General features: G+C 47.8%; 41 protein-coding genes and 1 riboswitch. Of the genes, 20 read left to right on the top strand and 21 right to left on the bottom strand.

The window, feature by feature from the left end:
• Positions 1 to 131: 131 nt before the first annotated feature.
• Positions 132 to 3,233, bottom strand: a complete 3,102-nt coding sequence (locus AC58QD_RS24435; RefSeq protein WP_497337630.1) for a heparinase II/III domain-containing protein — start codon at positions 3,231 to 3,233, stop codon at positions 132 to 134.
• 304 nt (positions 3,234 to 3,537) lie between these two features.
• A riboswitch (ZMP/ZTP riboswitch) is annotated at positions 3,538 to 3,618 on the top strand.
• Between the two features lie 68 nt (positions 3,619 to 3,686).
• Here AC58QD_RS24435 and AC58QD_RS24430 point away from each other — a divergent pair.
• Both AC58QD_RS24430 and AC58QD_RS24425 read left to right on the top strand, forming a co-directional pair.
• The gene (locus tag AC58QD_RS24430; protein WP_497337629.1) at positions 3,687 to 4,274 is read left to right on the top strand and encodes a DJ-1/PfpI family protein; all 588 of its coding nucleotides are present in this window, start codon (positions 3,687 to 3,689) and stop codon (positions 4,272 to 4,274) included.
• Positions 4,275 to 4,367: 93 nt separating this feature from the next.
• Complete coding sequence (locus tag AC58QD_RS24425) at positions 4,368 to 6,374, top strand: methyl-accepting chemotaxis protein (protein WP_497337628.1); 2,007 nt, start codon at positions 4,368 to 4,370, stop codon at positions 6,372 to 6,374.
• An 84-nt stretch (positions 6,375 to 6,458) separates the two neighbouring features.
• Here the strand turns inward: AC58QD_RS24425 and AC58QD_RS24420 are convergent, their stop codons facing one another.
• Together AC58QD_RS24420 and AC58QD_RS24415 are read right to left on the bottom strand one after the other, a co-directional pair.
• Positions 6,459 to 7,646, bottom strand: a complete 1,188-nt coding sequence (locus tag AC58QD_RS24420) for a glycerate kinase family protein (protein WP_497337627.1) — start codon at positions 7,644 to 7,646, stop codon at positions 6,459 to 6,461.
• Positions 7,646 to 8,614: a D-2-hydroxyacid dehydrogenase gene (locus AC58QD_RS24415; protein ID WP_497337635.1), complete on the bottom strand. Its 969-nt coding sequence runs from the start codon at positions 8,612 to 8,614 to the stop codon at positions 7,646 to 7,648. The genes AC58QD_RS24420 and AC58QD_RS24415 overlap by 1 nt, the downstream gene beginning before the upstream one ends.
• A gap of 129 nt (positions 8,615 to 8,743) precedes the next feature.
• Between AC58QD_RS24415 and AC58QD_RS24410 the strand changes: the two genes are divergently transcribed.
• Positions 8,744 to 9,574 (top strand): AraC family transcriptional regulator, encoded by an 831-nt coding sequence (locus AC58QD_RS24410; protein ID WP_497337626.1) that lies wholly within the window; start codon positions 8,744 to 8,746, stop codon positions 9,572 to 9,574.
• Positions 9,575 to 9,670: 96 nt separating this feature from the next.
• Here AC58QD_RS24410 and AC58QD_RS24405 read toward each other — a convergent pair whose 3' ends face one another.
• From AC58QD_RS24405 to mscL, 3 genes are all read right to left on the bottom strand, one after another.
• Complete coding sequence (locus AC58QD_RS24405) at positions 9,671 to 10,639, bottom strand: sugar phosphate isomerase/epimerase family protein (RefSeq protein WP_497337625.1); 969 nt, start codon at positions 10,637 to 10,639, stop codon at positions 9,671 to 9,673.
• A 38-nt stretch (positions 10,640 to 10,677) separates the two neighbouring features.
• Positions 10,678 to 11,760: a Gfo/Idh/MocA family protein gene (locus AC58QD_RS24400; RefSeq protein ID WP_497337624.1), complete on the bottom strand. Its 1,083-nt coding sequence runs from the start codon at positions 11,758 to 11,760 to the stop codon at positions 10,678 to 10,680.
• Between the two features lie 186 nt (positions 11,761 to 11,946).
• A complete protein-coding gene (mscL, locus tag AC58QD_RS24395; protein ID WP_497337623.1) occupies positions 11,947 to 12,417 on the bottom strand; it encodes a large-conductance mechanosensitive channel protein MscL in 471 nt (156 codons plus the stop codon).
• Between the two features lie 127 nt (positions 12,418 to 12,544).
• On the opposite strand from mscL, the gene AC58QD_RS24390 reads away from it, so the two are divergent.
• The 3 genes from AC58QD_RS24390 (at position 12,545) to glsA (ending at position 14,629) form a co-directional block, all read left to right on the top strand.
• Positions 12,545 to 12,805, top strand: coding sequence for a hypothetical protein (locus tag AC58QD_RS24390; protein WP_497337622.1), 261 nt, complete (start codon positions 12,545 to 12,547; stop codon positions 12,803 to 12,805).
• A 159-nt stretch (positions 12,806 to 12,964) separates the two neighbouring features.
• Complete coding sequence (locus tag AC58QD_RS24385) at positions 12,965 to 13,672, top strand: lipase family protein (RefSeq protein ID WP_497337621.1); 708 nt, start codon at positions 12,965 to 12,967, stop codon at positions 13,670 to 13,672.
• Between the two features lie 18 nt (positions 13,673 to 13,690).
• Positions 13,691 to 14,629: a glutaminase A gene (gene glsA / locus AC58QD_RS24380; protein WP_497337620.1), complete on the top strand. Its 939-nt coding sequence runs from the start codon at positions 13,691 to 13,693 to the stop codon at positions 14,627 to 14,629.
• On the opposite strand, the gene AC58QD_RS24375 is transcribed toward glsA, so the two are convergent.
• Positions 14,626 to 15,099: a hypothetical protein gene (locus AC58QD_RS24375; RefSeq protein WP_497337619.1), complete on the bottom strand. Its 474-nt coding sequence runs from the start codon at positions 15,097 to 15,099 to the stop codon at positions 14,626 to 14,628. The genes glsA and AC58QD_RS24375 overlap by 4 nt on opposite strands.
• Before the next feature lie 244 nt (positions 15,100 to 15,343).
• A complete protein-coding gene (panD, locus tag AC58QD_RS24370; protein ID WP_497337618.1) occupies positions 15,344 to 15,748 on the bottom strand; it encodes an aspartate 1-decarboxylase in 405 nt (134 codons plus the stop codon).
• A 193-nt stretch (positions 15,749 to 15,941) separates the two neighbouring features.
• On the opposite strand from panD, the gene AC58QD_RS24365 reads away from it, so the two are divergent.
• On the top strand, positions 15,942 to 17,159 hold the full coding sequence (locus tag AC58QD_RS24365; protein ID WP_497337617.1) for a threonine synthase: 1,218 nt from the start codon (positions 15,942 to 15,944) through the stop codon (positions 17,157 to 17,159).
• A 94-nt stretch (positions 17,160 to 17,253) separates the two neighbouring features.
• Here AC58QD_RS24365 and AC58QD_RS24360 read toward each other — a convergent pair whose 3' ends face one another.
• Positions 17,254 to 18,258, bottom strand: a complete 1,005-nt coding sequence (locus AC58QD_RS24360; RefSeq protein WP_497337616.1) for a radical SAM/SPASM domain-containing protein — start codon at positions 18,256 to 18,258, stop codon at positions 17,254 to 17,256.
• Positions 18,259 to 18,511: 253 nt separating this feature from the next.
• Here AC58QD_RS24360 and modA point away from each other — a divergent pair, with 253 nt between their 5' ends.
• The 4 genes from modA to AC58QD_RS24340 all read left to right on the top strand — a co-directional run bounded on the left by modA (position 18,512) and on the right by AC58QD_RS24340 (position 22,740).
• On the top strand, positions 18,512 to 19,327 hold the full coding sequence (gene modA, locus AC58QD_RS24355; RefSeq protein WP_497337615.1) for a molybdate ABC transporter substrate-binding protein: 816 nt from the start codon (positions 18,512 to 18,514) through the stop codon (positions 19,325 to 19,327).
• Positions 19,327 to 20,004, top strand: coding sequence for a molybdate ABC transporter permease subunit (gene modB, locus AC58QD_RS24350; RefSeq protein WP_497337634.1), 678 nt, complete (start codon positions 19,327 to 19,329; stop codon positions 20,002 to 20,004). The genes modA and modB overlap by 1 nt, the downstream gene beginning before the upstream one ends.
• 378 nt (positions 20,005 to 20,382) lie before the next feature.
• Positions 20,383 to 21,822 carry an extracellular solute-binding protein gene (locus AC58QD_RS24345; protein ID WP_497337614.1) on the top strand — a complete coding sequence of 480 codons (1,440 nt, stop codon included), beginning with the start codon at positions 20,383 to 20,385 and terminating at the stop codon, positions 21,820 to 21,822.
• Between the two features lie 180 nt (positions 21,823 to 22,002).
• A complete protein-coding gene (locus AC58QD_RS24340) occupies positions 22,003 to 22,740 on the top strand; it encodes a 3D domain-containing protein (RefSeq protein WP_497337613.1) in 738 nt (245 codons plus the stop codon).
• A gap of 4 nt (positions 22,741 to 22,744) precedes the next feature.
• On the opposite strand, the gene AC58QD_RS24335 is transcribed toward AC58QD_RS24340, so the two are convergent.
• Together AC58QD_RS24335 and AC58QD_RS24330 are read right to left on the bottom strand one after the other, a co-directional pair.
• Complete coding sequence (locus AC58QD_RS24335) at positions 22,745 to 23,986, bottom strand: NAD(P)/FAD-dependent oxidoreductase (RefSeq protein ID WP_497337612.1); 1,242 nt, start codon at positions 23,984 to 23,986, stop codon at positions 22,745 to 22,747.
• 406 nt (positions 23,987 to 24,392) lie between these two features.
• The gene (locus AC58QD_RS24330) at positions 24,393 to 24,617 is read right to left on the bottom strand and encodes a hypothetical protein (protein ID WP_497337611.1); all 225 of its coding nucleotides are present in this window, start codon (positions 24,615 to 24,617) and stop codon (positions 24,393 to 24,395) included.
• Positions 24,618 to 24,783: 166 nt separating this feature from the next.
• Between AC58QD_RS24330 and AC58QD_RS24325 the strand changes: the two genes are divergently transcribed.
• Genes AC58QD_RS24325 through AC58QD_RS24310 form a run of 4 tightly spaced genes read left to right on the top strand, consistent with a single transcriptional unit; the run spans position 24,784 to position 29,193 of the window.
• Positions 24,784 to 25,233: a MarR family winged helix-turn-helix transcriptional regulator gene (locus AC58QD_RS24325; RefSeq protein WP_497337610.1), complete on the top strand. Its 450-nt coding sequence runs from the start codon at positions 24,784 to 24,786 to the stop codon at positions 25,231 to 25,233.
• A 25-nt stretch (positions 25,234 to 25,258) separates the two neighbouring features.
• Entirely contained in the window at positions 25,259 to 26,998 is a 1,740-nt protein-coding gene (locus tag AC58QD_RS24320) for an ABC transporter ATP-binding protein (RefSeq protein ID WP_497337609.1), read from the top strand.
• Positions 26,991 to 28,844 (top strand): ABC transporter ATP-binding protein, encoded by a 1,854-nt coding sequence (locus tag AC58QD_RS24315; protein WP_497337608.1) that lies wholly within the window; start codon positions 26,991 to 26,993, stop codon positions 28,842 to 28,844. Before AC58QD_RS24320 ends, AC58QD_RS24315 begins: the two co-directional genes overlap by 8 nt.
• A 58-nt stretch (positions 28,845 to 28,902) precedes the next feature.
• A complete protein-coding gene (locus AC58QD_RS24310) occupies positions 28,903 to 29,193 on the top strand; it encodes a DUF3817 domain-containing protein (RefSeq protein WP_497337607.1) in 291 nt (96 codons plus the stop codon).
• Positions 29,194 to 29,341: 148 nt separating this feature from the next.
• Here the strand turns inward: AC58QD_RS24310 and AC58QD_RS24305 are convergent, their stop codons facing one another.
• Complete coding sequence (locus tag AC58QD_RS24305) at positions 29,342 to 29,521, bottom strand: hypothetical protein (protein WP_497337606.1); 180 nt, start codon at positions 29,519 to 29,521, stop codon at positions 29,342 to 29,344.
• Positions 29,522 to 29,639: 118 nt separating this feature from the next.
• Positions 29,640 to 30,311: a GNAT family N-acetyltransferase gene (locus AC58QD_RS24300; RefSeq protein WP_497337605.1), complete on the bottom strand. Its 672-nt coding sequence runs from the start codon at positions 30,309 to 30,311 to the stop codon at positions 29,640 to 29,642.
• A gap of 164 nt (positions 30,312 to 30,475) precedes the next feature.
• Between AC58QD_RS24300 and AC58QD_RS24295 the strand changes: the two genes are divergently transcribed.
• A complete protein-coding gene (locus AC58QD_RS24295; protein WP_497337604.1) occupies positions 30,476 to 31,738 on the top strand; it encodes a serpin family protein in 1,263 nt (420 codons plus the stop codon).
• 79 nt (positions 31,739 to 31,817) lie between these two features.
• On the opposite strand, the gene AC58QD_RS24290 is transcribed toward AC58QD_RS24295, so the two are convergent.
• Both AC58QD_RS24290 and AC58QD_RS24285 read right to left on the bottom strand, forming a co-directional pair.
• Positions 31,818 to 32,111 (bottom strand): DinB family protein, encoded by a 294-nt coding sequence (locus tag AC58QD_RS24290; protein ID WP_497337603.1) that lies wholly within the window; start codon positions 32,109 to 32,111, stop codon positions 31,818 to 31,820.
• A gap of 17 nt (positions 32,112 to 32,128) precedes the next feature.
• The gene (locus AC58QD_RS24285) at positions 32,129 to 33,436 is read right to left on the bottom strand and encodes an ABC transporter substrate-binding protein (RefSeq protein WP_497337602.1); all 1,308 of its coding nucleotides are present in this window, start codon (positions 33,434 to 33,436) and stop codon (positions 32,129 to 32,131) included.
• Between the two features lie 443 nt (positions 33,437 to 33,879).
• On the opposite strand from AC58QD_RS24285, the gene AC58QD_RS24280 reads away from it, so the two are divergent.
• The 4 genes from AC58QD_RS24280 to AC58QD_RS24265 are packed head-to-tail and all read left to right on the top strand — an operon-like array spanning position 33,880 to position 38,092.
• Positions 33,880 to 34,974, top strand: a complete 1,095-nt coding sequence (locus AC58QD_RS24280) for a GerAB/ArcD/ProY family transporter (RefSeq protein WP_497337601.1) — start codon at positions 33,880 to 33,882, stop codon at positions 34,972 to 34,974.
• Between the two features lie 37 nt (positions 34,975 to 35,011).
• Positions 35,012 to 36,616, top strand: coding sequence for a spore germination protein (locus tag AC58QD_RS24275; protein ID WP_497337600.1), 1,605 nt, complete (start codon positions 35,012 to 35,014; stop codon positions 36,614 to 36,616).
• A 25-nt stretch (positions 36,617 to 36,641) separates the two neighbouring features.
• The gene (locus AC58QD_RS24270) at positions 36,642 to 37,868 is read left to right on the top strand and encodes a Ger(x)C family spore germination protein (RefSeq protein ID WP_497337599.1); all 1,227 of its coding nucleotides are present in this window, start codon (positions 36,642 to 36,644) and stop codon (positions 37,866 to 37,868) included.
• Positions 37,868 to 38,092: a hypothetical protein gene (locus AC58QD_RS24265; protein WP_497337597.1), complete on the top strand. Its 225-nt coding sequence runs from the start codon at positions 37,868 to 37,870 to the stop codon at positions 38,090 to 38,092. The genes AC58QD_RS24270 and AC58QD_RS24265 overlap by 1 nt, the downstream gene beginning before the upstream one ends.
• A gap of 92 nt (positions 38,093 to 38,184) precedes the next feature.
• On the opposite strand, the gene AC58QD_RS24260 is transcribed toward AC58QD_RS24265, so the two are convergent.
• The 6 genes from AC58QD_RS24260 to AC58QD_RS24235 all read right to left on the bottom strand — a co-directional run bounded on the left by AC58QD_RS24260 (position 38,185) and on the right by AC58QD_RS24235 (position 45,887).
• The gene (locus AC58QD_RS24260) at positions 38,185 to 40,830 is read right to left on the bottom strand and encodes a hypothetical protein (protein ID WP_497337596.1); all 2,646 of its coding nucleotides are present in this window, start codon (positions 40,828 to 40,830) and stop codon (positions 38,185 to 38,187) included.
• Between the two features lie 86 nt (positions 40,831 to 40,916).
• The gene (locus AC58QD_RS24255) at positions 40,917 to 41,738 is read right to left on the bottom strand and encodes a sugar phosphate isomerase/epimerase family protein (protein ID WP_497337595.1); all 822 of its coding nucleotides are present in this window, start codon (positions 41,736 to 41,738) and stop codon (positions 40,917 to 40,919) included.
• Positions 41,739 to 41,783: 45 nt separating this feature from the next.
• The gene (locus AC58QD_RS24250) at positions 41,784 to 42,782 is read right to left on the bottom strand and encodes a Gfo/Idh/MocA family protein (RefSeq protein WP_497337594.1); all 999 of its coding nucleotides are present in this window, start codon (positions 42,780 to 42,782) and stop codon (positions 41,784 to 41,786) included.
• Positions 42,783 to 42,829: 47 nt separating this feature from the next.
• Positions 42,830 to 43,948 carry an aminotransferase class V-fold PLP-dependent enzyme gene (locus AC58QD_RS24245; RefSeq protein ID WP_497337593.1) on the bottom strand — a complete coding sequence of 373 codons (1,119 nt, stop codon included), beginning with the start codon at positions 43,946 to 43,948 and terminating at the stop codon, positions 42,830 to 42,832.
• 29 nt (positions 43,949 to 43,977) lie between these two features.
• Positions 43,978 to 44,715 (bottom strand): MBL fold metallo-hydrolase, encoded by a 738-nt coding sequence (locus AC58QD_RS24240; protein WP_497337592.1) that lies wholly within the window; start codon positions 44,713 to 44,715, stop codon positions 43,978 to 43,980.
• 20 nt (positions 44,716 to 44,735) lie between these two features.
• The gene (locus AC58QD_RS24235; protein WP_497337591.1) at positions 44,736 to 45,887 is read right to left on the bottom strand and encodes a M20 family metallopeptidase; all 1,152 of its coding nucleotides are present in this window, start codon (positions 45,885 to 45,887) and stop codon (positions 44,736 to 44,738) included.
• Between the last annotated feature and the right edge of the window lie 85 nt (positions 45,888 to 45,972).

Raw genomic sequence — 45,972 nt, 5'->3', positions numbered from 1 at the left:
AATAAGAGCGCCTCCTTGATGGTGTTGGGTATGTAACCCTTGGACAAACCCATCATACCGAGGCGCTCCTTTTTTAGCAAAGACTGTTTCTTAGCCTTAACAGGAATGTTTTGTTCAATTGTTTTGGATCACTAGCTTCTCCACTCCGTCGATAAAGGTATCGTGAACCGATCTCCTTCAGCAATCGCATAGCGGTATTGGGATGAATCATCTTCGGATAAAAAAGTCTTATCCGCCCAATCCTGTATTAAGGTTACGTGTCCGATATTAAGAATGATCTCTTCCGAACCGCATGTCTCCCATCCATGAATCTGGAATACCGGATTACGCCCTGTCCCTTCTACAAAGATATGGGTTCCTGTCAAATCCGGAACCTCGGAATTATCGACAGCCAGGTGAATTCTAATCCAGTTCTCATCCCCCAATTCTCGTGAGAATTCACGGACCGTTCCAGTTAGAGCAGGCACAGCTGCATCAATAACCGGATTATGCAAGCGCCCTATACGGCTCCCATTGGCAACAAAAGCATACACCGGTTCTCCTCCATACTCCGAATATAAGCCAACCGTTCCTTGGAATGAAATCCGCTCATCGACAATGATCTCGGCCTGAGGGTCCAGAGAGTGGACATAATAATCGACTCTGCCATCTTTAAGCTCTATTTTAAGAGAAACCGCTTCATCCGTCATTGTTGGATTCGTCATGCTTCTGACACCGACACGGGTAATCGAATGAAGCAATCTTTCTGCCTTATAGGGTTCGATGACGGAAACGAATCGGCTTAATTCCTCCTCGTTAGCTGCCTGCTTATTCACAAGCAAATATCGCAGACGTTCCGGGTTACCCGGGCGATTCGCAGACGGATGACCATCCGCTAATGCAGCTTCATCGGCTTGGGTAAGCATAGTTAGTCGAATATGAATGTCCTCGGCAGCCGATTCGTTCAACACACCCCACGTGTCACGAATTGTCCAGTCTACAGAAAATTGTGCTGGAGGCGATGCATCCCGCACCACATCGGATAAATAATGAAATCCGCTGCCATTATATTGCTGCAGCTTCAAGGCCGGATCAGCGTCGTAAGGCTCCCCATATTGCACATCGGCTCCAGCAAATGTCCCGCTCCTTTGCTGCACCAGATTCAATCCCTCTGTCTCCACAGCTCCATCTGCTCCATGGAACACATAGTGATGTTCTTTGCCGCCTTTTACTGCGAAATTATCAATCACATAAGAATGCTTATCATCTATTCGAATCAGAGCTGCGCATCTTCGGTAGATCGCAGTATTCGAATACACATTGGCTGCATCTGCCTCGAATACTTGCACATCCCCTTTTCCAATAAAAAGAAGGGATTGTCCTATAATCGACTCATTCTGTTTGCTGCGATCGACGGTTACGGTGTTATGCGCAACCGTGCTGCGATCCCAATGGTGGGTTTTCTGATGAATATTATCACATTTCTCTGGATAACCGAGCTCAGGTGCCAGATCAAGCCCGAAAGCATACAGCCCTATATTCAACGTATCCCTATGTCCGTGACCGAAATTACGTCCATGATACATCCATAGTGCGCGTTGGTCATCTCCCGCCCCATCTCTCATTACACCAAGACCATAATTGGCCAGATGCAAGCTTTCTTGATGGAATAGACCTGCTTCCTCAACCGTATCCTTAATGTCCTTAAGTATACGTTCCGGATCAGGGGAGAAAAGTCCACCGCGTATACGCTCCAATCTGTTCCCGCACAGCAGCACAGCAAGCTGGGCATAGATTGGTTCACCGGTCTTCTCGAACAGCTGCACCACATCATCCAGCTTATACAAAAGATTAGGATTCCCGGCAGAATCGCTGTCCCCAACCTGCGGCATGTATCGATCTATCATGATTAACCCTGCATGCGCGCGTAACATCTGCCTGAACTTGGCATTTCGATAAAAATCACCTTGCGGATACCGGTCATAGCCGAACATAATATCTGCTACTTGTTTGTAGGCATTAACCCAGATGTTGTTATACAAAGGAGCAGCTTCATCGCCAAAGCCATCCCTGTCAACGTCACACACCAGAGCATGCAGCATATTGCCCCCTGTTATCGCCCATCCACCTGCTTCCGGCGGAATAGCTTTCCCTTCTCGGAACACAAAATCCAGCCATTCCTCCGTCGTCCCTGGCTCATCAAGCACAATTGCAGCGAGCGCGAGTGCATTCTGGTGCATCCCATGGTTTCCTCTGATCTGTGCTTTCTTCACTCCCTCAAACACTTGTCTCAGGATTCCGTCCTCGATATTCGTGCGAATCAGTTCCATGGTGGATTTAGTGTTGGATAGTTTGTATTTCGCAGCTTTGGCAGCCAGGAAATCGAGCACTTCCGAACTCTCTATCAACGCAGGATAGAATGCATCGTAAGCGCTAACAAACGATTGAACAATAGAAGTCTCCCATATGCTTCCGACTGTTTTGCCTTGACCTGTCATCCCATGCGAATTCAGGAAACCATTCTCCCAAGAGAACACCCCTGTGTCCAGTTCAGGGTACAAATCCGCTACTCTGTCAAGCAGCACGATTCCTGCCTGGGCATATTTCAGCTCCCCGCTATATAGATAGGCATCTCGCAATTGAAGAATAGCCGTTTCTACCATTCCACCGTGCGCCCAAGGATACTTCGAAGTCGGGAAGAGATTCCCGTTCACATCTATCATTCGGATCCATATTTTCCAATGAGAGTAGAAGGCAATAAAAGTCCACTGCTCACCTGCCTCGTCCTTCCAGCCATATCCGTCATCAACACCCCAGCTCTCGTCACGATCCGGGTACAGTCTATTAACCAGATACTTCTTATCCCCTCGTCCTGGCTGAAAAATACCATTTTCATCCTTAGCACTCTCATAGTAAGCAGCGAAATCATTGGAAGGAAATACAGACTGACAGCTGGGACAAGTCAGCTTCCATGGTTGCTCCAATGTATCGGCTACCCACGGCCACCGACCATAAGCATGATGAGCATCTCCGCATATCGGGCAGCCTAATTTCTGATTCACCGCATAGCTGCGGGGGATCGTTTGGGGGGCAGGTAAATTCCACAGCTGCTCCCACCCGAGATCGATATAGACGTCCGCCTTAGAAACAGCTTCATCCAGCTCCAGCTTCGCCCAATCATACTTGGCAACATTACGCCTTACGCTGCTTACTTTTTCAGGTGTGTAGTAGGTGCTTCTTTGTTTGACACTCATCCGTGATCCCGCCTTTGCATCAAAGAAATAAGAACGATTAGGCCTAATGCTGTCATCATAACATAATGTAAAGCTTTAAAGTGACATAGTTATATAGGACTAACAAAATCCGCTGTCGAAACACTTATTTCCTGGGAAATATGTCGACTTGCACTTTTACGACTCAACTGCTGGCGTTATAAAGACTGGAAAAAGAGCAGAACCGCTGCTGCCATTACAGCACAGTTGAAAAAGATACAGGATGTTACTTGAAATCCATTGTTGAAAATATTCAGAATATTGGATAAAATAGACCCAACTGAAACAATCGCTGTGCAACTGGCGGAACATGGTGAACCATGGGGGAGCGCAGCGGAATCGAATGCCGGACGCCTGGGCGAGTGCTTGATCGAGAGATCAATGCGCTCTTTTTTCGTTTTCAGCAAACTATATTTCCGAAGGAGAGGGTACGGGATGAAAATCGCTTTTGTATTATTTGATCGAGTGACGGCTTTGGATTTTGTAGGTTTCTATGACGCTATTACGAGGTTACGATTCCTGAAACTGATGGATGATGTTACTTGGGATCTATGCGCTGATCGGGAAACGGTCAGGGATGAGCGGGGTTTGACGATCCATGCAGGGCTCGTGTTGCCGGATTTGTCCGGGTATGATCTTGTCTTCGTTCCCGGGGGCCCAGGTACAAGGGAGCTCATGTTCGATGCCGAGTTCATCAAGTGGCTGCAGACGGCGGCTGGGGCGAAGATGCTGGTTTCGGTTTGCACAGGGGCTTTGTTACTGGGAGCAGCTGGATTTCTGGAAGGAAAACGGGCAACAACGAATCTGCACGCATACGAGCTGTTAGCTCCCTACTGCCAGGAGGTTCTGAAGGAGAGAATTGTGAGAGACGGCAATGTATATACAGGTGCAGGTGTAGCGACATCAATCGACTTGGGTCTCTATGTTGTTGAGCGTTTGTGCGGAGCTGATGCCGCAAGAAAAGTTCAAGTGAGTATGGATTATCCGTATTATGAAGCGGGAAAGCAAGTTGCAGACAATTAATCGACATATTTTGACTCTCATAGGTAAAAGGAATCATGTTATAATCTTCAGGACCATGAAATTACATATTATTACATCCAGGAGGTACTGAAGGTGTTGAGTTTACATTCACTCAAGCATAAGATCATTTGGCCGGTGTTGATAGTCATCAGTCTCGTCACAATATCGATGGCATGGTTCATATACGGGCAAACCGCGGACAGTATGAAGAGCAAAGGCTTCGCTACCCTTGAAGTGACGAAGATCGGAATCGAAAACGCATTGATCGCGCGCAAAACCGCAGAAGATGTGATGGAGAAGGAAATGGTCAGCCAAGCTGTGCTGCTGTCCTTGTTAGTCGAAAAAGGTCTGCCCTTCGATCAGGTGGCCGCACTTTCGAGGAAAGGGCAGATCGATGATATCTGGATAACGGACGGTCAAGGTAATACGATCCTTACGAATGCGGGACCCGATGTAAAATTTAATTTTTCCGCCGATCCCAAGCAACAAGCCTATGAATTTATGGATCTTATCTCTAAGAAAAAAGAAGTGGTAGTCCAGCCAGCACAACCTCGTACGATTGATCCGAAAGTATACAAATATGTGGGGGTGGGCGGTTGGAGCATCCCGCGAATCGTACAAGTCGGACGTGACGGCGCCAAACTGACAGAGCTCGAAGACCGAATTGGTCCAAAGCCGATCATTCAGCAATTGAAGGAACGTGTCGGGGACGAGGTTCTGTACATAGGCATTGTTCAGGCTGACGGTAAGCTGGCCTTTTCTAGTGACGATGCAGTTAAACAAGTGGACGGTGCCTTAGGAACGCTGGTTCAAAATACTACGCAGGGCCAAAAAGACTTAATTACCTCTGCTACATACGAAGGCCATAAAGTATTGTACTATGCTTCTGCTCTAAGCAACGGTCAAATTCTGGTCCTTGCGATTTCCACTGAAGTGCTGAATCGAGTCTTATGGACGACGATTGTGTCTGTGCTGCTAGCTTTATTGATTAGCGGCGGAACGATATTCATAATCGTGGGCCGTCAGTTCAAACGGTTGGATGAATTGAAAAACTCGATGAACGGTCTTAGTCAAGGGGAAGGAGATCTGACCCAACGCTTGCCTGTCACGTCTCGAGATGAGATCGGTGAGCTATCAAGAGCTATGAATCGGTTTGTGGAGAAGATACAATCCATCGTGAAGGAAGTCAAAAGCTCGACTGTAAGCAGCAAGCTAGGAACCGACGATATTCATCGGATCTCGGGGGAGACCAAAGAAATCGCGCGTGAGATGAATTCCACGATGGAGCAAGTCGCAACCGGAGCATCGAGGCAAGCCGAAGATGTCGAGCATGGCATGATCGGTATACATGAGCTCGCTAGGATTATTGATGACTATCGTCAACAAACAGCATCCTTAAGCGATAGCAACCACAGCCTGCAGAACAAACAGGAGGACGGCACCCACGCTGTCGAAGGCTTGCTGCAGTCGATCTCAGAGAATGCCCGTATCGTTGCTGAGACGGGACATAATCTGGACCTGCTGCGCAAAGATATTGATGCTGTTAATGAAATGGCCAACACCATTACGACAATATCGCAGCAGACGAGCCTCCTCGCTCTGAATGCTTCGATAGAAGCCGCACGAGCCGGTGAGCACGGCAAAGGCTTCTCTGTCGTAGCGGCCGAAGTCAGGAAGCTGTCCGAACAGGCGAACGCTTCCGCTGACCAGATTCGCGAGCTGTTGTCTAATGTGCAGCGATCGACGGAAGAGACTGTCAAGGCGATGTCCAGCGCCATCCGACTGGCTCATCAGCAGGAGCAGTCGATCGAAACGACCTCGTCTTCCTTCGAAGCGATGAAACATACGATTACATTGATGGATGGGATGATTGGGCAGCTGTCGCGCAACATGACGCAACTTGAAGCGAAGAAGAACGCGATCGTAATGATGATCGAGAATGTGTCCGCGGCCTCGGAACAAACAGCGGCCAGCTCCGAAGAGATTCTCGCCAGCGTGGAACTGCAGCTGCTGAAGTTCGAGGAGATGAACGAACGAGCACGGAGTCTCCAGCTCCAAATGAATCAGCTGCAGGGCGAGGTGGATTTGTTCAAGGTGTAGTAAGTTAGCTTTCTGTACGATAGTACGTCAAAGAAGCGTTGCCAGTCCTCTAGAGGGCTGGCAACGCTTCTTTTGTTAGCAGGTTTATTTAGCAGAGACCTGCGAGAAAGCATACAGACGCGCGATATTCTCTGCGGCTTGCTCGAGCAGCTCGGTCCCGCTGCGCATCGCTTCGTCCAGCGTGAGCGGTCGGTTCGCGATGCTGAACAGAGCTGTGATGCCGTGCGTATACAGCTCACTGACGCCCTCGCCCAGACCGCCGGACAAGCACACGACCGGCACGCCATGTTTCTTGCCTATGGCGCCTACGCCAGCGGGCACTTTGCCGAACGCGGTCTGCGCGTCCGTGCGTCCTTCGCCGGTGATCACAAGGCTAGCGCCGCTGATCGTCTCGTCCAACCGCGTGAGCGCGGTTACCTCGCGGATGCCGGGTTTCAGCTGCGCCCGACAGAACGCGAGCAAGCCCGCGCCCAGCCCGCCCGCCGCGCCCGCGCCCGGCACATCGCGGACCATTACGCCAAGCTGCATCGCGATGCGCACGGCGTAATGGTCAAGGCCGCGATCGAGCCGCCCGATCATCGCGGGCGTCGCGCCCTTTTGCGGGCCATAGACGGCGGTCGCGCCGTCTGGTCCGCACAGCGGGTTCTTGACGTCGCAGCAGACGTCAACAGGCACTTCGCCTGCGGCGAGCAGCGGGTGCAGCTCGCTCACGTCGATGCGCTCGATGCGCTCGAGCTGCTGGCCGCCGGTGCCGAGCTCGCGTCCTGCGGCATCGATGAAGCGCACGCCGAGCGCCTGGGCCATGCCCATGCCGCCGTCGTTCGTGGCGCTTCCGCCGATGCCGAGCAGGATGCGCGAGCAGCCTCGGTCCAGCGCGTCGCGCATGAGCTCGCCCGTGCCGTAGCTCGTAGCCTGAAGCGGGTTGCGCCGCATCTCGGGCACAAGCGGCAAGCCGGACGCTGCCGCCATCTCAATGACCGCGGTGCCGTCTTCGAGCACCCCGTAATAAGCTTCCACCGGCTCGCCCATCGGGTCGGTGACCATAAGCGTGCGGCGTTCGCCGCCGATCGCCGTCAGCACGGCGTCCACCGTGCCTTCACCGCCGTCTGCCATCGGAGTCTGCACGATGTCTGCGTTAATACCAGAACGCTCCAGGCCCCTTGTAATCGCATTCGCCACCTCTACTGCGGTAAGGCTTCCTTTGAAAGAATCAGGAGCTACTACGATACGAATTCTGTTTTGCACCAAATCATTATTTTCTGTTCCATTCATTAGATTACCTTCACTCCGTTCACTACATTTATGAGCGTGCCTGTCTCGTAAGCTTGCAAATTTTGTACAGCCATCTCCATTAATCGGGATCTGGCTTCCTTCGTCGCCCATGCAATATGCGGCGTAATGATGCAGTTATCCGCCGTCACCATTGGATGATCAGCAGCTGGCGGCTCCACAGACAGCACGTCCACACCTGCTCCAGCTATTACACCGTTATTCAGCGCATCCGCCAAATCCTGCTCCACGATCAGTTTACCGCGGGCCGTATTAATCAGGAAGGCGGTAGGTTTCATACGTTCCAAGAACGCCTTGTCCACCATGCCTGCCGTCTCTTGAGTAAGAGGACAATGAAGTGATATTACATCCGCTTCCTGTATAAGCTCGTCCATACTAACCATCCGCATTCCTTCGAGCGGAGCCGGCTTATTGCTTCTAGTCGCGGCTATAACCTTCATACCTAATGCTTGTGCTACACGAGCGGTTTGTTCTCCGATTCTTCCGAGCCCAATTACCCCGAAGGTCTTCCCAGTGAGCTCTACAAGGGGAGATTTCCAGAAGCTGAAGTCTGGGCTCGCGGCCCAAGCGCCTTCCCGTACCGCATCCCCATGGCTGCCTACCCGATGGCATAATTCCAACATTAACGCGAGCACGAATTGTGCAACGGAATGCGTACTGTATGCAGGGATATTCGTTACCGGGATGCCCCGTTCCGCTGCCGCGACAACATCTACGACATCATAACCTGTTGCCAATACGCCTATGTATTTAAGATTAGGTAATTTCTCAATCGTATCGGCTCGCAGCGGCGTTTTGTTCGTCCATACGATATCCGCTTCTTTGGCTCGTTCTACAATTTGTTCAGGCGCTGTGCGGTCAAATAGGGTCAAGCTGCCAAGCCTTTCAACGGAAGCCCAGCTCAAATCTCCCGGATTTAAAGTAAATCCGTCCAATACAACAATTTTCATCAGTCTCACCTCACCGTATACAATTCGTGCGAACATCCGTGTTTCCTTCCCTTTTTAAAAAGGAATTTCTGGATACTTGTCGAATACTTCCCGCAAAAGACTTCCTGAACACGTAAAGGAGCCGCCTAAATGCATGATTTAACATGCGAGGTTTTATCCTCTGGATATTCGCATCATACCAAACCGTTCCAAGTGTCCTCTCACAAAGGACTGCGCAATTACTTGATTCGCTTCCAGACAGAAGGCCTTTGCCGAGCGCTTGTTGACGGCGAGATGGTACTGATTCAGCCTGGAGATTTGCTATTATACAAACCAGCCGATACCTATGATCTGGTAGTTGACTATGAAGTGCAAGCGAATGGAGAAAAGGCTATATTCAGCGGTGATTATTACTTTTTCTGCAGAGGTTCTTGGCTGGATCAATGGTGGGGCAAATCTGTCAAACCGCAGAAGGTGCATATTCCGATAAGCGAAGACATCCTGAATCTGTGTCGTCATGCTGCTCTTGAACAGCATCGGGTTAAGGGTCGTGGACGGTTTAAGGAAATCTCCGATTATTATCTTCGCATTCTTTGTCTGAGTATCGAACGTATTATGGCCGAGCAAGCATTTTACTCTATGAAGGGCAAGTCGTTTCTAGCGGTTCAGATGAAAAACTATATAGAAGAGCATGCCCTTTCCTCCTTGAAGCTGGAGGACGTGGCGCAGCATGTAGGGCTAAGTGTATCGCGAGCCGTTCATTTGTTCAAATCTATATTCGGCCAGTCGATCATGCAATATACACTGCAGATTCGTCTTTCTATTGCTAGAGAGAGAATTCTGTTCAGTAAAATGTCTTTAGAGCAAATAGCAGAAGCATCTGGTTTCAACAGCTACACCTATTTCTATCGCATGTTTCGCGCACGCTACGGCATGTCACCAAAGGCATACAGGCATTCGGACAGCGAGGAGCATGATTAGGAAGCGGCGCGTGTGATCGCCTCTTTTGGTCCTCTTCATTCTATAAAAAAATCGCCCGCTCCAAGGATAATCCCTGGAGCGGGCGATTTCAAATGCCTACACCCACCACATCTCGCCAACCGGCTCTGTAATCAGCACTTGCTGCAGATTAGAGACCGCCTTGGAGAAACCTTCCTCAATGGACATGAGTCCGTCTTCATGCTCGATACTCACTACATAATCATATCCGACTAGACGCAGAGCGCTTAGAATATCGGCCCATACTTTCATGTCGTGACCATAACCTACCGTACGGAACTGCCATGCGCGGTCCAGCATCATCGTGTAGGATTGCATATCGGTAATCCCATGTTTGTTCACGTTGTTCGTGTCGATTGACGTATCCTTGGCATGGAAATGGTGGATCGCTCCTGCCCGTCCAAGAATATGAATGGCCTGGACCGGATCGATCCCTTGCCACCACATATGGCTCGGATCGAGGTTCGCTCCAATGGCTTCGCCAGCTGCTTCGCGGAGGCGCAGCATGTTGCCTGGCGTGTGCACCGAGAAGCCGCCGTGAAGCTCGAGCCCGATCTTCACATTACGATCTGCCGCGTACTTGCCCCATTCCGTCCAATAAGGAATAACCTTCTGCTCCCATTGCCATTTGAGAATGTCCTGATAGTCATTTGGCCATGGTGCAACCGGCCAGTTCGGATACATGGCATTCTCATGATCGCCTGGACAGCCTGAGAATGTATTCACAACCGGCACACCCAGACGTTCGGCGAGATCAACTGTTTTAACGAATGTATCATGGAATGGTTTGGCGATCGCTTTCTGAGGATGCAGGGCATTCCCATGACAGCTCAGAGCGCTAATAATCAAGCCGCGAGATTCCACGGCACGTTTGAAAGCTTGCAGTTTCGCATCATCCTGAAGCAACAGATCCGGATCGCAATGCGCATTTCCAGGATAATTCCCAGTGCCGATCTCAACGGCTTGCAGCCCTTTGGATGCGATTAGATCCAAAGCTTCTTCCAACGGACGATCAGCAAACAAAACAGCAAAAACGCCTAATTTCATACGAACGGCACCACCCTATATGAATATATAATTCCAGCTTACGCGTTCAAATATACGGTCTTGCCTGTCTTGGCCGATTCATAGATAGCTTCAAGAATTTCTGTAACGACCAGTGCTTGCTCTGCTTTTACTACAGGCTCGGTATCATTCAAGATCGCTTCAATCCAGAGCTTGGCCTCCAAATCCGATGAAGATTCTGCGGAACCGCCGAAGAATGCTACGCCGCCTGACTTCAAGTTCACTTCTTGCTCATACATCCGGCTGAATGCTTCTCCATTCAATCGCAAGCCGTCATCCATGTCAGCTCCGCCTTCTGTTCCGCATAAAGTTGTCTTCGCTTCTTTTACATCTAGTGTGTTCAGAGCCCAGCTGGACTCAAGTACGATTGTTGCTCCGTTCTCCATCTTGATGTAACCAAAAGCGGAATCTTCCACTGTGAATTTCTCAGGATCCCAAGGGCCCCATGCATTAGCGGAATTAGGACGGCTTCCAAGCTTGTGATAGACAGAGCCAGTTACACTAACAGGCTTGTAGTTGTCCATCATCCAGAGCGTCAAATCCAATGCATGTGTACCGATATCGATAAGCGGACCTCCGCCTTGTTTCTCTTCATCAAGGAACACACCCCAAGTAGGTACAGCTCGACGGCGAATGGCATGTGCTTTGGCATAATAAATATCACCCAGTTGCCCTGCCTCACATACTTTTTTCAAGTGCTGGCTGTCTGTACGGAAACGGTTATTATATCCAACAGTCAGTTTTTTACCGGTACGTTTGGAGGCTTCCACCATACTGCGTGCTTCTGAGGAGGTTATTGCCATCGGTTTCTCGCTCATAACATGTTTGCCTGCTTCCATAGCAGCTATGGAGATTTCGGCATGGTTATAGTTAGGTGTACACACATGAATGACGTCAATCGAACGATCTTTAAGTAATTCACGGTAATCGGTATATACTTTTGCATCTTCTGCCCCGTATTCGCTCGCTGCCTTAACCGCACGTTCTTCTACGATATCGCAGAATGCGACCATTTCGACTTGCTCGAGCTTCTTCAAACTAGGCATATGCTTGCCGTTTGCAATACCACCGGTTCCAATAATACCGATTTTTAACTTTGCCATTACCCAATACCCTCCTGTTAAACATATGAATTTTATGTTGCAAATGGATCCCACAGCATCACAGCTTCTATGTAAACATAAAGCGTAAAACCTGAACATGAATAAAACAGTTTAAACATGAACAATCTGGCTACGAATTGCTTGACCCACTATTATTGCTTACCAACAAAACGGGCTTATCCTGCTCTACATATACCTGTCGGTTGCCGGCCGTTGTCCCTCATCAATTACACTCGTGCAGAATTTACACTTTGTTGCTGCGATAGGGATCTCTGAAACACATTCAGGACATGTCTTGGTCACTGGCTTCGGAGCTGGTTCATCTTTCTTGCGGCGAAATCGATTCAATTGTTTGATCACAAAGAATATAACGAATGCGATGATCAGAAAATCAAGCAAGTTGTTGATAAACAGTCCGTATTTTAGAATGGGAGCTTCTGCCTTCTGAGCAGCTTCAAGGCTTTCATACGATTTGCCGTTTAAGCTAATATACAGGTTGGAAAAATTCACTTTGCCGAGCAGAAGGCCAAGCACCGGCATAATAAGATCACTTACAATTGAGGTTACAACTTTACCAAAAGCGCCTCCGATGATGACCCCGATAGCTAGATCAATCATGCTGCCTTTCATAGCAAACTCCCTGAATTCTTTCCACATTAACATTCTTCTCCTTTTCAACACATATAGTTGTACATCTCCAGTCATTGTAACTTGCCCTCTTGCTGATCGTCTAGCCATATTGTAAGATACTAACAAGTTGGAACGAGGAGAGGCGGATAACCACATGAAGATTGAGTTTATTATTTTGTGGGTTTTCTTATTGTTTTTTCCCGTAATGGCTTTATATTGGCGTCGATGGGTCGTGTTTGCGATTTATGTATTAGGATGCGCCGCTTTTCTGTACTCTAATTTGAGCCGCTCGGACGGATGGGATGACTTGGCGGATTTTGCAACCCTGCTTGTGATTGTTACACCGTTGTATATTATTGCAAGCTTAGTCTGGATCATAGCTGTGTTCGTCTCAAAAAGAAAAAACATGAAGTAATACTTGGTGACACTTTTCCATAATGCCATTAATCGTTGGCCGTTTTCCTGCACCACGTGGGAAAGCGGTTTTTCTTGTTGTAGATGCTGTGGGACAAACTTAAATCTGGGCATACTAAATGCACATTCGTTTTCACACTATAGAGGAGAGGGTTTGCTGATGCGTGTATCGAACACACCTGTATCTGTTTATTTCGCAGCGGGAATCAGCGTTCACAGAAGAAGGGACATGTTCAGAGCTGCGATGCAACATGTGGAACAGCGCTATAAGAAAGACAATCAGCGTTCTGTGCGTACTCATTGTTTTTATCCTTACGGCTCCGTTGACGAGGTTCCAGCTTCCGACTACGGGAAATTTGTCGCAAAGCAAGCATTTACAGTAGGCTTGGATATTTATAGAAAACCAGCTAACACCGTTGGCGGGCAATCGCTTTATCAGGATATTCAGCAGGATTACGATCACACGAACGGTGGAGACATCGTATTAATTGGTCACAGCGGAGGAGGAATTGCTTCTTATAAGGCAGCCCAATTGCTCAATGAGAACGGTTATCCGGTAATGCGTGTATTTATGGTGGGATCACCGAATATTCCGATTTGCGCAAGCTGCAAGGATAAAGTTTTCGCTATTGAGCATGGAGGACGTTGGGGGGATTGGATATCACGATGTGCTTTTCATTGGTTTCATCCGGCCAAAGTAAGGGTAAGGCTTCCGCTTAGAGGTGGTCATCCTTATTATTTTTGCACCAAAAGCAAAGACGAGAACAACGTGTCCAATATGGAAAAGGTGATGGAATTTATATGCGGTTGGCTACAAGGGGAGAAGGAATTCGTTTATAATGGGGTAAATGTAAATAACCTAAATTAGAAACGAGGATATCCTCCGATGCTCACTGATTGTCCTAACCTTCCCGATCACCTTCCTGATTGGGTAGAGCTAAGCCGCCGCATGGCTGCTCTAGGCTCCGTTGCCAGCTATATTCCAGAACTTGCGAACGCTCCTGCAGATGCACTTGGTATCACAATCCAGACATTGGATGGTCGCCTGTTCGAAGCTGGAGAAGCCGCTATGCCCTACACGATGCAAAGTATATCCAAAGTGTTCACATTACTTCTCGCTCTAATGGATCGCGGCGAAAGTGCTGTATTCGATAAAGTGGGAATGGAGCCTACCGGTGATGACTTTAACTCGATGTTAAAGTTGGAGTTGGTGGAACCGGGCAAACCATTCAATCCGCTGATTAATGCGGGTGCCATTGTAATTTCATCTTTGATACGCGGAAGCAGCCCCACTGAGAAAGCGGACCGTATTCTGGCATTCATCCGCGAGCTCGCAGGGGATGCTTCTATTGGTGTTAATGAAGCGGTATGCCGTTCTGAGTCACTCACCGCCAATCGCAACCGCTCTCTTGCCTATTTCTTGAAAGACAACCAAGTGCTTGATGATGATGTTGAACCTACACTCGAGGTTTATTTTCGCCACTGCTCGATTGAGGTGAACTGTCGTCACATCGCCCGCATGGCGTCTGTCTTGGCCAATAATGGACGGGACCCGGTGAGCGGTCAGGAACTTATGCCTAGACGTTATGTGCAAATTGCCAAATCGTTCATGATTACATGCGGAATGTATAATGAATCCGGAGAATTCTCGATCCGAGTAGGTGTGCCAGCTAAGAGCGGTGTTTCTGGCGGGATTCTTGCTCTTGTTCCAGGTCAAGCAGGGATCGGAATTGTAGGACCTGCCTTGAACAGTAAGGGAAATAGCTTAGCAGGGGTGCATCTGCTTAAATTGTTGTCCGACCGTTACGACTTGAGTATTTTTTAATTGGATTGGTTGTACAAATAAATCGGGTCTTGTTGATCATAAGCATCGATCACTCCATGAAGAAATTCGTAGCTTCGAGTAGTAGTAATAGCTATTGTTCTTACGAATCTGTTCTCACCCGGATCGTAATGGATATCACCCAGATTATAGGAATCCCCTTTTAACTTTGCTATTATTTCACCGAGGTCGATCCAATCAGATAAACTGAATTGCCCTTTATTGACATAGTAATTTTGAATTTCATACTGTTTTGCGTTGAGCTCTAATATACCTTTTAGCTTATTTTCATTAAGCATGCGTTTATTTACTTGTATTGTTAATTTGGCTTCAGCGTTAATCTCTTCCCCGTTAGCCATTCTGAGTTGGACTTGGTATGTTTGTTCTACTTGTTCCGGCAAGTGATACTTAATCAGGAGAATGATTACAATCAAGCATACTAGACTCGAAATAATCCGCTTTTTGTTACTCATATCAAACCCCTTTCTACACTCGGAGAGCAGGAATAGTTAGACTTTAACATATTTACATTTTTTATCCTACCTGCTTTCAAAATAACGGGCAGCGTATATTAGAAATAGAGAAACTACCCTCTCAACCTATTCCATGGATGCTCTTGTTTATTCAAGTTTGATAGTTTATATGTATAAGCTCAAAATGATCCCTGACCTTCACAACCCGCCCCAAATCAGCGGTTGAAGTTCAGGGATCACTCTTTTATTTCACATCTAATTCCGCATCTTGTCTATGGATAACTAAATCATGATGCTCCACACTTGTCACCCGGTTCGCCTCATCCACGAATACGACACTAGGCTTCAGGGTAGACAATTCCTCTTCGGAATACATCCCCATACTAAGAATAATGACGATATCCCCTATCGAGAACAAGTGAGCGGGCGGTCCGTTCAAACAAATTTTACCCGAGCCTTCCGGCGCGGGAATTGCGTATGTCTTCCAGCGCGTTGCATTGCGCAGACTTGTGATTTGAACCATCTCATACGGTTGTATATTCGCCTGTCTCATCAATAGCGTATCAATCGTAATGCTCCCTACATAATCCAATCTGGCCTCCGTAACCGTGGCTCTGTGAATTTTTCCTTTGCACATCCATCTCTGCAAAGCGTACCTCTCCCTTCCACTATCCAACGTCTACTCATCTTATGAATCCTGCAGCCATTGTTTCTAGGTATCTACCTAACTCTGCGTGGATTCTAGGTTATGGCCGTTCCCTTCCGCATACGTTTGTGTATGTTATTGAAGAATGCAGGCTAACGACTTAACGACCGACCTATACACCACACGGAGGTTGACGATGGACAGATTCCAATTGCGATGTCTACGCTGTCAGGAGACGATGAAATTTGAATTGAAGGGACGCTGCGCTTGCGGAGGGACACTGCTGGTTGAATATGATCTCGAGCTTGTGGCGCATACATTAACTCCGTATTCCTTGAAGGATAGAGTAAGTTCCATGTGGCGTTATTCGGAGCTGCTTCCAATTACAAGTGAACAATCCATTGTGTCGCTAGGTGAAGGTTGGACACCTCTTATACGGATTCCTAGATTGGAGAAAGAACTACAAATTAGACAGCTCTATGTCAAACGCGAGGAACAGAATCCCACCGGCAGCTTCAAGGCCAGAGGCTTCTCTTCTACGATCTCCTTGTTGCTCGAATATGGAGTCAGACGAGTTGCTGTTCCCTCTAACGGAAATGCGGCATCCGCAATGGCCGCCTATGCGGCTAGGGCTGGGATAGAGGCAGTCGTTATCGTCCCCAGAGATTGTCCAGGAATAATCATAGAAGAGTGTAAGCGTTACGGAGCATATACGTTCCAAGTCCATGGGCTTATCCATGATGCTGGCACAATTATTGAAAAGGGCAAAAGTGAGCAGGGTTGGTTTAATGCCGGCACAATGCGGGAGCCAGGGCGAATAGAGGGTAAAAAAACGATGGGTTTGGAGCTTGCGGAACAACTGGAATGGAAACTGCCGGATGTTATTGTGTACCCTACTGGAGGAGGGTCCGGTATTGTAGGTTTGTGGAAAGCTTTTCATGAACTCCGCCAGTTAGGCTGGATTCACGACCCGCTTCCCCGGTTCGTTTGCGTGCAGGAGTATGGCTGTACGCCAATTGTGGATGCCATCAAGAGCGGAAAGTGCGTAGCACCAACAGATGACCCCGTTGTATCAAGTCCTACTGGGCTCCGCGTGCCTAACCCGCCAGATGGTGATCTCATAGCCTCCATTCTACGTGAAACCGGCGGTACGGCCATCACCGTCTCTGCGCAAGAAATTACGGATGCCTGCACTCGGTTCGGTTTCGTTGGCATTTCTTCCTCGCCAGAGGGTGCAGCTACTCTAGCAGGTGCTATGAAGCTGCGCGCTGGCGGATGGATTGATGACCAAGAGACAGTAGTCCTCTTCAACACCTCACACGCCGATAAGTACTTGCCATGGAGGCCTAATCCAGAGCCGCCTGTAGTACACGACTATATGGATCTCCGAACATGGCTTCCTACACAAAGGTAAACGCGTGAACATACAACCCCCTGGATACAGGACCCTTTTTCTCCATGTCCATTCCAGGGGGATATGAATATCTGAATATATCCCGAAATTACATTTAGGAAATGGGCAGATTCTCTAGCAGCATAGCCTGACTATACTGCTTCAACGCGTCTTTTACCATCCAGAAATCCGTCCTGGATCTTAATGAATTACACATATAACACACCGAATGTTCCGGCAGCGGCAGCTTCCATTGCGGATGAAACTGTTTCACAATGGCCTCCATTCCTTGAAATCCATCATGAGTAATCATCCGCAAATACACATCGCTCAACAGATTGACCAACACCTCTTGCATGGATTGCTTGTATACATTTCCGACAACGTATACCCCGTCCTCAAGACAAACTGAACCGCATGGCTCTACATCCCCATTCGGCTGAATGACTAACTCTGCCCTCGGACAGTATAGTTCTCTGTTGCTTGGCGTATAGGTTTGGACCAATCGAGGCAAAGTTCTTGCTCGTCCTGCCGGCTGCAAATAATCATGTTCATCCCAGGTCAGGAACGGATGCCATTCTGGTTCGAAGTAATGCTTCGGTGTCTTTCCCGGTCTCATATAATGGCTCGTTATGGTAACCTCCAGGTCCGCTTCAAGAGCGAGCTTGGCTGCCATCGCAGCATGCTCAGGGGGGATCCAGACAGCATGGCTGTCGTCCATGGATACAATAATCTTGGTAAGCCCCAGCTTTTTCAACTGCTTCAGTTGCTCTCTCGCTAGACCCTGGTGTTGTCCCCAATACCCGTTCGTAATAATTGAGGTCCTGAACCCATATTCGAACAGCTGCTCATGGATATCCATCATTTCGGGGTAGCACAAAAAAACCTCGCCTCCAGTAAAGCTGGCCGTTCTGCATCCAGGAACTAACTCAGCAAACTCTTCAATCCACTGGTGGGCGAAAGCAGTATCCATTAACCCTTTTTTGGAAGGGCTATCCTCATTACAACAAATATCGCAGAACGCATTACATTGTCGAGTCATAACGAATACCAGATCTTGAATCGGTATTTGCCCGCCGAAACTCATCTTGTTAATACCCAGCTTGTCTACTATCGTCATCGGTATGCCCCTCTCCAAGTAACGGGTCTTACTCTGTAGCATAAGCATAGATGTTAATGCCTGCATGAGGAAGATTCCCTAAGTTCAACAAATGGATATCTAATCCAACAGAACCAGATATATACCTTCAATTGAACTAGTTTCCTCTCTCCCTAACGGTTGTATATACACTGAGATTGTCTATTCCTGTATAATGAGGTTCAGAATCTGTTTTCTTTTCCTATCCTCTTTCATACAAAGGACGATCTTATTGATGATCTATTCTAAAAAGATATTAACAACTCGACATCTTTTGTGCCTATCTTTGTTGATCCTGATCCTGTTTGCTGGCTGCACGGACCCGAAGCATTCTTTTAAGGAAAAAGAAGTTACTTTAACCGTCTCTGCCGCTGCGAGTCTAATGGATAGCTTGAACGAAATAAAAGACCTCTACACTGGGCACAAAGGCCATATTGACATTCGGTATAATTTCGCCTCGTCGGGAGCCCTGCGTCAACAAATCATCCAAGGCGCACCTGTGGATCTATTCCTCTCCGCGGATTTGGCTAACATGAAGACGTTAGTGGATAAACAGATGGTACTTGAGAAGCAGCAATCGATACTTTTGCAGAACGCGCTTGTCGCGATTAAGCCTAAAGACAGCAAAATTGTTATGACTAAGCTAGAGGACTTGGCTGAACCGCTAGTAAAGGTCATGACTATTGGTGATCCTCTTACCGTTCCTGCTGGGCAATACACCAAAGAGGCCTTGACAAAAGCAATGGTGTGGGACCGTATCCAGCCCAAGCTCGTATTAGGCAAGGATGTTCGACAGGTGCTTACCTATATCGAGACAGGAAATGCAGATGTAGGTTTTGTATACCAAACAGATGCGCTTATATCCGGAAACGTTGCCCAAATGTTCACTGTTGATCCACAGCTGCACAGCCCTATCCTTTATCCAGTTGGCATTTTGAAAAATACCGAGCATATGGACGAAGCCCAGCACTTTTATAATTTTTTGAGAAGCCCAGAGGCAATGAACATTTTTGTGAAATATGGATTCAGCAAGCCGGAAGCTGCACGATGATGACAACACTAACTTTTCAATCGTTTTTTACACCTGTCCTGCTTTCATTGAAAATAAGCTTGATCGCAAGTGTCCTTGTGCTCCTCCTGGGTACTCTTGCTGCTTGGTGGATGTCTCATCGCCGATTCTTCGGCATAACACTGCTCGAAACCTTGTTCATGCTGCCGCTTGTACTTCCGCCAACCGTGGTTGGCTTCCTGTTACTCGTACTATTGGGACGCAGAAGCTGGCTTGGCCGAATGGCGGAATGGTGGTTTCACGAGCCGATTATTTTCTCCTGGTGGGCCGGAGTGATCGCTGCTGTTGTAGTTTCTTTCCCGCTTGTGTACCAGACGATGAAAGCTGGCTTCTCCAGCCAGAATGCCGACATCGCGGATGCGGCAAGGTCTAGCGGAGCGAGCGAATGGCAGGTGCTTCGCTTCATTACGCTGCCACTCGCTTCCCGATCCATCATTACAGCATACATACTAGGCTTCGCACGCGGGTTAGGAGAATTCGGCGCTACACTTATGATTGCTGGGAATATCCCCGGAGAGACTCAGACATTGCCTACAGCGATCTATACAGCAGTTGAATCCGGTCGTATGGCTCAGGCTTGGTGGTGGACTGCAACGGTTATCGCTCTGTCGTTCGTTATGATGTATATGGCTCGGGCAAGAAAGATACAGGACTACTAGATGAAAATACAGGGAAAAAAAATTTTCTACTCAAACTAGTCTACACTAGTCTACGCAGAGGTGTTATAATACGGTCAGAGAGACATTAAACTTCAGTCATCTGCATCAGGTGCAAGATCAGACATCAAGATCAGTCATCCAGATTAGTCACAAGCATCAGTCACCAAGATCAGTCATCACTCTCTACCGAGGTTCGTTGTTGTTAATCAGCACGAACCTTATTTTCATGAAAGGAGGACCTGAATACGCTGTTTTGTAACCGCTTACTTATTCTAAACCTAAGGAGGAATGTTCATGCAGACGTACTCACAGCCTGTTCCCTATGAGTAGTATCATGATATGATTATGAAAGATGTCAGGACGCAGGAGTTGCCTAATTTGATTACCAAACAAACTATTTCTTTCGATAAACGATACCGTACTTTCTTGAATGAAATTCGCTCACAGATCAAGAGCGGCACTATTAAGCCAGGCGACTATCTGATTTCTGAAACCCAATTGGCCAAGCTGTATCAGCTAAGCAAAATGTCTGTTCGCCGAGCACTAGCAGAGATCGAACAGGAAGGACTAATCGATAAAATCCCTTGCATCGGGAACCGCGTTCGTGAGTTACCTGAGACATCTGAGTTAAATTCACTAAAGCGGTTACATTTGTATGGTTACGAGGTCAATTCCGAGAATCGCGTACTTGAAATGTGCATTCAATTGTTCGAGCAGCGGAACCCAGGTGTAAAGATTGAGTTCACTGTTGCTCCGAATTCCAAATACATCCAACAAATGCTCCATAAAATTGAACATAAGAATGACATTGATTTGTTCGTTATAGCAGATGAGCATTTCAATATTGCTGAGGATATCGGAAAGTCTCATTTGCTGGAATCGATCCCGAGCAATGAGCTTAGGATAGAACAAAAGTTATATCCACAGACACTTCGCATGTTCGAATCGAACGGAGCTCTGAAGGCCTTGCCTTTTTCCTTCTCTCCAGTTGTATATTTCTATAATGCAGATATTGTATCCGAGGAGGATCGGATGCTGCTGCATAGCTGGGAAGAGCTGCAACAATTCATCGACAAGTATACGATTACCGATACAGATGGGATTCATCAGCAGCTTGGCCTTGCTTTTCACATTGCACCACGGCGCTGGGCTTCCTTTCTTCTGCAGAACGGCGGTGCCTTTTTCAATAAAGACGGCGATCCGTTTTTTACTAGTAAAGCCTCGGTTACCGCAATGCAATTTTTTGCGAATTTGGTGCATAGATACAGGATTACACCTTACACGGAGGGTGAATTCAGAGCAGACCATTTCCTCTTCGAGAATAAGAAAGTGGCTACGATTCTATCCAGCTATTACTATATGAATGAATTGCATTCCTTACCTTTCAAGTGGGACGTTCTTCCCAATGTTCCAGGTAACACGGGCAATGCAACGATCTTGTTAGGCAGCGGAGTTGCCATGTCCAAACATTGCACGGATAAGCAACTAGCACTGCGTTTTCTTGAATTTCTAAGCGGCGATGAAGCTCAAACCTTGCTCAAACAAACGATGTGCTCACTACCCACGAACCGCGTTATAGCGGAGAATAGAGAGATCAATAACCCGCAACTCCATCCTACACATTACCATGCCTTTGTGAATTTCATGGAGTTTTCCTCATCGATCAAAGACCTTGGCGTCAATCATTCCACACTTTCCGGGATATGTCAGGATCTCACTTTCCTGTGGTCCCACATGGAGACGGCCGAAGCAGCATGTGAGCGGATCGAGCGGAAGTGGCTTCTCCCCCATGTCCATCCTATTGCCCAAGCTGAATAACGAGCATTTGCTGTAGTAGAGCTTTAGACAATCGATACTGGTTGTCTAAGGCTCTTTTTTTTGCCCGTATTTACTAGAAGGTTTAAAAGTGAAATGTTGTGGCAACTCTAGTACTAGCAATTGTAGTTAGCCAATCTAGTAAAAGCTAAGATAACCCAACAATGTTAAGGAGGCTTATTCATGCCGAATCGTATGTATGGTTTACTGATCAAGATCGTTGTCACTTTATTGATACTGCTGGGGATCGGTCATCTCACCTCCGAGCGAACCTTTGCTTCGCCACCCAATGTCAATTATGCAACCTGTGGATATGTATGTGATCCCTCTCTAGCTGCTGAGCAGAATGAATCCGATCGCGCAGCTTATGAAGCGGCTCTGGGCCTGGAACAGGAGATTCAAGCTTCCGTTGCTAATGCACCACAACCATTAATCTATCAAGTTAATTCGGGGGACACACTTTACCAGATTGCTAGAACGTTCAACGTCTCCGTCAGTGAACTGAGTTCCGTCAACTCGATAAACAATCCAAACTCGCTTAAGGTTGGTCAGCCGTTACAAATACCAGGTAAAGTAATTGACGCCGAACTCTCCAACGGGAATGCCGTAGTAAGTAAAGTTTTGATGTCCACATTGACTGCTTATACAGCGGGTGTAGAATCAACAGGCAAGCGTCCCTCCGATCCTGCCTACGGGATGACTTACAGCGGCAGCAATGCGTTGGAGGGACGCACCATCGCTGTTGACCCAGGCGTTATACCGATCGGTGCGACCGTCTTCATAGACGGGATTGGTGTCCGTACCGCTGAGGACACCGGATCCGCAATCCGAGGAGCAAGAATTGATGTATTTATGAACGATCTTGGCCAAGCCCGCCAATTCGGGGTCAAGAAGAATGTGTTGGTCTACGTATTATCCTAAAGGGTTAGACAGGTATGGTCCTTTGCTGCGAATTATGGGAGGCTCGGTCGAATCGGAACAAGTCGCTGTTCGAACTGCTGCCGGAGATGATCCAGTCACTAATGACCTGCGAAGCAATCATGCTGTAGACCGTCCCATTCCCTCCATATCCAAGCATGAAGAAGCTGTTCGGGAACTGTTCCTGAACACCAATCATCGGTAAACCGTCATGCGTGCTGCAGAAAGCAGCCGACCATCCATATTCCACAGAAAGGTCCGGAATGTTCGGGAATAGTTTGCGTGCTTCTTCCAGCAGAAGCTCTTTCTTATGGGGTAACATGCGATCTCGCTCCTCCGGTATAGCCGTACTTTCATCCAGACCGCCTAACACAATCCTATTATCCGCCGTGGTTCGGATAAAAAGGTATGGTCTAGTGGTCTCCCAGAGTAAGCAGCGTTCAAACCAGCCGCTGAAATGAGGGAGCGGTGGGGTGGCAACAGCAAAGCTGCTCGAAAATACAGCATTCGGATTGCGCTTGATTTCCTGTGTCTCGTAGCCTGTTGCGTACACGGCGTACTTGGCTCGGATACTGTATCTCCCAGCATGCATTCGCAGCATGCCCTGCTCCATTGTATATCCGGATACCTTCGTATTCGTATACACGCGCAGTCCTCGCTGGCGCGATGTCTGGACTAATGCATGGACCAGCTTGTGTGGATTGACCTCTGCATCCCCAGACGCGTATATGGCACCTAACTTGGAGAATGAGAAACGCTCTGAGATATGCTTGCTATCCCAATATTCCACTGGAAACTCATAACGCTTCAGTGTATCGTATTCTTCCTGAAGCTTCGGCAGGTCTTCTGGGCAGCTGGCATAATATAAGCTGTTGCGGCGTATGAAGTCCGGGCTGAATACAAGCTTTGCGCTGATCTGCTCCAAAGCATCTACCGCCTGCTTGCATAATCGATAAAATCGCAAGCCTTTTTCTTTTCCAAATGTATGCATGCAGGAAGTTAATGTTTTATCATTGGTGAATTGCAATAACCCAGTATTGGCAATCGAGGTTCCTTCAGCGATTGAGGCTCGTTTGTCCACCAGAATCGTGTCCACCCCTTGCTCCGTCAATTTATAAGAAATCAAGGAGCCCGATTCACCTGAACCAATCACAACCACATCACATTCCACGTCTTCTTCCAGAGAAGGATAAGATTGGGGATGTAGAAATGTCGATTTCCACACTGTTTCGCTCGTATGTAAATTCATAGAGATGGTTCTCCCCCATCCGAAAAATATGTAAAGAAACCTCATATATGTTCAATGTTTCCCGGAAACGGCTATACTATCCGTGAATGGGATTAAAAACGAACGATAAGTAAAACCGCTAGATAACTCTAGCGGCCTTGGCGTTGGATATCAGTTGGGTGCGTGGAAGGGCAGAAAGGCGGGCTCCAATCGCTGTTGCACTTCAATTCTTTTGATCATGTTTTTAGTGGTGAGAATTCAAGTGCAAAGGCGACCGCTGACGCTTTTCCGCTCCGCCTTCCTGCCCTTCCTGTTTGACGTTTTCTGTAGGGAGTTAGGTTCTCATACCCACCCATGTCACAAAAAAAGGTTGTCCCAAGCACAGTCTTGCATTCCTGTGTTGGAAACAACCTTTTTTGCAATTTCCCTATACGCCTGTCCGTTTCTTTTGATTGTTCGGCTTTTTTGTCAGCTGGCTCTTCATCTTCTGATTGCCGCTAGGTCCATGCTTCTGTTTTTGACTGGCCAGATGCGCTTGTTTCTTCTCGGCCAGCTTCTTTTTCATCGCTTCCGCGAGTGAGATTTTTCTAGGCTCCCCCGATTCAGAAGCAGCATCCTCTTGATCCAAGTCAGGCTTGATTTCGTCTGTCATACTATCACCTCATCCGATTACGTTACTCTGTAGTGTATCTTATTTAGCCTATTTTCACCACCTTGATTTGGCGCACCCTTTTATCATCCCATCTTGACAGCTGCCTTGAAAGCGCATACTCTAATAATTAGGCGACTAACTAAATGCACAGCGCAGGAGGAATAGTATGAATAACAATCGTCCGGCAGAATCACTCACTTATATGCTCTCCCAGACCGTAAAGCTGCATCATTACAACACTCACCTGATGCTCCGCGACCAGGATGTCCACCAAGGACAGCCTCCTCTGCTGTTCGCACTATCTCGGGAAGACGGGCAAACGCAGAGCGAATTAGCCGAGAAGCTGCGTATTACTCCAGCAACCGTTACGGTTATGCTGAAGCGTATGGAGAAGAACAAGCTGCTCCAACGCCGTCCTGATCCTAAAGATCAAAGGAAGTCAAGGGTATTTCTCACGGACAAGGGCAGAGTGACTCTTGAGGAAGTAAGGAAAGCTTTGAGAATCAGTGAGACACAGTGCTTTGATGGATTTGATGATGAAGAGAAGGTCATACTTCTGCAATACCTGCAACGTATGCAAGCGAATTTGAATCGATTCGTACCGCCTGAACGATAACTGGAATCGAGGTGCTAATGCTGCCATGTGGAAATTGTTCAAATATTTGAAGCCCTATTGGAAAGTTGTTACAGTCGCTCCCCTATTCCTCCTTGTCGAAGTTATCATGGATCTAATGCAGCCGTTATTGATGGCTAGTATTATTAACGACGGGGTTCTGACCGGAGACCTTGCTCATATACAAAAAGTTGGACTATACATGATTGGATTGTCTTTAGTCGGCCTGCTCGGAGGCATCGGGAGTATTGTATTCACCAGTATTGCCTCTCAGAGCTTTGCTGCTGATCTTAGGAAGAGCTTATTCCAGAAGGTGCAGTCGTTCTCTTTCAATAATCTCGACAAGCTTAAGACCGGTTCGCTCATCACTCGCCTAACGAATGATGTCGTGCAGATCCAGACACTTGTACAGATGACGATGCGTATTCTTACCAGAGCCCCTCTTCTCGCAATTGGCAGCTGTATAATGGCTTTTATGATTAGTCCTCGACTGGCCATTGTTCTTGCTATTGTCGTGCCCTTGCTATTCATCTCGATGTTCATTCTACTTCGCATTGCCTTCCCTATGTACACTAAAGTTCAACAAAAGCTGGATAACGTCAATATTGTGTTGCAAGAAAATTTAGCCGGGATTCGAGTTGTAAAAGCATTCGTAAGAACCAAATTCGAGAACAAGCGATTCGCCAAGTCGAACGAAGATTATATGAATACCGCCATCAAAGCAGCTCGTATCGTATCGCTTAATATGCCGATTATGTCGCTCATCATGAATGCCAGCATCGTAGCTGTATTGTGGTTCGGCGGCAATCTTGAGTGGCAGGGCTCCATCCAGCTGGGAGATCTGATCGCTTTCATCAACTACGTGACAACCGTTCTGTTCTCTTTGTCCCTTGTAGCCATGATGATGGTATTCGTCTCTCGAGCAAAAGCTTCTGCGGATCGCGTACAAGAAGTGCTGAACACGGAATCCGAGATTGTTAGTCCCTCTCTCTCAGAAGTTACCAATACGATCCAGTCTGGGCGAGTGCTATTCGACCAAGTTTCTTATACTTACTTTGGTCATAAGGGAGAGCCCGTGCTGCAGGATATCTCTTTCTCAGCCGAACCGGGACGCACGGTTGCAATCTTAGGAGCGACGGGCTCTGGCAAGTCAACGCTAGTTAGCTTAATCCCGCGGTTTTACGATCCGACCGAGGGACGCGTCTTGATCGACGGCATCGATATACGTCAGATTGGTCTCGACCATCTGCGCAGCCAGATTGGAGTTGTGCTGCAGGAAGCGATTCTGTTCACCGGAACGATTCGGGAGAATATAGCCTTCGGCAAGCCTGAGGCAACACAAGAGGAGATTGAGCAAGCTGCCGAGGCGGCTCAGGCTCACTCCTTTATAACTGGCATGCCGGACGGCTACGAAACTATAATTGGTCAAAGGGGCATCAACTTATCTGGCGGTCAGAAGCAGCGCATCTCGATTGCCCGCGCCCTGCTCGTCCGTCCGAAGATCCTCATTCTCGATGACAGCACGAGCGCAGTTGATCTCGGGACGGAATACCGTATCCAACAAGCTCTTAAGCGATTGATGCAATCGAGCACCAATATTATAATCGCTCAACGTATCTCATCCGTTATGGAGGCTGACCAAATATTAGTATTAGAGGAAGGACGCGTTGTAGCAGAAGGAACACATGATCAGTTAATGATTGACAGTGATGTGTATCGAGACATTTATTCATCCCAGCTCGGAGAGGAGGAAGCGGCCAATGGCTGAGCAGAACACCAGACGCACGAGTAATACCACACCGCCAGGTCATCCCGGCCCCGCAATGGGAATGCCTATGGGTGCCGCCGCTCGCGGCATGATGATTCCATCCAGAGCTAAGAATGGGACTGCTACATTGAAGCGAATATGGGGCTACTTGAAGGTGCAACGCGCTGGACTTCTTGCCGTAGCTATATTGACTGCCCTCAGCTCAGCCGCTACCCTGACAGGACCTTATTTGCTCGGAATATCATTCGATCGTTACATTATTCCGCGCGACTATGACGGGCTGCTGCGGGTCAGTCTTATTCTCTTGGTTATTTACGTAATCGGGGCCATTGCCCAATGGCTGCAATCCTATATTATGGCAGCAGTCGCTCAGAGAACGGTCCTTCATATGCGAAGGGAGTTATTCGACCAGCTGCAGAACTTGCCCCTTCCCTACTTCGACAGCAAGAGGCATGGTGAACTGATGAGCCGGACTACTAACGATATGGACACCGTCTCCAATACATTGAACCAGAGCGTCTCTCAGCTTATGACAAGCGTTCTAACGTTGACTGGAGCACTGACCATGATGCTGCTGCTCAATATTTGGCTAACCTTGCTTACTTTAGTAACGATTCCTTTAGTTATCCTTATTACAGGCAAAATCTCTGCTCGTACCCGACTCCACTTCAAAGGACAGCAGCAGCAGCTTGGAGAGCTGAACGGCTTTATCGAGGAAACCGTTGCTGGCCAGAAAGTGGTCCAGGTATTCCGGCGTGAGCAAAAAACAATCGAACAATTCGACACTATTAACGTGAAGCTGCGCCATGTTGGAATGCGAGCCCAGACATTGTCAGGAGCCATTATTCCGATTATGAACGTCGTGAACAATCTCAGCTTTGCCCTGATTGCCGCCGTCGGCGGTTGGATGGCATTCCACGCCCTGACAACAATCGGAGTTATTGTAAGCTTCCTAAGCTATTCGAAGCAATTCGGCCGTCCCATCAACGAACTTGCCAACCAATTCAATATGATTCAATCGGCTATCGCCGGGGCTGAACGTGTATTTGAGGTGATGGATATTGAATCGGAGCATCGCCATAACACAACCTCGAAGCAGCTTGAACAGGTCCGAGGGGAAGTGACGTTCCAGGATGTGTCTTTCAGCTACAAGCCTGGGGTGCCCATCCTTAAGGATGTGAACCTACACGTAAAGCCTGGCCAAACGATAGCCCTGGTAGGCCCTACTGGCGCGGGTAAAACAACCATCGTTAACCTGTTAACCCGATTCTATGAGATCGATGATGGCTCAATCCTGATCGACGGGACCGATATTCGCATGTTCGACAAGAACAGTCTGCGCAATCGGCTTGGCATCGTGTTGCAGGACGCCTACCTGTTCTCCGATACGATTCGAGAGAACATTAGGTACGGCCGGCTTGATGCTTCAGACGCCGAGATCGAGCGTGCAGCCGCGCTAGCCAATGCGGACAGCTTCATCCGTAAGCTGCCTCAAGGATACGGCACTCAGCTTACGGAAGAGGGCGGCAATCTGAGTCATGGTCAGCGACAGCTGCTTACGATCGCGAGAGCGATTCTGGCTGATCCGGCCATCCTCATCCTAGATGAGGCAACGAGCAGCGTGGATACGCGAACAGAGATGCACATACAGGAAGCGATGCAATCGCTGATGCAAGGAAGAACAAGCTTCGTGATTGCCCACCGGCTCAGTACTATTCGAGATGCCGACCTGATTCTCGTTATTAACGGCGGCCAAATCATTGAACGCGGTACTCATCGTCAATTGCTCGAGCAACGCGGCTATTATCATGATTTGTACACAACTCAGTTTCAAAGAGTCATCTAATCTGGGCTATAATGATAAGATAGTGTTCTATTTTCATTTTCCCAGGGAGGGCATCCTCATGCTCAAAACTTCAATCGGTCGGCTTAGCATAATCGCATTAATAGAAGGGCTGTCGTACATTGTTCTTCTAGTGATCGCAATGCCGCTTAAATATTGGGCCGACATTCCGGAAGCCGTCAGTTTCACGGGTGCGTTGCACGGTCTGTTGTTCGTTCTGTATTTGATTGCAGTAGCAAATGTTACTTTTGTTCACCGTTGGTCCATCCAGAAGGTGCTGTTTGCATTAGTTGCCTCGATAATCCCGTTTGGGAATTTTATTCTGGAGAGAAAGTTACTTCGGAAAATGTAGCGATCAGCAGTGTGCAAGGCAGTCTAATATATTGTACAAAAAGCGTTGAGAAGCCCTAGCAGGCTAATCAGCGCTTTTTGTATGATTCCGCCATGCACCAAAAAAGCCGACTCTGGTTCATGTCAGAGTCGGCCTAGTGGAATTGCAATTAATCGGAATGAATATCATCGAGCTCGTCCAAATATTCGTTCTCTGGACCTTCACCCGCAGGATTGCTGTTCTTGATCGGACTCAGACGCCCATTCCTATGCTCTCCAATGTCATTGGCTGGCGGATTCTGCGTGTTATTATCCGGATCATGCTTGCTATTGTTGTATTTGTTGGACATGCTGCTTCTACCTCACTTTGATCATTTTATCCATGCCAAAAGGTAGTATACGACAATGATCAGGTTGATATTCATGATTAGAAGAGAGATTAGCAGCAAGTACCTGTGATGTCTAGGATCAAATGGGTAGGAGTGCAACCGTCGAGCGTAATTCCAATTGGCGAATCATCTCGAACCAGGCTTCTGGCTTATGCACCAAGACGGTATAGTAGGTACGCAGAAATTGACTTACAAGCGCTGCAGGCAATTCGGCAAGGTTCTCCTTATAGGCCAGGAAACACAGGTCCAGCTCATGAACGCCCTCCCCATCCTGCTGCCAAGACGGATGAACATACGGAAAATCAAGCTTACGGTAACCGAGATGTGCTAACACTTCTCTTCTTACGAACGGATCCATCGGTTTGATTCCCCCGAAGCTATGATTCTCAATCAGATAAGGATTGTAAATCTCTGCGAACATTCCAATTAACTGACTGCCGCTGTCCTCTACAATGCGGAACAAATCCTGCTGTCTGTTACGAGCTAGAAAGGGTCCGATTCCAAGCCCCTCTCGACCAATGATCGTGAAATCAGTCATCGCGACTTGCATATCTGGATAAAAGCGGTACTCTGTCGCCCCTACTACTTCTCCTTCATGAACGGCAACAAATACCCGAATGCCAGGATCCTTTAGCGGTTCAGCCCACGCACTCGCTTCCAGCACTTCCTCTGCTGGGAACACCTGTCCCATTAAACGGTGCATCGCTGTAAAATTATGATCTTCAATGCTCGTGATCTGTACATAATCCATTTGTATCCCTCGTTTCTACTAAATCGGCTCATTATTCATACGATATGGAGCGATTATAGCAAAGCTTCTGAACAAGTCAAGTGCGACCCCGCCATATGTGCAACCTAGTCCTTTTTTACAACGTCTATAGGTTATCGAAATTTATTGAGGGGAGCTTGACTACTATGAATATAGGCGTTACTCCGATACGCGCAACTATAACTCGAATGGTTACGATCGTCAGCCTTTCCAGTGTGTTGCTTCTGGCAGGATGCCAGCCCACCCAAAAAAGCACAGGCCCTTATACACCTACCAATGCAGACATTGAGTTAGCGCAAGCATACAATGCGTTTGGCTTCGATCTTTATCGAGCTATGGCAGCAACCGAGCCAAGCGGCAACCTATTCATGTCTCCCTCAAGCGTTGCTATTGCCTTGTCGATGACTATGAACGGAGCTGTTGGGCCTACAAGAGATGGAATGGCTAAGGCGATGCACTTGAATAATTTGGCCCCTGTCGACATCAACACTGCTGCCCAGAAGCTGCAAGAAGAATTAGAAAATGCGGACCCTAAAGTTCAACTGGCTATCGCTAATTCCATATGGGCGCGCAAGGGTATGAAGTTCGAGCAAGCTTTCCTGCAGACAAACAAAGATTATTACGACGCCGAGACATCAGTATTAGATTTCAATGACAAGAAAGCAGCAGATACTATAAACAAATGGGTTGAAAAGGAGACCAAAGGTAAAATTGAGAAGATCGTACAAAGCCCTATTAATCAGGCTTCTGTTATGTTTCTCTTGAACGCCGTGTACTTCAAAGGCGACTGGACGATTCCGTTCGAGAAAGTATCTACCTCCGATCTACCTTTCACCTTGAAGGACGGAACCAAGCAGAATCGATCTATGATGGCTCGCCAAGGCAGCTTCCATTATGCGGATCGGGACGGGTACAAAGCCGTTCGTCTGCCGTACGGGGACGGCAATACGGGAATGGTTGTGTTATTGCCTGATGAGGGGATGAAGCTGGCAGACCTGGGTGAACTACTCACTAGCGAGGAATGGGTTAAGCTGTCCAGCAGCCTGAAGGAGCAGCAGGGAAAAGTTATTTTGCCTAGATTCAAGCTGGAGTACGAGACCTCTGTGAAAAAATCGTTACAAGCCCTAGGGATGACCCAAGCATTCGACGAACACAAAGCTGATTTCAGCGCTCTGCTGACTCCTCCTGCACAAGCTTTCATCAGCGATGTGAAGCACAAAACGTATGTACATATGGATGAAAAAGGAACGGAAGCTGCAGCAGTTACTAGCGTAGAGGTCAGAACAACATCGGCTATAACGCCAACCGGATTCCTGATGGACATCAACCGTCCCTTCCTTTTCGTCATACATGAACAGAAGACGGGTTCAATCCTGTTTATCGGCTCCATATCGAATCCTCAGCTCTGATCGATCGGGCAGATTGCAGTAAAGAACTACAAGCGGGACCCCTTCTAAGCGGTCCCGCTACTATTTACATCGGTGCTTCCTAACCAGTATGAGCCCACTCTTCCTTGGTAGGACCGTATACGCCGGTTATCGGAAGCCCTGCTTGACGCATCAGAATCGTCAACTGACCGCGATGGTGAACTTCGTGCCTGACGAATAACGACAAGGTCAATCCATATTTCCACTGCTCCCCCCACATATCGCAGGATTCCATCAGCCACTCATCGGTCCATTGCGAACGTACAGCTTCTAATAAACTTACAACCGCCTTGCGCCTGCTCGTCGGTCGTCTACCCACGGCCGATGCTGACGAAGGATCGCAGCATTCAGCCACGATCCTTATCCTTGCCTTTATTTTTTGAGGATCGTCTGAATAGCCGCATTCATCTTCTCTTCCGCTTCCCGCAATGCCGTATTGATATCTTTGCCCGAATGGAGGACCTCACTGAACGCCAGATCGATCATCGTTGCGGGGTTCTGCGGGAAAGCGAACTTAAACGGTTTTACGACAGCGAGCTTCGGTTTAGTCAAAGCGACTACATTTTTATTCTGGTAATCCGCGTTGTTCTGTCCGAATTGATCTTGGATTTTCCGGTCCTTGAGGACCGATAGTTTGCCGTTTCTGGAGATCATCGTCTGTACTTCATCGGATAAAATCACCTCGATGACTTGGAAGGCGGCATCTTTATTTTTACTCTGGGCCGTCATTACAAGGTTGTAGGAATCGACGCGCTGACCGACGCCGGGCACAGCGGGATTGACCGGATAGGTGACGACATCCCAATTCAAGGTTTTAATCTTCACCATTGCCGGCAATAGTGCGGTGTACCCCATTGTCATGGCAACCTGACCGTCCTGAAAGCCTTTGATGGCTGCGATCGTTTTGGGCGTCACGCCGTCGCTGGACAATTGTTGCAAGCGGTACCAAAATTGAAAAAGATCTTTCCAGCCTTGCGACTGAAAAACGGATTTGTTGTTAACGGTATCAATGAAAGGCAAGCCCAATTGATATGCCCCCCAGTATACGCTGTTCGGGTGCAAGCCGATGTAAGGGACTCCATTCTCATTCCTGGTCAGCTTAACGGCCAAGCTCCGTATTTCTTCCCACGTCATGCCGTCCTTCGGGTAAGAAACCCCGAACCGGTCGAACAAATCCTTATTGTAAAATAACCCGAACCCGTTATTATAAACAGGCAAGCCGACCAACTGCTCGGAGAAGCTGCCCACCTTGATCGACTCCAAATACTCCGGTTGAATACGAGCCAGGTCGAATTTATGCTTCTTGATCAGTTCCTCCATATTGTAATAAAGCCCCAGCTCCTGAAACGGCAATATGTTCAGCGGAGCTTCCATTATAAGATCGGGGATGTTTCCGGATGCTACCAATTCCGGCACTTTGCTGCCCTCTACCGAGGTATCCGTTCTTTGTATCGTAATGTGCGGATATTTCTTTGTGACGGCGGCGGCAAACTGACTCAGCTCTTCATCGGACAAGAAGCCTTTATGGGCAGCCAATTTTACCGTAACAGGATCATTCTTGATAACCGCTTCTTCCTTCGTTTCCACTTTCGTTTCCACTTTCGTTTGGCCGCTGCAAGCGGCTGTTGCCATGACTATCAAACCTATAATAAAACCGATGAATATCCGTTTCCTTGCCAAAATAATCACCCCACTTGGTTTTTTAACTTGCACGTTCCGTTTCCTATTCGACATCGCGAAATTCGACAGCCGTAACCGGCTTTCCGCCCGCTTTCATCACCTCCGGTCATTTGAAGCGCTTCCAACTAGCAGGTGCAAACACAAAGGGACGGTACTTGGACAATAGTTGGAATAACGATAATACATTTTTTATAATATCATTAATATAATATATAATATGTAATATGTCAATTCAGAATTAATAAAACCCGTCCGGGCGTTTTTCAGATCGATTGCGTATCAGCAGTGCTCAATCCCATCACAGGTGCAAACTTTTCCGCTGCAAATAAAACAAATCAACGATTTCTAACAAAGTTACTACTAAGGTCTAGCGTGAAAATATAAGGTTTAAATAAAACCTAAGAAGGAAAAGATTTTTAATAAGTTTAATCAGGAGGACCCCAATGCTGGATAAAGGAAAGATCAACGCTCGTCAGGCAAGTTTTTTGATGTTTTCTTTTCTCATGGGAAGTGCAATTTTAATGATACCGTCTACTGTTGCTTCCTTAGCTAAACAGGACGGTTGGATTTCAGTCCTTGTAGCCACTGTATCAGGCATGGGAATCGTTCTAATATTTACCACGCTAGGACTTATGTTTCCGAAGCAGACCATCATTCAATATAGCGAAACCATCTTAGGGAAATGGGTCGGAAAACTTGTAGGTCTTCTGTACATATGGTTTTCCTTGCATCTAGGAACTCTTGTTATTCGGAATTCCAGTGATTATGTGGCGTTAGTATCGTTGCCAGGAACACCTTTGATTGTCATAATCGGAGCATTTTTAGCGGTAATTGCCTATGCCATTCGAGGAGGAATTACAACACTTGGACGAGTGAACGAAGCTATACTTCCTTTTCGAGAAGCGATCGTAATTCTTATTATCATTTTATTGCTTAAGGACTTTAAGTGGGAAAACCTTAGACCGGTTATGGGCGATGGAGTAATGCCAATTCTGAAAGGTTCTATCCCTGTTGTTTCATTCCCATTTGGCGAAACCATTTTGTTCGCTATGCTTTTGCCCAATATAAGCAATGTGCAGAAACTGAAAAAGGCCTATATGGCCGCCATATTTCTAGGCGGTATTTTTCTTTCTATCAGCGTATTGCTGACCATACTTATACTAGGTCCTTCCATCGCTTCGCGATTGAACTTCCCGGTTCAATCTGTTATTCAGAGTATCGATATGGCTAATTTCCTTACTAACTTGGATGCTTTTGGAATGTTACTGTGGATATCATCTAATTTTGTTAAAATAGCCGTTTGCTATTATTGTGCTGCAGTCGGGATTGCCCAATGGTTTAACCTTTCCGATTATCGGCCCATTGTGACTCCTGTCGGCATTCTATTGCTTATTTTCTCTCTGACCGTATATAAGAATAGTGCCGAACAAGCTGTATTCGCCTCTACGATTTGGCCCTTTTATGCTATACCTTTTGAGATCTTGCTCCCGCTTTTGATGCTGATTGTTGCAAAAATAAGGCGATTGGACGGAAGATAGCATCGCGATATTTCTAAGCACGAGGAGGGGTGTCGAAATGAGAAAAGGGTTACTGGGTTGGGTAAAGCATCGATTAACTTCCAATCGTCATCACAAACAATCACTCTTCAACAATCAGGAATCGATAAGTTGCGCGCCACTTAGCGGAAATCTTTTAAGGGATGTCCAACAATTGAAAACGATATTTGACCGGTCTTCCGATATCGTGTATCGGGAATTTCTAATCGGCCATATTCAAAAAGCGGCCCTCTTCTTTGTGGACGGCCTTGTCAACACGCAAATAATTGATGAAGGCGTTATGAAGCCCCTAATGGATTATGGGAATCGGATGTCTGCCCCATCCAAAATTCAATTGAAAGAACTGGAAAAACTGCTGAAGGATCAAGTGATTTCCACAGCACAGATCCGTCGGGGAGAGAACATTCAAGAAATTGTTGACCACGTTCTGTCCGGAGATACCGTTTTATTGGTGGAAGGAACGGAAGCCGCCCTTTTCATCAGTGCCAAAGAATGGGACAAGCGAGCTGTGGAAGAACCCGCTACGGAAGCCGTTATTAGGGGTCCAAGGGAAGGATTTACGGAAAATCTGCGAACCAATACAAGTTTGATTCGCAGAAGGTTGAAAACGCCTCAATTAAAAATGGAAGCTTTGAAGGTAGGACGGTTGTCAAAAACCGATATTGTCATTACCTACTTGGATGGCATCGTGGATGATGCCATTGTAACGGAAGTTCGGGACAGATTAAGCCGTATAGATATCGATGCTATTCTAGAAAGCGGATATATTGAGGAATTGATTGAGGATGATCCCTATTCTATATTTCCCCAGGTGCAGAATACAGAGCGTCCTGATAAAGTGGTTGGCCATTTATTAGAAGGAAAAGTTGGGATTATTATTGATAATACCCCCTTTGCACTAATTGCACCGATCACTTTTTTTGAGATGATGCAGGCAAGCGAAGATTACTATCAGCGTTATATAGTTTCGACGGCAGTCCGCTGGCTCCGCTATATGTTTGTACTGACCGCCTTGCTATTGCCCTCCCTCTATATTGCCGTATTAACCTTTCATCAAGAAATGCTTCCAGAAACGTTGCTGCTCAGTATTGCCGCTTCCCGGGAACCGGTACCGTTTCCGGCTGTTATCGAAGCATTACTTATGGAAATTACTTTCGAAGGATTGCGGGAAGCAGGTGTTCGCCTGCCGCGTCCGGTTGGACAAGCGGTAAGCATTGTCGGGGCACTGGTGATCGGACAAGCCGCGGTACAGGCAGGACTTGTTTCCGCACCGATGGTTATCGTCGTATCGATAACGGGTATTGCCTCGTTTACGTTTCCAAGCTTTTCCCAATCCATCGCCATCCGCCTGCTTCGTTTCCCGATGATGTTCTTTGCCGGAACATTAGGGTTATATGGAGTGTTGTTGGGAATGTTAATGATTCTGATCCATATGGCAAGACTTAGTTCGTTCGGTGTCCCCTATTTGTCACCCCTCGCTCCTTTACAATTCAGTGATCTGAAAGATGTTCTTGTACGGGTCCCTTGGTGGGGTATGATTGAACGCCCAAAACAAACCGGGAAAAACAATCCTCAGCGTATGAAGAAAGGGTTGCGCCCCCGCCCCCCAAAACACAACGAGTAGTTTGTCCATGTGAAGGATGAGGTTGATGAGAAAGAAAACAATGCTGCTGCTGATCATCGTCATGATACCACTTATAACAGGCTGTTGGAGCCGGGTAGAGGTGAATGATCTTTCGATCGTGACCGCAACAGCTATAGATAAGATGGAAGACGGCTCAATCCGTTTGGCATTGCAGATTGCCATTCCGAGGATGCTGGGACAGATCAGTGGCGGAGGCAGTGGTGGAGTTGGCGGGGAAAAAAAATCAACCGTTACCGTTTCAGAGAAGGGAGAAACGGTGTTGGACGCTGCCCGCAGACTTCAGGAGAAGTTGCCTCGCAAACTGTTCTTTTCTCACAGCCGGATTATTATTATCGGAGAAAAAATGGCACGGGATGGCGTTTCGCCGATTCTTGATTTTTATTCGAGATACCGCGAAGCTCGACTGCACAGCTTTATATTGTTCACAACGGGAGAAGCAGCAGACATATTGAACATACCTCCGAAATGGGAAAAAATATCGGCCGAGGAAATTCAAGAAGAAGAGAAGATGCAAATCGGGATGTCCATTTATTTAAAGGACTTTGTAGATATGCTGCTAGTTGATGGCGTGGAGCCGATTGCAGCTAAAGTGGGACCGAAGTATTCGGAGGTAATGAACAAGAGCGATTCTGTAAGCGAGCATTCATCACACAAGTTAGAAAGAAGCATTGGCATTACAGGGGCAGCCGTGTTCCACAAAGATAAATTGATCGGTTGGATGAATGATAAGGAGGCAAGAGGCGGGATGTGGCTGCGCAATGAAATAAAAGATGCAGTGGTCACGGTGAACATTCCGAAAGAAATGGGAGGCGGAAAAATAAGCTTAAAAGTATTAAAGGCAAATACAAAATTGAAACCCATAATGAAAAATAACAAAGTGGAAATGGAAGTTGAAGTTCTTGCGGAAGACGATCTGTATGAGAATAGTTCCAAACTGGATCTTAGCAATCCCCAGGTCATTCAATATGTCGAAGAGAAGCTGAGGGATGATATTACAGAAAGATTACAACTAGTGCTCGACAAGGCTCAAAAGCAATACAAATCAGACATATTCGGGTTTGGCCTTGCAGTATATCGTTCCTATCCTAAAGAGTGGAAGAAGCAGTTTAAAAACCGATGGGATCAGGAATTCCCTAATTTAGAAGTGAAAATTACTTCCCACGTGAAGGTGGTTCGTACCGGTCTTACGAACAAATCACTGACATGGGAAGAAAAGGAGTTTATCAAATAATGAAAATTTTCATGATTGTAATCTTCTTTCTGGTGTTGGCCGGATGGGATGTGCCCGCCTTGCTAAACAAGAACCAGAAAAAAGATCTGGCCGTGTACTCTATGTTCATGGCAACAGGGCTAATTTTAAGCGTTTTAATTGTGCTCCATGTCCCTCTTCCGAATCCATCCAAGGGATTGGAAGCGATATTCAAACCATTAGGTTCATTATTGAAAGCGGGTTAATAGATGGTTTCAATGCGACCCCCCTTAACCCGCCCTATTGAACACGATCGCGCTCAAAGTTAATACTTTCCTCTGCAACGATCGAATTTACCTCACGAACAGCTCCCGACGAACATCTCAAGCATTTTCTCAACGTTTAATACTTTCTCCTGAAGGGAGCGAGGCGTGTAGTAATAATGGTTGCTCGCTTCATATCCAATTCGCGAATCGCGGCATACGAGCTCATACAGGTGCTTGGCAAGGTTGATCTCCTCACGGAGAACCGCTTCAAGCTGTTGGGACAGCTCCAATCGTACCGGCCCCTTCCCCACTTGCTCCCATTCTGAACGAAGCTGGACAAACCTAGTCTGTAGATAGGAGCTGCGGAAATGACAATTGGCGGCCATGGCGACATCCCTTATATCAAGCAAAGCATGTGAGACTGCACCCTGCTTGGAAGCTTCCGCCACAGCCTGATCCATAGCTTCCATGCCCGCCTGCCAACCTTCCGCCAGCAGGCGCAGCTGCTCCTCGTAGACGTCAACAGGATAGATTCCACGCCAGTGCGTTAAGTCATCGTAGGGGAAACACACCATGGTTGCGCTGTAGCCAGTCGGTTCAGCATACAGGAGATTCCCGGGTCCTACATTGTGAGGTCCCGAATATAGAACGGTAACATCGAATGGAAAATGTTTGAACGCCTCACTGAATATCTTCCATGCATTCAGAATTAGCGGCACGGTTTCAGGACCGGCCATTTCCTCCGCTTTACCCTGCATCAATCTTCGTGACAGTCCTTCGTGCTCGGCGTCTCCCCAATACACTTCGGCTGCCATCTCTAGCAAATACGAAGGATATCCGCCAAGCGTCCAGCTCAACATTAGCCCGTTCACACCTGATTGAACCAAACCCTCCAGATGCTCCGCAACCAGATTCACAACGGGAAGGTAAGGAACGGCTGAGCATTCCCAGGAGGTGTTGAGTTGCACCTTGGCAATTGTCCCCATTCCCCTATTTCTTGCCGTCTCCCAGGAACGGATCGACTTGGTGCCCGGTCCTACAATGGATACGGAATAGTCCCTCAATATCCCCGGTACTCCGCCGATATGGGTCGGTATCTCATCCTCGCTTACGCACATCAGCTCCATCGTATCCGGCAGGGCATGGATAGCCCGCTCGACAGTGGCCTCATCCCAATTAAAGGTCCCGGTCCATCCCCACGTCCAGCCTATTATCCTTGCGCTAGGCTTTGCACTCTTGGCTCCCTCCGTGATCAACCGGTTAACCTCCGCAACCACCTCATCTGGCTGGCGGCTCGCACATCGAGGGCAGTTTGTCTTCCCCATGTAAGCAGTGGAGTAGCAGTTCGTTAGATTCTCCGACATCGTAATCGTGAACAGACCCGCCAACTCGGGAACCTCCTGGAACAAGCGAGCCGTGCTGTTCCGCAGGTAGCTCTGGACATCAGGATGCGATGTGCACAGAGTTGCATATTCCTGAGCGGTATGTCCCTTCCACTCGGGATAACGATCGAAGAAAGAAAGGGGCATAGCACGAGGCTCATTATAATATAGATAAATGCCAATCCCGTATTCAGCAGCTCTGCTTGCCAGACGCCGCAGCCCTTCCAATCGCCGTTCCCATCCTTCTGACAGCTCAGGCTGAGGCTTGAATGGAACGAGCTGATAAAGCACCGCCTGCAGCCAAACCCCATTGACGCCCTGCTCGGATAATCGCTCCAACAGCTCATCCGGATAAGGGTCCATCTCCGTTTCGAGCAGCGGATCTCCATAAATGCCGAAATAGGAATACACATAACGAAGATCGAAGCGTGTGGTGCGATTGTAAGTACCCTGTTGCAAATAAGGCGCGCGGCTGCGCTCCATCATGTGCTGAAGAAAATGCAAGCCCCGCAGCAGGCCGACTTCATCGACCGCTTTGATGCTTATGTGCGCAGGACCAATGTCGATCCAATGGCTTTCAGCCGGGATGTTCTGCTCCTCGACCTGAATGACGGCAAGCTGCAACTGTTTGTTCCCGTATGCAGGCGTTGCCTCCGTTGCAGGGTAAGTAACAACTGGAATTGTATGGCCCCAACGCGCTTCGTGTTTGCAGGTAAACCTCTCAGCGAAGCGGGCACTCCTTTCCGTTAATCCGTATACAGCAATCTCCCAAGTGTTGTCCAATACAGTCATCCCTGGACCAGGAGCCTCTAGATGGACAACACCAGGATTGTAAGCAGCGGCAGGTTTCAGGAAGCTGAAAGCCTCTTCAGTTCGCCCCCTTTGATCATTAGGAAAATGCTTCTGCAAACGATCCCTAAGCTGTGCGGTTTCCTTCTGCTGCCCTGTCGTCAGCGGCTCGTACTTTACAGGATTTAGAGCTGGCTTCACCCGACCGAGCTTGATCCACAGAAAGTCGTCTTCCTTCAAGGCAAATCCCATCTTCGATTCGTTCCAATCCAGTAATTCAAGCAACTGACGGAAGGGGAGCAGATGCCAATTCGCCTTAATAATAGTGATGTACCCTCTTGTTAACCAGTGCGGATTAATAACAGGAGGAACAGGCAAGCCTAATTGTTCACCCAGCTCGAGCACCTTCTCGTTTGAAGTGCCAAGCAAAGATGCCAACCTCTCAACAGGGACCATCTCCCAATTACGCCAAATTACCGCCTGTTGAACAGTTGGGAAATGCGGCAGCGGAACCGGGAAGAGATCGGAGCTCTCCGGAAACTCGCTCAGTATTCGTTCACTTATCATCTGGACACCTCCAAAGGGATACCACACAACTTACTCTACAATTCCAGTTCGTTCGTATAAACCTTGTGCGAAGAAAGACGGCGTCATCACCAGTTCACGCTCGTCTTGAGATATTCAATCGTGTCGATAATATCCCGATTCTTCTCATCTACGCCGACTTCGCCTTCCCTCTCAATAATCCACTCGCCCTGGAAATCGAGTTGTTTCAACCCTGCTAACAGCTTCGGGAAATCGACCTTGCCCTTGCCCACTGCTACTTGGCGTCCCAGATGCTCACCGTCAGTTGGATAAAAGCCGTCTTTCACATGGATGTTACGGATATAGGGGCCAATCATGTCAAGAGCGTCAACCGGATTTCCTTTTCCATAAAGAATCAAGTTGGCCGGATCGTAATTAATGCCCAGGTTGTTCGTACCTATCCGCTGAATCGTACGCAGCAGGACGACAGGGGTCTCCTGTCCGGTTTCGAACCAGAACTCAATTCCTCGTTCAGCGCAATACTCTGCGACTTCCTTAATCGCAGCCACTACTTCATCATAGTTCGGGTCCGTCATATTTTCCGGAATAAATCCACAGTGGGTAATAATGGCGGGCGCTCCTATCCATGACGCAAAGTCAGCCCATTTCTTCAGGGCATCCAATCGCTCTTGCCGTCCCTCTTCCGGAACGATGCCAAGTGTCACAGGCCCCTCCTGGAAATTCCATATCATCCGCCCTGGAAAGCCTGCCCACATGGCGCTCACGCGGACACCGGTTTCTTTGGACTCCTGATTGACTCGCTCCGCCATCTCCCGTGTTGCCAATTCAGGGTCCCAACTAACAAGCTGGCATACGTTCAAGCCAAAATGGTTTACAGCTTCAAAGCAATTTCCTTCTCGACGTAAGCTTGTAATAATTCCAATATTCATGTGACTCACTCCTCGACAATCATGATTTCATAATCAAGGCCATCCCTATAGTATTATTTCTTGCCCTGTTCGGGCCGATTGCTCAATCGCATGGGCAACCTGAATACCGTGAATGGCATCTGTGAATGAGACCCGCTCCGGCGAGACACCCTTGCGGATACATTCGCACAAATATTCAAGCTGTTCTTTAAGCGCCCCATGTATTTTTCCGCCTACTCGATAGTGAATGTGCTGGTCAACCGAGACCCGCCCGGATTGGTCTCCCCACAACTGCAGCCCGGAATTGCGAGTTTCAAAATGAGCAACCCCCTTCTCGCCAATCACTTCCGTACAGTCATCCATGGCAAGTCCGGCGCGCTCCGGCGTCATCCAATTACTCTCGATGACGGCGAGCACCCCGTTCTCAAATTCCAGACAGGACCACAAAATATCGGGAACATCGGCGCCCATTGCGTGCCGGCCGTATGCCTTGACCTTTGTTACACGGCTTCGGGCATACCAGATGGCAGTATCAATATCATGAACCGAAAGCTCGAACACCGTATGCGTACGTTGATAAGTGGCGAACAATTTCTTCTCGCGGGATCGCTTCAGATAAATGCTTATGGGCTTCCCCAGACCTCCTTCATTAAGCGCCTCATAGATTTGGGCATAACGAGCATCGAAACGAAGCAGATGTCCAGGCGCTACAAACTTGTCGTATTGCCACGCTGCCTCCTGCATTTGAATCGCTTCATCCAGAACCGTAGATACCGGCTTTTCTACAAGTACATGCTTCCCGCTTTTCAGTGCCCTCAAGACGGGCTCCAGGTGAGCTTTTTCATAAGTCACGACGCTTACCAGATCGATATCTTCTCTCTCCCAGAACTGCTCTGCATCCGTGTAAACATCCAGCCAACGGTATCGTGCTGCTATTTCCTCCAATCGGCTTTTGTTACTCTCACAGATCGCTACCACTTCCACAGACGGAATAGAGCAATAGGCTTCCAGGTGACATTCTCCCCATGAACCGAGACCGATAATGCCCACTTTTATTTTCTTCATCTCACGTTATCCCCCAGAAAATAAAATTGATTATATATTATATATTTTTAATGCATTTGAGTCAGCTTATGAATAAATTGAATGATATCCTTGCTGTCATTGAACAGATGCAGCGAAGCTCGAACACGGCCATCTCCACCCCATACATATACACCCTCTTTACGGAGTCTGTCGGCCACCGCTTCTCCATCCGGACATAAGAATGAAATATTGCCTGCGCGCAAATGCGGCTCCTCAGGTGTCATTACTTCGTAACCAAGCTGCTTCAGCTCCTCGATCAACACTCCCCCAAGGGTTGTAATATGCCTCTCGATATTGTCGAAGCCTATGCTTGCTAACAATCCGGTTGAGAAGTTCATACTGTACAAGGTCGGGTAACTGGGATATCCAAGCTCGAACTTTCGGGCATCCTCGAAAAATTGGAACGTTTCAAACCTTGTCGGACTAAACATATCCGGTACGCTTCTCCAACCGACATATTGAGGGTTCATTTCGCTGACACGATTCAGGTTGATGGATAACACACCGGCTCCATGTAAGGATAATAGCCACTTATACGAGCTGCATACTACAAAATCGGCGTAGCTGCTGTCTACTTCGATGGCACCTAACGATTGGGTGGCGTCCAGCAGAAATAAGGTTTTGGTCGTTTTTAATTTCTCATATAAGGCTTTATAGTCGAATCTGGCTCCTGTCTGATAGCTTACGTGGCTTACGACGACTAGCCGGGTCCGATCATCGACCTGGTCCCATATGTCTTCCACATGGACTTGCCAGTCCCTGTGTTGGACAACTCTGACCTCCACTCCTTTGGATTTAAGCAGAAGCCAGGGCAGGACATCGGAAGGAAATTCAAGGGTATTAATGATTACATTATCTCCTGGCTTGAAATCAAGGGAATGAGCAATCATCGAGATCGCTTCCGAGGTGTTGGACATAAAGGCGATTTGCTCAACCTTGCTGTTCATCATCCGGGCCAGGTTCTGCTTGCAGCTAAGCTCCACCTGAGCATTCTTATCTCTCCCCTCTGGTCCTTTGCTGCGGTTGGTGAAATATTCCGTCACGGCCTTCAACGCATCCTTGTGGGGAGGCGTTTCGGCGCCGCTGTACAACCAGGTACATTGACTGAGACCGATGAACGATTGTTTCTTGATTAAACCTTGCATGACTTTATCCGCCTCTCCAGGTAAGTAATTTATAAATTAGGTGGGATTTCCAGCCTTTTGAAATAGGCATTTGCGATATCTACATGATGAAATGCATCCTCCAGCAAAAATGCCCCATGGCCAGGGAATAGCCGGTCGATCCGAAGATCAGCTAACTTGGCTATCGATTCGGCATACTCCTGAAGGATGCAATCCCATATATTTTGAACAACAATCTTGCCTCCTGAAAATACCACATCACCTGCAAACAAATGCTTGATTCCGCTTTCTTCAAAACAGTAGCTGACATGTCCTCTCGAATGTCCGGGCGTATTCCATACTCGCAAGGAGATGTCCCCAATCTGAATTTGATCGCCTTCCGTTACCGCGTAATCCACCTGACAGGCCGGAAATGAAAAATCATCGGGGTAAATGCCCGCGTGTTTGGCGGCATTCAGACTTGTTTTATCCATATCCCCATTTTCCAACCATGGCGCTGCTTCTGCGGCTGCCGTAACTTTTAATCCGTAGCGGTTGGAGAAATAATAGGAACCGGCCGCATGGTCCCCGTGCACATGAGTGAGGAGCAAATGGCTTACGCGATCCATCCCGACCCCGCACCGCTCCACATTCTCTACAATCCGTTCCGGGTCCATGCCGCTGCCTGCGTCAATTAGCGCACACTCCTCGCCCCCGTCGAGCAAATATACATTACAATCCATGGGTGAGCTAAGCTGCATGCCGTATTTCCCGCTCCCTACAAGATAGATTCTATCCGTTAGTCGCATTCGCTCCTCCCTCCTCTCCCTTACTTGGCGAATATCATTGCCATTCTAAGATAAAATTCAGCCGCTTGCTCCACTTCCCGGATCGGTACCCATTCTTCTCTCGAATGAGCTTGCGAGATGGAGCCAGGACCGTAGACAATGGAAGGGATATTCTTGTAATGCTGCAGCTTGCTTGCATCGCTGCCATAAGGCACGCCTTTTAGGATTGCAGGAAGTTCTAGTTGATGCGAAGCCTCCATGGCGGCCTGGACTACTGCCTCATCAGGAGAAGTATCAAGAGCCCAATCCAGCAGAAGCTCTTCAACCTTGCAAACAACGCCGTTCTTCTCTGCATACGCTTGGAGCCTTGTGTTGAAATCACTTAATACCTTACCCGAATCCTCTCCCGGGATGGTCCTCCGATCTACCTTAATCGCACATTGCTCCGGAACAATGTTGATTTGCTCTCCTCCGCTGATGGTTCCTACGGCTATTGTCGGTTTGCCGCATAATGGATGCTCCATATCGGCAAGCTCTGGCTCAATCTCTTCGCGAATAAATCGAATAACATCCATCATTTGATATATGGCGTTATTCCCTTCATGCGGCATCGATGTATGGGCTGCCTTGCCCTGCGTGCGAACTTCAAAGCGGGCACAGCCTTTCTGGGCAATTACAATCCCAAGCTCCGTTGGTTCGCCCACGATCGCTCCGCGAATCGGAATATCGAGTTCGAGAAAGGCCATCAAGCCTCGGTAAGCATGCTCTTCATCAACTGAAGCGCACAGCACCACATCAGCGGATAATTGCTCAGGGTGCTTGGCGCACTGCTCCATGGCATAGAGCATTCCGGCCAAAGAGCCCTTTGTATCACATGCGCCTCGGCCATACAAGCGGTCTCCCTTATACGTCGGTTCCAGTGGATTCTCCATACTTCCTAGTGAAACCGTGTCCATATGAGCTTCGAACAGAAGAGTATGCTCTGCTCTACCTACTCTCAATTCTATTAACAGATTATCTCTTCCTGGAAATACCTGTTGTCTAGTAACTTGAAGTCCTGCTTGCCTGCAAAATTGCTCCACGTATTCGGAAAGCTCATTCTCCCCTCTTGCCTCTGTCCCGTAATGAGGGTTCACACTTTGAATACGGATCAGATCCTCCAAAATTTCCAATGAACGATGCTTCGTGATCACCACGCTCCACTCCACTCCGACGAACCTATATGTGTGATGAAATTATATTTTATTATGTTATATTATATATAATAACTCTTAAATG

Source organism: Paenibacillus sp. J2R1T-4 (genome assembly GCF_059692235.1).
The sequence above is the reverse complement of the archived record's forward strand: the minus strand, read 5'-3'. Positions and strand labels throughout refer to the sequence as shown.

Excerpts from the sequence above, each read along its gene's own strand:
- AC58QD_RS24405 (WP_497337625.1), bottom strand. The coding sequence starts at position 10,639 with ATGAAATTAGGCGTTTTTGCTGTTTTGTTTGCTGATCGTCCGTTGGAA.
- AC58QD_RS24335 (WP_497337612.1), bottom strand. The coding sequence starts at position 23,986 with ATGAATTTACATACGAGCGAAACAGTGTGGAAATCGACATTTCTACAT.
- AC58QD_RS24420 (WP_497337627.1), bottom strand. The coding sequence starts at position 7,646 with ATGAATGGAACAGAAAATAATGATTTGGTGCAAAACAGAATTCGTATC.
- AC58QD_RS24270 (WP_497337599.1), top strand. The coding sequence starts at position 36,642 with ATGAGAAAGAAAACAATGCTGCTGCTGATCATCGTCATGATACCACTT.
- AC58QD_RS24435 (WP_497337630.1), bottom strand. The coding sequence starts at position 3,233 with ATGAGTGTCAAACAAAGAAGCACCTACTACACACCTGAAAAAGTAAGC.
- AC58QD_RS24400 (WP_497337624.1), bottom strand. The coding sequence starts at position 11,760 with ATGGCAAAGTTAAAAATCGGTATTATTGGAACCGGTGGTATTGCAAAC.
- AC58QD_RS24245 (WP_497337593.1), bottom strand. The coding sequence starts at position 43,948 with ATGCAAGGTTTAATCAAGAAACAATCGTTCATCGGTCTCAGTCAATGT.
- modB (WP_497337634.1), top strand. The coding sequence starts at position 19,327 with ATGACAACACTAACTTTTCAATCGTTTTTTACACCTGTCCTGCTTTCA.
- AC58QD_RS24390 (WP_497337622.1), top strand. The coding sequence starts at position 12,545 with ATGAAGATTGAGTTTATTATTTTGTGGGTTTTCTTATTGTTTTTTCCC.
- AC58QD_RS24260 (WP_497337596.1), bottom strand. The coding sequence starts at position 40,830 with ATGATAAGTGAACGAATACTGAGCGAGTTTCCGGAGAGCTCCGATCTC.
- AC58QD_RS24275 (WP_497337600.1), top strand. The coding sequence starts at position 35,012 with ATGAGAAAAGGGTTACTGGGTTGGGTAAAGCATCGATTAACTTCCAAT.
- modA (WP_497337615.1), top strand. The coding sequence starts at position 18,512 with ATGATCTATTCTAAAAAGATATTAACAACTCGACATCTTTTGTGCCTA.
- AC58QD_RS24375 (WP_497337619.1), bottom strand. The coding sequence starts at position 15,099 with ATGAGTAACAAAAAGCGGATTATTTCGAGTCTAGTATGCTTGATTGTA.
- AC58QD_RS24255 (WP_497337595.1), bottom strand. The coding sequence starts at position 41,738 with ATGAATATTGGAATTATTACAAGCTTACGTCGAGAAGGAAATTGCTTT.
- AC58QD_RS24410 (WP_497337626.1), top strand. The coding sequence starts at position 8,744 with ATGCATGATTTAACATGCGAGGTTTTATCCTCTGGATATTCGCATCAT.
- AC58QD_RS24320 (WP_497337609.1), top strand. The coding sequence starts at position 25,259 with ATGTGGAAATTGTTCAAATATTTGAAGCCCTATTGGAAAGTTGTTACA.
- AC58QD_RS24315 (WP_497337608.1), top strand. The coding sequence starts at position 26,991 with ATGGCTGAGCAGAACACCAGACGCACGAGTAATACCACACCGCCAGGT.
- glsA (WP_497337620.1), top strand. The coding sequence starts at position 13,691 with ATGCTCACTGATTGTCCTAACCTTCCCGATCACCTTCCTGATTGGGTA.
- AC58QD_RS24295 (WP_497337604.1), top strand. The coding sequence starts at position 30,476 with ATGAATATAGGCGTTACTCCGATACGCGCAACTATAACTCGAATGGTT.
- AC58QD_RS24365 (WP_497337617.1), top strand. The coding sequence starts at position 15,942 with ATGGACAGATTCCAATTGCGATGTCTACGCTGTCAGGAGACGATGAAA.
- AC58QD_RS24430 (WP_497337629.1), top strand. The coding sequence starts at position 3,687 with ATGAAAATCGCTTTTGTATTATTTGATCGAGTGACGGCTTTGGATTTT.
- AC58QD_RS24330 (WP_497337611.1), bottom strand. The coding sequence starts at position 24,617 with ATGACAGACGAAATCAAGCCTGACTTGGATCAAGAGGATGCTGCTTCT.
- AC58QD_RS24325 (WP_497337610.1), top strand. The coding sequence starts at position 24,784 with ATGAATAACAATCGTCCGGCAGAATCACTCACTTATATGCTCTCCCAG.
- mscL (WP_497337623.1), bottom strand. The coding sequence starts at position 12,417 with ATGTGGAAAGAATTCAGGGAGTTTGCTATGAAAGGCAGCATGATTGAT.
- AC58QD_RS24265 (WP_497337597.1), top strand. The coding sequence starts at position 37,868 with ATGAAAATTTTCATGATTGTAATCTTCTTTCTGGTGTTGGCCGGATGG.
- AC58QD_RS24415 (WP_497337635.1), bottom strand. The coding sequence starts at position 8,614 with ATGAAAATTGTTGTATTGGACGGATTTACTTTAAATCCGGGAGATTTG.
- AC58QD_RS24360 (WP_497337616.1), bottom strand. The coding sequence starts at position 18,258 with ATGACGATAGTAGACAAGCTGGGTATTAACAAGATGAGTTTCGGCGGG.
- AC58QD_RS24310 (WP_497337607.1), top strand. The coding sequence starts at position 28,903 with ATGCTCAAAACTTCAATCGGTCGGCTTAGCATAATCGCATTAATAGAA.
- AC58QD_RS24300 (WP_497337605.1), bottom strand. The coding sequence starts at position 30,311 with ATGGATTATGTACAGATCACGAGCATTGAAGATCATAATTTTACAGCG.
- AC58QD_RS24250 (WP_497337594.1), bottom strand. The coding sequence starts at position 42,782 with ATGAAGAAAATAAAAGTGGGCATTATCGGTCTCGGTTCATGGGGAGAA.
- AC58QD_RS24305 (WP_497337606.1), bottom strand. The coding sequence starts at position 29,521 with ATGTCCAACAAATACAACAATAGCAAGCATGATCCGGATAATAACACG.
- AC58QD_RS24280 (WP_497337601.1), top strand. The coding sequence starts at position 33,880 with ATGCTGGATAAAGGAAAGATCAACGCTCGTCAGGCAAGTTTTTTGATG.
- AC58QD_RS24240 (WP_497337592.1), bottom strand. The coding sequence starts at position 44,715 with ATGCGACTAACGGATAGAATCTATCTTGTAGGGAGCGGGAAATACGGC.
- AC58QD_RS24340 (WP_497337613.1), top strand. The coding sequence starts at position 22,003 with ATGCCGAATCGTATGTATGGTTTACTGATCAAGATCGTTGTCACTTTA.
- AC58QD_RS24385 (WP_497337621.1), top strand. The coding sequence starts at position 12,965 with ATGCGTGTATCGAACACACCTGTATCTGTTTATTTCGCAGCGGGAATC.